At 36.0% G+C, this 57,671-nt stretch carries 56 protein-coding genes and 2 pseudogenes (1 of these 58 running past the window's edge); 23 read left to right on the forward strand and 35 right to left on the reverse strand.

Annotated features, from left to right (window positions below):
* The 6 genes from BLW20_RS14580 to BLW20_RS07510 all read right to left on the reverse strand — a co-directional run.
* Positions 1-757 (reverse strand): IS1595 family transposase (locus tag BLW20_RS14580; RefSeq protein ID WP_143037754.1); only part of this gene is annotated, 757 nt, incomplete at its 3' end.
* A gap of 173 nt (positions 758-930) precedes the next feature.
* Complete coding sequence (locus BLW20_RS07490) at positions 931-2,031, reverse strand: DUF2891 domain-containing protein (protein WP_091098429.1); 1,101 nt, start codon at positions 2,029-2,031, stop codon at positions 931-933.
* 87 nt (positions 2,032-2,118) lie between these two features.
* The gene (locus BLW20_RS07495; RefSeq protein WP_091098432.1) at positions 2,119-2,397 is read right to left on the reverse strand and encodes a GNAT family N-acetyltransferase; all 279 of its coding nucleotides are present in this window, start codon (positions 2,395-2,397) and stop codon (positions 2,119-2,121) included.
* Between the two features lie 61 nt (positions 2,398-2,458).
* Positions 2,459-3,886 (reverse strand): amino acid permease, encoded by a 1,428-nt coding sequence (locus tag BLW20_RS07500; RefSeq protein WP_091098435.1) that lies wholly within the window; start codon positions 3,884-3,886, stop codon positions 2,459-2,461.
* An 81-nt stretch (positions 3,887-3,967) separates the two neighbouring features.
* Positions 3,968-4,522 (reverse strand): hypothetical protein, encoded by a 555-nt coding sequence (locus tag BLW20_RS07505; protein WP_091098438.1) that lies wholly within the window; start codon positions 4,520-4,522, stop codon positions 3,968-3,970.
* The gene (locus BLW20_RS07510; protein WP_091098442.1) at positions 4,519-4,707 is read right to left on the reverse strand and encodes a hypothetical protein; all 189 of its coding nucleotides are present in this window, start codon (positions 4,705-4,707) and stop codon (positions 4,519-4,521) included. The genes BLW20_RS07505 and BLW20_RS07510 overlap by 4 nt, the downstream gene beginning before the upstream one ends.
* Positions 4,708-4,821: 114 nt before the next feature.
* Between BLW20_RS07510 and BLW20_RS07515 the strand changes: the two genes are divergently transcribed.
* Entirely contained in the window at positions 4,822-5,517 is a 696-nt protein-coding gene (locus BLW20_RS07515; protein ID WP_091098444.1) for an HAD family hydrolase, read from the forward strand.
* Position 5,518: 1 nt separating this feature from the next.
* Here the strand turns inward: BLW20_RS07515 and BLW20_RS07520 are convergent, their stop codons facing one another.
* The 3 genes from BLW20_RS07520 to BLW20_RS07530 form a co-directional block, all read right to left on the reverse strand.
* Complete coding sequence (locus BLW20_RS07520) at positions 5,519-6,433, reverse strand: hypothetical protein (RefSeq protein WP_091098447.1); 915 nt, start codon at positions 6,431-6,433, stop codon at positions 5,519-5,521.
* Between the two features lie 120 nt (positions 6,434-6,553).
* On the reverse strand, positions 6,554-6,943 hold the full coding sequence (locus BLW20_RS07525; protein WP_091098451.1) for a VOC family protein: 390 nt from the start codon (positions 6,941-6,943) through the stop codon (positions 6,554-6,556).
* Between the two features lie 206 nt (positions 6,944-7,149).
* Positions 7,150-7,473: a single-stranded DNA-binding protein gene (locus BLW20_RS07530; RefSeq protein WP_091098454.1), complete on the reverse strand. Its 324-nt coding sequence runs from the start codon at positions 7,471-7,473 to the stop codon at positions 7,150-7,152.
* Between the two features lie 614 nt (positions 7,474-8,087).
* On the opposite strand from BLW20_RS07530, the gene BLW20_RS07535 reads away from it, so the two are divergent.
* The 9 genes from BLW20_RS07535 to BLW20_RS07580 all read left to right on the forward strand — a co-directional run bounded on the left by BLW20_RS07535 (position 8,088) and on the right by BLW20_RS07580 (position 15,522).
* The gene (locus tag BLW20_RS07535; RefSeq protein WP_091098457.1) at positions 8,088-8,336 is read left to right on the forward strand and encodes an AbrB/MazE/SpoVT family DNA-binding domain-containing protein; all 249 of its coding nucleotides are present in this window, start codon (positions 8,088-8,090) and stop codon (positions 8,334-8,336) included.
* Positions 8,324-8,650 carry a type II toxin-antitoxin system PemK/MazF family toxin gene (locus tag BLW20_RS07540; protein WP_091098461.1) on the forward strand — a complete coding sequence of 109 codons (327 nt, stop codon included), beginning with the start codon at positions 8,324-8,326 and terminating at the stop codon, positions 8,648-8,650. Before BLW20_RS07535 ends, BLW20_RS07540 begins: the two co-directional genes overlap by 13 nt.
* 164 nt (positions 8,651-8,814) lie before the next feature.
* Positions 8,815-9,246 carry a hypothetical protein gene (locus BLW20_RS07545; protein ID WP_143037755.1) on the forward strand — a complete coding sequence of 144 codons (432 nt, stop codon included), beginning with the start codon at positions 8,815-8,817 and terminating at the stop codon, positions 9,244-9,246.
* A gap of 131 nt (positions 9,247-9,377) precedes the next feature.
* On the forward strand, positions 9,378-10,589 hold the full coding sequence (locus BLW20_RS07550) for an ATP-binding protein (RefSeq protein WP_091098467.1): 1,212 nt from the start codon (positions 9,378-9,380) through the stop codon (positions 10,587-10,589).
* A gap of 359 nt (positions 10,590-10,948) precedes the next feature.
* Positions 10,949-11,239: a type II toxin-antitoxin system TacA family antitoxin gene (locus BLW20_RS07560; RefSeq protein ID WP_091098473.1), complete on the forward strand. Its 291-nt coding sequence runs from the start codon at positions 10,949-10,951 to the stop codon at positions 11,237-11,239.
* A 4-nt stretch (positions 11,240-11,243) separates the two neighbouring features.
* On the forward strand, positions 11,244-11,738 hold the full coding sequence (locus BLW20_RS07565; protein WP_091098476.1) for a GNAT family N-acetyltransferase: 495 nt from the start codon (positions 11,244-11,246) through the stop codon (positions 11,736-11,738).
* Between the two features lie 384 nt (positions 11,739-12,122).
* Complete coding sequence (locus BLW20_RS07570) at positions 12,123-13,145, forward strand: virulence RhuM family protein (RefSeq protein WP_091098480.1); 1,023 nt, start codon at positions 12,123-12,125, stop codon at positions 13,143-13,145.
* Between the two features lie 308 nt (positions 13,146-13,453).
* Positions 13,454-14,107, forward strand: a complete 654-nt coding sequence (locus BLW20_RS07575; protein ID WP_091098482.1) for a hypothetical protein — start codon at positions 13,454-13,456, stop codon at positions 14,105-14,107.
* 377 nt (positions 14,108-14,484) lie between these two features.
* Positions 14,485-15,522 (forward strand): PDDEXK nuclease domain-containing protein, encoded by a 1,038-nt coding sequence (locus tag BLW20_RS07580; protein WP_091098488.1) that lies wholly within the window; start codon positions 14,485-14,487, stop codon positions 15,520-15,522.
* Positions 15,523-15,982: 460 nt separating this feature from the next.
* Here BLW20_RS07580 and BLW20_RS07585 read toward each other — a convergent pair whose 3' ends face one another.
* The 7 genes from BLW20_RS07585 to BLW20_RS07615 all read right to left on the reverse strand — a co-directional run bounded on the left by BLW20_RS07585 (position 15,983) and on the right by BLW20_RS07615 (position 25,457).
* Positions 15,983-16,108 (reverse strand): winged helix-turn-helix transcriptional regulator, encoded by a 126-nt coding sequence (locus tag BLW20_RS07585; protein ID WP_245725291.1) that lies wholly within the window; start codon positions 16,106-16,108, stop codon positions 15,983-15,985.
* 58 nt (positions 16,109-16,166) lie between these two features.
* Entirely contained in the window at positions 16,167-21,005 is a 4,839-nt protein-coding gene (locus BLW20_RS07590) for a DNA repair ATPase (RefSeq protein ID WP_091098496.1), read from the reverse strand.
* 219 nt (positions 21,006-21,224) lie between these two features.
* Positions 21,225-23,345, reverse strand: a complete 2,121-nt coding sequence (locus tag BLW20_RS07595) for a flotillin (protein WP_091098500.1) — start codon at positions 23,343-23,345, stop codon at positions 21,225-21,227.
* Between the two features lie 10 nt (positions 23,346-23,355).
* Entirely contained in the window at positions 23,356-24,012 is a 657-nt protein-coding gene (locus BLW20_RS07600) for an OB-fold-containig protein (RefSeq protein ID WP_091098503.1), read from the reverse strand.
* 11 nt (positions 24,013-24,023) lie between these two features.
* On the reverse strand, positions 24,024-24,218 hold the full coding sequence (locus BLW20_RS07605) for a DUF4177 domain-containing protein (RefSeq protein ID WP_091098506.1): 195 nt from the start codon (positions 24,216-24,218) through the stop codon (positions 24,024-24,026).
* A 144-nt stretch (positions 24,219-24,362) separates the two neighbouring features.
* Complete coding sequence (locus tag BLW20_RS07610) at positions 24,363-25,055, reverse strand: PspA/IM30 family protein (protein WP_091098510.1); 693 nt, start codon at positions 25,053-25,055, stop codon at positions 24,363-24,365.
* Between the two features lie 12 nt (positions 25,056-25,067).
* Positions 25,068-25,457 carry a type III secretion system chaperone family protein gene (locus BLW20_RS07615; protein ID WP_091098512.1) on the reverse strand — a complete coding sequence of 130 codons (390 nt, stop codon included), beginning with the start codon at positions 25,455-25,457 and terminating at the stop codon, positions 25,068-25,070.
* 92 nt (positions 25,458-25,549) lie between these two features.
* On the opposite strand from BLW20_RS07615, the gene BLW20_RS07620 reads away from it, so the two are divergent.
* The 5 genes from BLW20_RS07620 to BLW20_RS07640 are packed head-to-tail and all read left to right on the forward strand — an operon-like array spanning position 25,550 to position 29,124.
* On the forward strand, positions 25,550-26,212 hold the full coding sequence (locus BLW20_RS07620) for a helix-turn-helix domain-containing protein (RefSeq protein WP_091098515.1): 663 nt from the start codon (positions 25,550-25,552) through the stop codon (positions 26,210-26,212).
* 1 nt (position 26,213) lies between these two features.
* Positions 26,214-26,672 carry a hypothetical protein gene (locus tag BLW20_RS07625; RefSeq protein WP_143037756.1) on the forward strand — a complete coding sequence of 153 codons (459 nt, stop codon included), beginning with the start codon at positions 26,214-26,216 and terminating at the stop codon, positions 26,670-26,672.
* A gap of 59 nt (positions 26,673-26,731) precedes the next feature.
* Complete coding sequence (locus BLW20_RS07630) at positions 26,732-27,082, forward strand: hypothetical protein (protein WP_091098522.1); 351 nt, start codon at positions 26,732-26,734, stop codon at positions 27,080-27,082.
* Positions 27,083-27,086: 4 nt separating this feature from the next.
* Positions 27,087-27,551 (forward strand): hypothetical protein, encoded by a 465-nt coding sequence (locus BLW20_RS07635; protein WP_091098526.1) that lies wholly within the window; start codon positions 27,087-27,089, stop codon positions 27,549-27,551.
* Positions 27,552-27,600: 49 nt separating this feature from the next.
* A complete protein-coding gene (locus BLW20_RS07640; protein WP_091098532.1) occupies positions 27,601-29,124 on the forward strand; it encodes a bifunctional GNAT family N-acetyltransferase/carbon-nitrogen hydrolase family protein in 1,524 nt (507 codons plus the stop codon).
* 136 nt (positions 29,125-29,260) lie between these two features.
* Here the strand turns inward: BLW20_RS07640 and BLW20_RS07645 are convergent, their stop codons facing one another.
* The 15 genes from BLW20_RS07645 to BLW20_RS07715 form a co-directional block, all read right to left on the reverse strand.
* Complete coding sequence (locus tag BLW20_RS07645) at positions 29,261-29,806, reverse strand: hypothetical protein (protein ID WP_091098535.1); 546 nt, start codon at positions 29,804-29,806, stop codon at positions 29,261-29,263.
* A gap of 157 nt (positions 29,807-29,963) precedes the next feature.
* Complete coding sequence (locus BLW20_RS07650) at positions 29,964-30,350, reverse strand: hypothetical protein (protein WP_091098538.1); 387 nt, start codon at positions 30,348-30,350, stop codon at positions 29,964-29,966.
* Positions 30,351-30,423: 73 nt separating this feature from the next.
* Positions 30,424-30,978: a pentapeptide repeat-containing protein gene (locus tag BLW20_RS07655; RefSeq protein ID WP_091098542.1), complete on the reverse strand. Its 555-nt coding sequence runs from the start codon at positions 30,976-30,978 to the stop codon at positions 30,424-30,426.
* Complete coding sequence (locus tag BLW20_RS07660; protein ID WP_091098545.1) at positions 30,978-32,147, reverse strand: class I SAM-dependent rRNA methyltransferase; 1,170 nt, start codon at positions 32,145-32,147, stop codon at positions 30,978-30,980. Before BLW20_RS07660 ends, BLW20_RS07655 begins: the two co-directional genes overlap by 1 nt.
* Positions 32,148-32,226: 79 nt before the next feature.
* Entirely contained in the window at positions 32,227-33,474 is a 1,248-nt protein-coding gene (locus tag BLW20_RS07665) for an AI-2E family transporter (protein WP_091098549.1), read from the reverse strand.
* Between the two features lie 12 nt (positions 33,475-33,486).
* Entirely contained in the window at positions 33,487-34,143 is a 657-nt protein-coding gene (locus BLW20_RS07670) for a CoA transferase subunit B (protein ID WP_091098552.1), read from the reverse strand.
* A 2-nt stretch (positions 34,144-34,145) separates the two neighbouring features.
* Positions 34,146-34,847, reverse strand: coding sequence for a CoA transferase subunit A (locus tag BLW20_RS07675; protein WP_091098556.1), 702 nt, complete (start codon positions 34,845-34,847; stop codon positions 34,146-34,148).
* Positions 34,848-34,916: 69 nt separating this feature from the next.
* On the reverse strand, positions 34,917-35,738 hold the full coding sequence (locus BLW20_RS07680; RefSeq protein ID WP_091098560.1) for an O-methyltransferase: 822 nt from the start codon (positions 35,736-35,738) through the stop codon (positions 34,917-34,919).
* Between the two features lie 64 nt (positions 35,739-35,802).
* Positions 35,803-38,166: a penicillin-binding protein 1A gene (locus tag BLW20_RS07685; RefSeq protein ID WP_091098564.1), complete on the reverse strand. Its 2,364-nt coding sequence runs from the start codon at positions 38,164-38,166 to the stop codon at positions 35,803-35,805.
* Between the two features lie 13 nt (positions 38,167-38,179).
* Positions 38,180-38,671, reverse strand: a complete 492-nt coding sequence (locus BLW20_RS07690) for a gliding motility lipoprotein GldH (RefSeq protein WP_091098568.1) — start codon at positions 38,669-38,671, stop codon at positions 38,180-38,182.
* The gene (locus tag BLW20_RS07695; protein WP_091098572.1) at positions 38,655-40,085 is read right to left on the reverse strand and encodes a PSP1 domain-containing protein; all 1,431 of its coding nucleotides are present in this window, start codon (positions 40,083-40,085) and stop codon (positions 38,655-38,657) included. The genes BLW20_RS07690 and BLW20_RS07695 overlap by 17 nt, the downstream gene beginning before the upstream one ends.
* A 281-nt stretch (positions 40,086-40,366) precedes the next feature.
* A complete protein-coding gene (locus BLW20_RS07700; RefSeq protein WP_091098576.1) occupies positions 40,367-41,959 on the reverse strand; it encodes an MDR family MFS transporter in 1,593 nt (530 codons plus the stop codon).
* Between the two features lies 1 nt (position 41,960).
* Positions 41,961-43,064: an HlyD family secretion protein gene (locus BLW20_RS07705; RefSeq protein WP_245725292.1), complete on the reverse strand. Its 1,104-nt coding sequence runs from the start codon at positions 43,062-43,064 to the stop codon at positions 41,961-41,963.
* A gap of 13 nt (positions 43,065-43,077) precedes the next feature.
* Positions 43,078-44,385 carry a TolC family protein gene (locus BLW20_RS07710; protein ID WP_091098579.1) on the reverse strand — a complete coding sequence of 436 codons (1,308 nt, stop codon included), beginning with the start codon at positions 44,383-44,385 and terminating at the stop codon, positions 43,078-43,080.
* Positions 44,375-44,989: a TetR family transcriptional regulator gene (locus tag BLW20_RS07715; RefSeq protein ID WP_091098581.1), complete on the reverse strand. Its 615-nt coding sequence runs from the start codon at positions 44,987-44,989 to the stop codon at positions 44,375-44,377. The genes BLW20_RS07710 and BLW20_RS07715 overlap by 11 nt, the downstream gene beginning before the upstream one ends.
* 141 nt (positions 44,990-45,130) lie before the next feature.
* Here BLW20_RS07715 and BLW20_RS07720 point away from each other — a divergent pair.
* From BLW20_RS07720 to BLW20_RS07725, 3 genes and pseudogenes are all read left to right on the forward strand, one after another.
* Positions 45,131-45,714 (forward strand): annotated as a pseudogene (locus BLW20_RS07720) (zeta toxin family protein).
* A complete protein-coding gene (locus tag BLW20_RS14680; protein WP_177165053.1) occupies positions 45,701-45,853 on the forward strand; it encodes a hypothetical protein in 153 nt (50 codons plus the stop codon). The pseudogene BLW20_RS07720 and the gene BLW20_RS14680 overlap by 14 nt, the downstream one beginning before the upstream one ends.
* 151 nt (positions 45,854-46,004) lie before the next feature.
* Positions 46,005-46,760, forward strand: coding sequence for a hypothetical protein (locus BLW20_RS07725; protein WP_091098584.1), 756 nt, complete (start codon positions 46,005-46,007; stop codon positions 46,758-46,760).
* 70 nt (positions 46,761-46,830) lie between these two features.
* On the opposite strand, the gene BLW20_RS07730 is transcribed toward BLW20_RS07725, so the two are convergent.
* Both BLW20_RS07730 and BLW20_RS07735 read right to left on the reverse strand, forming a co-directional pair.
* Positions 46,831-47,271: a GNAT family N-acetyltransferase gene (locus tag BLW20_RS07730; RefSeq protein ID WP_091098587.1), complete on the reverse strand. Its 441-nt coding sequence runs from the start codon at positions 47,269-47,271 to the stop codon at positions 46,831-46,833.
* Positions 47,261-48,250, reverse strand: coding sequence for a DUF4837 family protein (locus BLW20_RS07735; protein WP_177165054.1), 990 nt, complete (start codon positions 48,248-48,250; stop codon positions 47,261-47,263). Before BLW20_RS07735 ends, BLW20_RS07730 begins: the two co-directional genes overlap by 11 nt.
* A 272-nt stretch (positions 48,251-48,522) precedes the next feature.
* Here BLW20_RS07735 and BLW20_RS07740 point away from each other — a divergent pair, with 272 nt between their 5' ends.
* The 5 genes from BLW20_RS07740 (at position 48,523) to BLW20_RS07760 (ending at position 56,178) form a co-directional block, all read left to right on the forward strand.
* A complete protein-coding gene (locus BLW20_RS07740) occupies positions 48,523-49,197 on the forward strand; it encodes a response regulator transcription factor (RefSeq protein WP_091098594.1) in 675 nt (224 codons plus the stop codon).
* A gap of 6 nt (positions 49,198-49,203) precedes the next feature.
* Complete coding sequence (locus BLW20_RS07745; protein ID WP_245725293.1) at positions 49,204-50,544, forward strand: sensor histidine kinase; 1,341 nt, start codon at positions 49,204-49,206, stop codon at positions 50,542-50,544.
* 194 nt (positions 50,545-50,738) lie between these two features.
* Positions 50,739-51,989: a TolC family protein gene (locus BLW20_RS07750; protein WP_143037757.1), complete on the forward strand. Its 1,251-nt coding sequence runs from the start codon at positions 50,739-50,741 to the stop codon at positions 51,987-51,989.
* Between the two features lies 1 nt (position 51,990).
* The gene (locus BLW20_RS07755; RefSeq protein ID WP_091098604.1) at positions 51,991-53,082 is read left to right on the forward strand and encodes an efflux RND transporter periplasmic adaptor subunit; all 1,092 of its coding nucleotides are present in this window, start codon (positions 51,991-51,993) and stop codon (positions 53,080-53,082) included.
* A gap of 3 nt (positions 53,083-53,085) precedes the next feature.
* Positions 53,086-56,178, forward strand: a complete 3,093-nt coding sequence (locus tag BLW20_RS07760) for an efflux RND transporter permease subunit (RefSeq protein ID WP_091098608.1) — start codon at positions 53,086-53,088, stop codon at positions 56,176-56,178.
* 76 nt (positions 56,179-56,254) lie between these two features.
* On the opposite strand, the gene BLW20_RS07765 is transcribed toward BLW20_RS07760, so the two are convergent.
* Entirely contained in the window at positions 56,255-57,445 is a 1,191-nt protein-coding gene (locus BLW20_RS07765; protein ID WP_091098621.1) for a phosphoglycerate kinase, read from the reverse strand.
* A gap of 221 nt (positions 57,446-57,666) precedes the next feature.
* Positions 57,667-57,671, reverse strand: a pseudogene (locus tag BLW20_RS14760) (tyrosine-type recombinase/integrase); its annotated part runs 175 nt beyond the window's last position; the annotation flags it as partial.

A 57,671-nucleotide genomic window follows, 5' to 3' on the forward strand; every position in this document is an offset into this window, starting at 1 on the left:
ATACGTGGTGGTGCACTCCCCGCAGCCACCCTTTCAGGTTCATTATCGCCCTGTGCATTTCCGGGAAATTCCGCCCTTTTTTGCCCGAAGGCACACGGACCAGGTTCTCAAAATCTTTTTCCAATGGTTTGTAGCCTGTCCATAAATCGGTCTTTACATTTGCCGAAGGACCGATATGGTGTTTCATGAAACCCCCGAGCGAAACAGACCCGGCATCGGGGATTACCTTGGCGTACAACCTGCTAATGCCTTTTTTCTTTTTCTCGATGCCAACCGCCACGAGTTTCTTGTTCTTGTTTTTCCTGCCGCGGACACCTTCTTCCTGTCCGCCGAAAACGGCCTCGTCCACTTCCGCATCTCCATTTATGGGATGGTTTCCCGAACTTTTCATCGCTTTCATGACCTTGCGCTTGAACGCCCAACAGGTTTTTTGCCTGAGCGAGAGCTTCCGGCTCAGTTCGGTCGAGGTGATTTCTTTTTTGTTGGTGCTGACGAAATAAACAATGTAGAACGCTTTGAGAAGGTCGAACTTCACTTTGTGGAAGAGCGTGTTGGCCGTGGGCGATTCGGTGTAGTTGCAACTGGTGCATTGGCGGGAATGGGGGGACATCCCCCGGCATGAATTGCCATGCCCGCATTTTTTGCAAGTGAAACCGTTTCCCCATTTCAATTTGGCAAGGTAGGAAAGGCAACTGTCGGCGTCCGGGAATTTTTCCCGAAACTCGAAAAGTGATAGGCTTTTGAATCTTTGCTCCATGGTTTTGGGTTTTGTTTACCCGAATTTACTACTTTTGGTGCTAATGACAAAGTGCCTAAGTCAATTATACAATCTGAATAAATTGTATAAAATGGCGCAAATGAAAAGAACATTAAAAAACAATAATAGATACTGATTCGATTTCTTTTTCATAAATCTACTTCAAATTAAATCTACTGCGCATCCAACGCTTGCAACGCAAAACTTCCCAACCAGTGGCTTCCCATATAATCATCGTTTGAAATGTTTGGAAAAGCAACATTAAAATGTTTTATAGCAATTGGTTTTAAATGGTTCAGTTCAGGCAACACTTTGGCAATTTCAAACAAACAAGTTGCTCGGCTAAAGTTCAATCCGTCTAAATGCACCAAATGTCCGTCATTTCTGTCAGAAACTTTACCAACTTCTAAATCAAAATTCTTATCAAATAATTGTGGTAAAAATTGGTTTAACCACGTTTTATAATCGTTTGTTTCTAAAACTTTGCTTAGCAACCAGGCTTCCTGCAAACAAGGCGATAAGAAATCGTGTCCGCTGGGTTCATAAGCAATCGGGCAGTTGGTATCGTTGGTATATAATTCCTTAGCTTTTGCTGTGATTGCATCTTTTAATTTGGTGTTGCCCACGGTTTCAGCATATTCCAAGCTCAATGCCATGCCAAAAGCGGTATTGTCGTGTGTTCCGGTTCTAATGGGATAATTCAATTTTGGCAGATAGTTTAAATATCTTTCAACAAAAACATTCTCTAACGGTTGCAAGGTTTTGTACCATTGTTGTGCTTTCGGATTTTCTTTCCACGTATATAGTTCTTCCTGCAATTTAAAGAACCATGCCCAGCCGTAAGTTCTTTCGAAATTCTTGTTATGTTCCTGGTCAAAAAAAACTTTTTCTACCGATACATTTTCATCTGTAAAAACCTTGGTTAACAACGCATCAATAGTTCCATCATTATTTAACTCAGGAAATTGTTTCCATAACTTTACTACCGACCAATAACCATGAGCCGACGAATGCCAATCGAAACATCCGTAAAAGATTGGTCGCAATGCTTTAGGAGATTTTAATTCTGCATCAGATGCCAAAACTTGTCCCAATTTATTAGGATATTCCACTTCTAAACAATGCAGCGGAAGTGCAATGATTTTTTGTGCTTCGGCTAATTCTAATTTTAAGTTTTTAGAAGTAACGATTTCGGAATTTTGCTTAACAGCAGTTTCTTTTTGGCAGGAAAACAAACAGCTTGATAATAAAAGGGTAAAAAATAAATTTTTCATGTGGATTAATTTCTATAAATATAGAAAATTCTACAAAAAAAGCAGCTCAAAATGGAACTGCTTTAAAATTATTTTGTTTGTTTGTTTTTACAAAACATCCTGAATATCCTTGTTTCTGTCAAACGTTGCTTTTGCAAACGGGCACAAAGGTAAAATCTTGATATTGTTTTCACGAGCGTATTCAACTGCAGCCAAAACCATTTCTTTACCCACACCTCTGCCCTTAAATTCGGGATTTACTTCGGTATGATCAATAATAATTTTTTCAGCACCCGCTTTGCTATAAGTCATTTCGCCAGCTTTTGTTCCGTTTTCTTCAGCAATAAAAGCTCCTTTGGTTTCTTGTTGTTTGTGATTAATTTCCATAACGATTTTGTTTTATGTTAGTACCCTAAAATTATAAAATACTTTGGTAACCCCCGTTAACTTACATTAATTTCTGCTGTTTATTTTTTTGAACGATTTGATACGTTATAAACAAAAGAAGCAGCCAAACAGGAATTAAAATTACCGAAATATGCATACCGGTTACACTCATAATTACTAAAATAGCCAGTAAAAATACGATACAGATGTAATTGGAAACAGGATACAAAATAGATGGAAACTTCGTTGAAACTGTTTCCCGATCTTTTGTCTTTCTGAATTTTAAATGAGTAAACGAAATCATTACCCAGTTGATGATTAAACATGAAACTACTAACGACATTAATATTTTAAAAGCTTCATCGGGAACAAATTTATTAATGATGATGCACAAACCGGCAAAACAACTTGATACAATGATTGCACGTGTTGGTACCGAACTTTTATTTAAATGCATTAAGAATTTTGGGGCATTGCCTTGTTCTGCCAACCCGAACAACATACGGCTGTTACTGTAAACCGAACTGTTGTACACTGATAAAGCAGCCGTTAAAACGATTAAATTTAGTGCATTTGCAATTAAATTAGTTGCCGAAACATCGGTTCCAAACAAACTAAAATGCATTCCTTTCAAATTATCAAAAACGGTAACAAACGGACTTGTTTTTGTGGTAATGGTTTCCCAAGGCGAAAGCGAAAACAAGATAATCAACGCTCCTACATAAAAAATCAAAATCCTGTAAATAACCTGATTGGTTGCTTTCGGGATATTTTTCTCCGGATTTTCGGCTTCGGCAGCCGTAATCCCAATCAATTCCAAACCACCAAACGAGAACATGATAATTGCCATAACCGACAATAATCCCTGATAACCCTCAGACGTTTTTTCAAACCAGCCTTTCGGAAAAAAACCGCCGTTGTTGGTTAAATTTGAGATGCTTGCCTGTTCGCCACCAGTTCCCGAAACCAATAAATACGTTCCAAAAACAATCATGGCAACGATTGCCGCTACTTTAATAATGGAAAACCAAAATTCGGCTTCGCCAAATAATTTTACCGATCCCAGATTTAAAGCGGTAATTGCCAGAAAGAAAAAGGTACTTGAAGCCCATAATGGAATTTCGGGCCACCAATATTGTATGTAAATTCCAATAGCGGTAAGTTCAGACATGGAAACCAGAATATACAGAATCCAGTAATTCCAACCCGATGCATATCCGGCAAACGAACCCCAGTATTTATACGCAAAATGCGAAAACGAACCCGAAACGGGTTCTTCTACAACCATTTCGCCTAACTGACGCATGATAAAAAAAGCAATGATACCCGCAAAGGCATATCCAAAAATAACTGATGGACCTGCTAAAACGGCCGCCGGACCAATACCTAAAAATAGCCCTGTTCCTATGGCTCCGCCTAATGCAATTAGCTGAATATGTCGGTTAGATAATCCTCGTTTTAATGTGCTCTCCTGTTGATCTTCTTTCAAAATGATACGTTTTAGTTTTATCGATTGCTAAAATAGTTGTTTATTTTAGAAAATCAATAAAAAAAGGTTACCTCAGCAACCTTAATTTTTAACAATAAACACCCATTTGTTGGTATCTGTGAGCCCGGCACCTAAAAGTTGAACAAAATAATGCACTTGTCCGTTATTTTGTTTTAAAGCTTCACGCACCACTTTAAGTCCTTGAATTTGCGCCCAATATTTCTCTACTTCGTCTTTATCGCTTGGACCATTGGTTAACTCTACCGCATCATTTGGCAAAAATACATAATCATTAGTCAATGTTCTTTCAAAATCTTGTGGTGGTGTTAAAGGCGATGGCACTATAATTTCGCCCATGCCCATCCAAATCTGAGAAGCATAGTATAACTGTTCGTTTCCTTCTACGTAATGCACCTTAATATATCCAGCATCTGCAGGTGGTCGGTTTTCTACCTGCAAATTGTATGTCGGATAATTGTCTTGATAGGTGTATATTTTTCCACCTTCAAATCTATTCGATGTTTCATCAACAATTAATACAGTAATTGAATTTTCTGGTACTATTGGACTAACATCGTCAGTACAACAACCTGAAAAAATCCATCCTAAAAATAATAAACTTAAAATATGTCTCATTTTCCATATTTTTTTAAAATTCCATAAAATAATAAACTCAATCCCACACCTGCTGCTGCCCCTAATTTTTTAGAATGTCCTGTAATATTTGTTACTGCAATACCCGCAGCCGCACCTGTGGTTACCAATGCAGCTACGTCTTCATAGTTAAGCTGCTTCGTTTCTTTTTCTACTAAATATGTCATAATTCATTTTTTATTTTAAAATTAACGATTTTTTAGCGTATCAATGTGTTTTTTAACATTAAAACCCTCTTAAAAGAGTGCGTTTCAATTTGTATCTTTGTAAAAAAATTGACTATGACTTCTACGTTTAAAGTAATTGCTTTTGATGCCGACGATACACTTTTTATCAACGAACCTTATTTTGATGAAGCCGAAGAAAAATTTTGTGCTTTAATGAGCAATTATTTATCGAAACAAAGTTTGTCGCAGGCATTGTTTCAAACGCAGATTACTAATTTACCCTTATACGGCTACGGCATTAAAGGCTATGTTTTATCGATGGTACAAACGGCTTACGAGGTTTCGAACCATACGGTATCGACCAAAGTAATGGAGAAAATTATTGGAATTGGCAAAGAATTAATGGCGAAACCTGTTGTTTTATTAGAAGGAATTGAAGACACCTTACAACAGTTACATGGAAAATACAAATTGGTAGTTGCTACAAAAGGCGATTTAAAAGATCAGCACCGAAAATTGCATTTATCGGGATTAGGTGCTTATTTTCATCATATCGAAGTGATGGTGGAAAAGGAAGAACTGGATTATGAAAAGTTATTGAAGCGTTTGGAGATTGAACCCGAAAACTTTTTAATGATCGGCAATTCGTTAAAATCCGATGTGTTGCCGGTTTTAAACATTGGCGGAACAGCGGTTCACGTGCCTTTTCACACCACGTGGGCACACGAGCGTATTGACCATGAAATTGTTCACGAGAATTTTTACACGGCTGAAAATGTAAAAGAAATTGTGGGATTGTTGAAATTGTAATTTAATCAAATTCTTTAAGAATGAGTTTAAAAATGCTGTTTTCAATATTTTCTTCTTTTTCTATTTCCCTTCCATTTTTCAACATTTCAGCCTTCTCGTCTTCGTTAAAAGTATTAAATTCAATAAATTCTTCTTCTATGCCTTCAATAAAGCTTTTTAAGGTCGATTTGTCAAAGTGATAATACGCAAATTGTTTTGGATCTTGTATTACTTGTAAAGCATCTTCCACATGAAGCTTATTACTTTCAGTTAATTTCGAGCAGTAACCTTCTTTGTTATTTTCAATTACCTTAACTATTCTGCTCATTAATTCGTAATCAGCTGAAGTTGGATTTTTTTCGATCTGTTTAATAATATGGGTAAGTATATTTTTAGATTCTTCAGAAAGTTTAATCTCTTTTTTCGATACTGTTTGTTTTATTAAATTTTCAACAACATCTATCAACTCCTTGATTTCGCCACCGTCCGGCGACTGTACATTTCCGCTTATCTCCCCTATACCAGAAACAAAAGTACTCAATAAATAATTTGTTCCGTCAAACATTAAAAGGTCGTTTCGCTCATATCTTGTTGTTTGAGCCACCTTTCCAAATGCTTTTGTTAACAATTCTGCATCTTCCTTATTAATTTGAGCTTGGTATTTTTTTACATTTACTTTTTTGTAATTTTCTTCTGCATACCATAAACTAGATTTAGCTTTTTGAAAACGAACTACAAAACTTTCGGCTTCATAATTTTTAATATCTCTGTCAACTTGAAAAATATATTCGGCATCAAAAGATGGGCGAACCAACATTCTTATATGAAAATCTTCTTCCAAACCTTCATACAATTTCTCTTTTATTTTTTGATTATATTCTAAACTATATTTTGGTAAATCAAAATAATTATCATTGGGCTTTAAACCATCATACATAAGAAATAATTGACTTTGTGCTGTAAAAAAGTTCCCAAGCCAAAAAAGTAAAATAAAACAGTTTCTTGTTGTCATAAATATAATTTCCCCCAATTTAAGTAAATCATTTTAATAAATACTTCATTTTTCTGCAAAAGCAATGATGTGTCCGTCTAAATCTGCAAAATAACACACTTTATCTCCCCAATCTCTGTCTTTAATTTCGCTTATAAGTTGTGCACCTGCGGTTATTGCGTTGGTATATTCCCATTCGATATTTTCCACATATAAGTAAAGTTCGCAACGTGGTATTCCGTTACCCTTATCAGGATGCGGCGTTTTATCTGCTAATATTTTTGCGATTCCTTTATTGGGCATTAATCCTAACTTGAAATTCTTTGCCAATTGAAATTCGGTCATTCCCGGCACGTTTAATTCCGGATTTTGTCTGAATAATTTTGTGTAAAATTCGGTACTTAACTGTTGGTCGTTCACATACAGAATGGTGTGAATGAATTGAATGTGCTGCATCTTTTTTTATCGAAAATAAAAAAAATCCCGAACACATCGGGATTTTAATTTTTAAAAGAAATTGACTATCTGCGATTCTCTTCCAAAATATACCAGTACCTAATATATGTAGGTAGTCGTCACTTCGATAGCTCAATGTAGTGAAGCCTTTCGGCAAGCCCAAAACAAGCTATAAAGAAGTTCTAATTATAAGTTCTCGATAATCATTAAAAGAATAAGACTTCGTTTATAACAATTTCTGTAATGCTGCGTTTAATGCCTTCTTTGTCTTCGTAGGTGCGGTAAGTTAGTTTGCCTTCAACGGCAATTTCCTTACCTTTTTCTACATATTTCTGAATCAGCTCTGCGGTTTTTCCCCAAGCAACAATATTGTGCCACTGGGTGGTTTCTACTTTTTCTTTTTTATCGTTGTAATAAAAATCACTGGTTGCTAACGATAAAGATACTTTTGTTCCGTTGTCAAAAGTTTTTGTCTCCGGGTTGTTGCCTACTCTACCGATTAGGCGAACGTTGTTTCTTAATGTACTCATGGCGTTTAAATTTTAAATGATTAAAAAATTATCTGGTACAAAGTTGCTGTAAGTTACAAATTTTATTCGGTTGTTAATCGTTTATAGTCGATTGTAAACGTTTGTTGTCGAATATTATACTAAAAATCAATAGAATAAATATACGAAACAAAACCGTTACCATTGGTTTTTATCACAAATTATCTAACGGACTTTTTATCTTTCGTTTTGCAGCATCGGTCAAATGGGTGTGAATCAACGTTTTTTTCATAAAAACAACTAAGCTTTAGCTTCGCTCTGTTCGGCTTTGCCTCAAGTCGTCTTTTTATTCCGCCGAATGTGTTTACCTCAGAATTATTAAATTTTTTTTAAGGAATCGGTGATTATTAATTCACATTCAGCTTTTTTCTTTAATTTAGCTTCTGTGGAAATCTAACGAAGTGGTTCGATGCAGTCAAACACATCGGCTACGTTACTGCTAAATTGAGACTTTCGGCTTTGGTTTTCCGTCACTTTGCCAATTCGTTTCCCGATGGCGGTAATTTTATAAGAGAACTCACAATAATTAACTTTCAGACATAGAATTTGGAAAATTAAAATTTTTGTAATTACTTTGTAATAACAAATGTATAATTATGGAAATTTCAGTAATAAATATCGGAAACTCTAAAGGAATAAGACTTTCTAAAACAATTCTCGAAAAATACAGTATCAACGATAAAATAGAACTAATTCTTGAGAAAGGTTACATCGTTTTGAAACCAAAGATAGAACCAAGAAAAGATTGGGAAAAAGCATTCAAAAAAATGCATGAAAACGGAGACGACCAGCTTTTAATGGACGATATTTTTGAAGACGAAAATTTTGAAGAATGGAGCAAGTAAATCAGTATGACATCGTATTGGTTAATCTTGACCCAACGATTGGAAACGAAATGAAAAAGACAAGACCTTGTGTGGTTTTGTCACCAAACGAAATGAATAAATACTTGCAGACAATAGTTGTTGCACCAATGACAAGTAGTTCAAAACCGTATCCCACAAGAGTTGAAATAAGACATAAACAGACAAAAGGTTGGATTGCTATTGACCAAGTAAGAACGATAGACAGAACAAGAATTGTAAAACGGTTTGAAACATTGACCGAAAAGGAGATTGAAAAAGTAAAAAGCGTAATCAAAGAAACATTTGTAGAGTAAAAAACTACCGCAAGGGTTTGGCGTCAGGCAGGCTGAACGGCTTCGTATCAACGGAAGTGCAAAATTCAACTTTCGTTCTTCGATTGAAGTTCAGTGCTAAAAATCCCGCCTTCGGCAATACCCAAAACGTTAGTCAGAATTGCAAAACCAAAATTCCGTTATAAATGAGAATAATCAAATCACTAATATTTATACCAATAATACTGACTTTAAATTCTTGCTTTTTAGCCATAACTGGAGCTCCTCATTTTCATTCATATAAAGAAATTAATAACAAAAATGATTTGAAATTAGATGTACATTGTATGTATTTGAATAAAACATTTGAAATCAGAAATACAAATCCAAGCGATTCAATTTATATTCAATCCTTAAGTTTCAAAAAGCCAAACGAGAGAAAATCATTAAATCATAACAATTTTTCAGATTCTGTAAGATTTTATAATTGGAGAATTGGCGATATGAAATATCACAACAAAAAGAGAGAAGATACAATTCAAATCATACAAGTAACAAATAATGGTAAACAAAATATCTACAAATACATTTTGGAATTAAATAATGGAAAAAATAGAAAAAATTGCAACTACAGCTAATAATAACTAAGGGTACAATCTTTTACAAAACCCATCTTTTATTGAAAACTGTAATAATCTTACGGTACAAACAAAATTCCTAAAACTTCATAAAAACAAAAAGTTTTAGGAATTTTATATATCTTTATCGTATGAAGACTATTATACGACAAAATTACTTAAACACGCTTTCAGTTTTGAAAGACAAAAACTTAATCAAAGTTGCCACAGGTGTTAGGCGTTGTGGTAAGTCAACTTTGATGATACAATTTCAGGATTTATTGCGTGCTGAAAACCCAAATGTTTCGATTTTGGCTATCAATATGGATACGCCTGAATTTCGATTTCTTGCCGAGAAAAACTGGAAAAAAATTTACGATTACATTGTTCAGCACATCAAAAAGAACGAAACCAATTATGTTTTTATAGACGAAGTTCAAAATGTTCCCGAGTTTGAAAAACTTTTGGAGGGTTTGTATGTTCATCCAAATATTGATTTATATGTAACAGGTTCAAATGCTTTTTTATTGTCGAGTGAATTAGCAACTTTGCTCACAGGCAGAGCTTATGAAATCAATGTTTTACCTTTTTCGTTTGCTGATTATTTAGAGTTTACAGAAAAAACGGGAAATCCTGATAGAGCATTTGCCGAATATGTGCGTACAGGAGGTTTTCCTGAAGCAGTACGACTATCACAAGTAGGAAATAATTTTGCCAATGAATATCTGCAAACTGTTTTCAAAAACATTTATGAAAACGACATTTCTAAACGATATACGATTTATGCAGAAGAATCTTATCAGGAAGTGGTTGATTTTCTGATAGATTCGGTTGGTTCAAATGTTTCAGCCGGAAATATTGCCAAAGTCTTAACTGCAAATAAGAAAAAAATCGACAATAAAACCGTATCAAAATATATTAGCACACTTGTTGAAGCATATTTGTTTTACAAAGTAAACCGTTACGATATTAAAGGAAAACAGCATTTAGCAACGCAGGAAAAATACTATTTGGTAGATTTAGGATTTCGGAGTGCTTTACTTGGAAAAGAACTCGTTTCTGATGCAGGTCATTTACTCGAAAATGTAATTTATCTTGAACTAAAACGTAGAAATCACCAAATTTGGATAGGGAAAACCAACAATTTAGAAGTGGATTTTGTAGTACGGAATAATGAAGGCTACACACAATATATTCAGGTTTCTCAAACTGTACAAAATGCTATAACTCTTGCTCGTGAATTAGCACCATTTGACAATATTCCCGACCATAATGAGAAAATTCTCATCACAATGGATTACGAAACAGGAACACATAATGGAGTGAAACAAATAAACGCAATTGATTGGCTATTAAACCCATAAAATAAGGACGAACCGTTAAAAAGGGTAACCGTTGCACAACTACCCTGTTTCAAAAAAATCAGTAAAAAATCATAAAACATGGTCTCTTTTAAGCGAGGTTTGTTTTTGGATGGAAGTCCAGTGTGGATTTGTACAGAAAATGTAAATCCAAATTACGATTTACTTTACGATAAAAGTCGTCCGGAGGAACCAGACGATCTAAGCTCAGTTCGTAAAACAATTTGGGGGTAAAATCTTTTCGTCCGAACGCAAAGCCCCAAATTTTACACAATATTAACACCGGGCTTTCGTACAGAAATTTAACGTACAATATTTTATTGTACAGAAAATTTACGTACATTTGTAGAAAGATTTCAATTATGAGTACAATAGCTAAAGAAAATTCAAGATTTGATGCAAGACTTCCTAAAGAACAAAAGCAATTTTTTGAGAAAGCTGCTTATTTAGGAGGTTATAGAAACTTGACTGACTTCGTTATTCTGACAGTCCAAGAAAAAGCCAAAGAAATAATCAAAGAAAAAGAGTTAATAATTGCTTCTGAAAGAGATAGCGAAATATTTTTTAACGCAATTACAAATTCAAAGAAACCTTCAAAAACACTAAAAAATGCCTTAAAGGATTATAACGATTTTGTCTCAAACTCAAAATAGAATAATGATCGAACTGTTAGACAAAAAGCATAATCGTAATGACTTTGATTGTGGAAAAGAGCTTTTGAATAATTATTTGAAAAAACAAGCAGGACAAGACCAAAAACGAAAATTGTCTGTTTGCTTTGTTTTATCCCAACCCGTGACAAATAATATTCAAGGCTACTATACGCTTTCAAACAATAGCATTCCTTTAAGTCATTTTCCAGAGAATATTCAAAAGAAATTGCCCAAATCGTATCTATCAATTCCAACGACTTTACTTGGGAGACTTGCAATTGACAAAACACAGCAAGGAAAAGGAATTGGGAAAATACTACTCATTGACGCTTTGAAAAGGAGTTACGAAATCTCACAAGAGATTGGTTCGTTTGCTGTCGTAGTTGACCCAATTGACAAAGAAGCAGAAGTGTTTTACGAAAAATATGATTTCATCAAACTTCCAGACAGCGAAAAAATGATTATCGCAACTAAAACCCTGAAAGAATTATTCGGATAAAAAGAAATACTGTGCACAATAACTAAGCTTTAGCTTCGTTCTGTTCGGCTTTGCCATGAGTCGTCTTGCCCGGAGGGCATGAGATGAATTGAAAATCACTGAACACCAAAACAAATAATAAACAAGTGAAGTAAGGTCCGTTGAACGGAACCGCAGGAAGCTCATCATATATTATGGCATTTTCGAGGTGTAGCTTTAAGATATACCGGCAGTAATTTTAGCATTACTGCTTTTTTTGTGTTGTACTTGTGCTGTTTTTCGATGCAATAAGTCACAAATCCAGCGAAAGCCACCGGAGGTTTAGTTCAACAAGAGATAAGGGCTATCAAAGTGATAACAAACTTTTCTTTTTGCTATCTTTGTAGTGAATTTAAGATGTGAAAAATGAGTAAAAAGCTACAAATAAGAAACAGCACCGCAGAATTTTTAATATTCACATCACAATCAGGAAAAGACGGTATTGAAGTGAGATTTGAAAACGAAACAATTTGGCTATCGCAAAAGCTAATGGCTGTTTTGTTTGATTGTAGCACCGATAACATTTCGTTACACCTTAAAAACATTTTCAAATCAGGCGAATTAGAAGAAAATTCAGTTACCGAGGAATTCTCGGTAACTGCAACTGATGGGAAAAATTACAAGACGAAACATTATAATTTAGATGCTGTAATTTCGGTTGGTTATCGTGTAAATTCGGGAAGAGCCACACAATTCAGACAATGGGCAACTTCCGTATTACGAGATTTTGCAGTTCGTGGCTATATTTTGGATAAAGAGCGTTTAAAAAACGGAACATTCTTAAATCAGGAATATTTTGACCATTTACTTGCCGAAATTCGGGAAATCCGAGCAAGCGAAAGACGGTTTTATCAAAAAATAACCGACATTTATTCAACAGCTGTTGATTACACTTCCGATGCAGAAACCACAAAGGCGTTTTTCGCAACAGTTCAAAACAAATTGCATTTTGCCATTCACGGGCACACCGCTGCCGAAGTTATCGTAGAACGAGCCGACAGCAAAAAGGAAAATATGGGTTTGACAAATTGGAGAAATGCACCAAAAGGAAAAATCATAAAAACAGATGTGTCCGTTGCGAAAAACTATCTAACTGAAAAAGAATTAAAACAACTTGACCGTTTTGTAACGATGTATCTCGATTATGCCGAAACACAAGCCGAACAAAATATTCCAATGACAATGAACGATTGGGCAGGAAAGTTAAACGCATTTTTACAGTTCAACGAAAAAGAAATTTTACAAAACGCAGGAAAAGTAACTCAAGCCATTGCGAAATCATTTGCCGAAAGTGAATTTGAAAAATACCGTGTGATTCAAGACAAACTTTTTGAAAGTGATTTTGATAAAGACATAAAACAAATAGGAAACAAAAAATCAAGCGAATAAAGAAAACCTGCCTGTAATAACTAAGCTTTAGCTTCGCTCTGTTCGGCTTTGCCTCGAGTCGTCTTTTTATTCCGCCGAATGTGTTTACCTCAGAATTTTTTTTTTTTAAAGGAATCGGTGATTATTAATTCACATTCAGCTTTTTTCTTTAATTTAGCTTCTGTGGAAATCTAACGAAGTGGTTCGATGCAGTCAAACACATCGGCTACGTTACTGCTAAATTGAACTTCCAGTCCAATTTTTCCGACACTTCGCAATGCGTTTCCTGTTATATGCCACTTTAGGACGACACTGCAACAAACAAAAGAATGATAGAAATTGACGACATAATCGAACTAAAAACTAACAGAGAAACGGAACGACTTTCGTTTGCGACAAGATATTTAGTCCAAATCAATTTCACTTTTGACTTGACAGTTTTATCAAATGGGTTAAGTGGGACTTCGCATTTTTGTGTAAGACGTGACCAAATAGAAAGAATGTGTTCTGACTTGACAACAATGAAACAAGCAATGTCAGGTAACACAGCACTTGAAGACAACGACAGTGATGCAAGTGTAAATTTCCAAATGAAACCTCACGGACAAGTAATTGTATTTGGACAAGTTGGTGGTTCACACGAAGAAAATTACTTGAAATTTAGTTTTCAAACTGACCAAACTTGTATAGAACCACTTTTGACTGACTTTCATAAATTACTCAAAAATGAAGAACCGACAAATCTTTATGAAGCAATTGACTTAATATTGTGGAATGACTGGAACCCAATTGGAGTAAATGATATTGCACCACGAGACGAATACCAAAGCTATACACCGACAATATTCAAATTAAAAACAAGCGGTTCGGACAAAGAAACTATCGCAAGGACATTACACGAAATTGAAACTGTTACAATTGGAGTAATGGGAGATATTGAACATTGCCGACAAGTAGCTGACAAAATAATTAATCTTAAATGACAGAAGAAAAAGCGGCGTATAATAACTAAGCCTTCGTCTTGCCCGGAGGGCATGAGATGAATTGAAAATCACTGAACACCAAAACAAATAATAAACAAGTGAAGTAAGCCCCGTTGAACGGAACCGCAGGAAGCTTATCATGTATTATGGCGTTTTCGAAGTGTAGCTTTAAGATATACCGGCAAGTAATTTTAGCATTACTGCTTTTTTTGTGTTTAATCTTGTGCTGTTTTGTTGTTTTTTCACTGTTTTTAGATGCAACAAATCGCAAATCCAGCGAAAGCTACCGGAGGTTTAGTTCAACAAGTGATAAGGGCTATCAAAGTAATAACAAACTTTTCTTTTTGTTATCTTTGTGTAGAATATAGACTGATAGAATGAGCAGTGAAATTACACAACATCACGAATATAAATCTTGGGCAGAATTTATTTCCAACAAGATAAAACTTGCCCAAACCAAAGTAGCGTTTAAGGTAAATGCAGAAATGCTTACGCTATATTGGGAAATCGGAAATTCTATTCTTGAAAAGCAAAATCAGAACGGTTGGGGCAGTAAAGTAATTGACCTTTTAGCAAGTGATTTGGCTAAAATTTTTCCTGAAAATTCAGGGTTTTCAGTGCGAAACCTCAAATATATGCGGACTTTTGCCGAAGCTTATCCGCAGTTTCCAATTGTGCAAGTTCCGCTTGCACAATCTAAAAATGAATTTGTGCAAGTGGCACTTGCACAAATTACTTGGTATCATCATATCAGCCTGTTAGCCAAAGTAAAAGACACCACAGAAAGGGCATTTTATATAGCTGAAACTGCCAAAAACGAATGGAGCAGAGATGTAATGTTGTTGCAAATACAAAGTAAATTATATGAAAGAGACGGAAAAGCACTAAATAATTTTGAAAACACTTTGCCCGATTATCAATCCGATTTAGCCAAAAGTATTTTCAAAGACCCTTACAATTTTGACTTTTTAATGCTTTCACGAAAAGCAAAAGAAGTTGAAATAGAAAATCTATTGACACAAAAAATCACTGATTTTCTTCTGGAATTAGGCAAAGGATTTGCATTTGTCGGCAGACAATACAAGGTTGAAGTGGACGACACCGATTACAAAATTGACTTGCTTTTTTATCACACCGTTTTACACGCTTATGTTGTGATAGAACTGAAAGCAGGCGAATTTTTACCCGAGTATGTTTCCAAACTCAATTTTTACATTAGTGCCATTGACGATAAACTAAAAACACCAACAGACGAGCCAACAATCGGACTTTTATTGTGTGCTTCAAAAAGCAACGTAAAAGTGGAATACACAATGCGTGGACTGACAAAACCTTTGGGAGTTGCTTCCTACGAATTGGAACAGTTGGTAAAAGAAAATATTGACAAACTAAATGACAACAACGAAGAAGAATAATGACCAGAAAAAACCTGCCTGTAATAACTAAGCTTTAGCTTCGCTCTGTTCGGCTTTGCTATGAGTCGTCTTGCCCGGAGGGCATGAGATGAATTGAAAATCACTGAACACCAAAACAAATAATAAACAAGTGAAGTAAGGCCCGTTGAACGGAACCGCAGGAAGCATATCATGTATTATGGCGTTTTCGAAGTGTAGCTTTAAGATATACCGGCAGTAATTTTGGTATTACTGCTTTTTTTGTGTTTGTACTTGTGCTGTTTTGTTGTTTTTGCACTGTTTTTCGATGCAATAAGCCACAAATCCAGCGAAAGCTACCGGAGGTTCAACATCGGTTTGCCGGGTTAAATGTAAAATCCCAACGGCAGTTCTTCTATCAACTTTTGCGGGAGGACAGTCCTTCGCTGACTTTTAGAAAAAATTATCACGATAAACAATCCTCTCAATTTTCTGATAATAACTATTTTCCAACAATCTTTTTACGGTGCGATATTCCCCAATCTGTAAGATTGTTTATGACCGTTCCAAGTGTTTTTCCGTGATCTGTAAGTTCATATTGAACTGTTATAGGTTGTGTATCTAACACAGTTCTTTTTAAAGCTTCACATATAAGAAAAGTAAAGAAAGTCAAATGACTTCCTTTATTAATTCCCTTTTATTGCCTGTATAATTCCTTCCAGATTTTCGTTAAATTCCAACAGTTGGGCAAACATTTTATCATCTTTTGCCAAACCGCCGTGTTTGTTGTTTTTGCGGAAAATTTCTTTAATCTCATTCCAACGCTGCTGTTCTTCTACAGAAATCAACCCGGCAAGCTCTTTTAGCTTTAACAGGTTGCTTTCGGTATCTGCTGTTAAGGTTTGCGATTCGCTTTCGTAATGTGCTAATAACAAATCGTTAATCTCTTTTTCGTTCATCATCGGAACCACCTGTGTTACCAACTTGCTCATATTCCGGTACGAGCCCTGCATTTTAAACGATGGTTCTGTTCGGTACGAATCCTGCATTGCCGCACTTTGAATATAGTTTTGATTGACTTTAACTACAATATCCCGTATTTTCAGAATATGTTTTAAAACCGCAATAAAATCATCTATTTCCTGTTTCTGGTAGTTTCCTTCCAAATCGGGTAATTGTTCCGAACGACTTTCTGTATAATCAATCAGCGCATAAAAATCTTTGAACGATTTACCTGCAATTTTTTCCAGATACGGATTTTCAATAGCGGCGTTTTCAATTAAACTTAAATTAAAAAGATGTTCCGTATCGCCAATTACATCACCCAGATTATACACATCGGCACGGTTTGCCAGCATATCCGGAATCTGAAATTTGGAACCGCTTTCGGTATAAGGATTTCCTGCCATTACAATACAAAAACGCTTTCCGCGCAAATCGTAGGTTTTGCTTTCGCCTTCAAAAATTCCGTCGATTTTTCGCTGACCGTCTGCCAATGAAATAAATTTCTGTAAAAATTCAGAACTTAAATGCTGAATATCGTCTAAATACAGCATTACGTTATCTGCCATTTCAAAAGCCAGATTGATTTTCTTCAATTCTTCACGTTCGCCCGATGTTTTGGCTTCCACAGGATCAATTGATGTAATGGAATGCCCGATGGTAGGTCCGTTTACCTTTACAAAATGCAGCCCCATGGTTTTTGCCAGGTATTCCATTAACGTGGTTTTACCATAACCCGGTGGCGAAATCAGCAGTAACATTCCCATTCTTGCCGTGCGTTTGTTATCGCCGGCTGCACCCAACTGTTTGGCTAAATTGTTGCCTATTAACGGAAAATATACTTCGTTGATCAGTTTGTTTCGAACGAACGACGTTAAAACTTTGGGTTCTAATTCGTTTATTTTTAATTCTTTCTCGTACGATTTACTGATTTGGTCTTTCAGCCTTAAAAAAGATTCGTAGCGAGGAACTGTAACAGCAGCATAAAAACGCAGTTTAGTAATAAAAGCATGATAAGTTATTTTTAAAGTGTTGTTTTCTAAAATAGGGTGATTGCCTTTTAAATCCTGAACCACCACTTCATCTTTTCCAAAAATCAGTTCATATTCGTCTTTTGGAAACAGTAATTCGGTTGCCGTTTCTTCAATGTATTTTCTGTATTTCTCTAAATCATCTTGTTCATCAATAAACGAATGCAGCCAGTTTGATACCAGATAAAAACGATCAACCATTGAAAACTCTTGGTTTTCGATGTCTGCCTGAAAAACGGTCAGCATTTTTCTGGAATCTAACAAACGGAGAAATTCCTGTTTTAAATGATCTGCCGATTCGCTCAACGCAAATTTTCCGTATTTGGTAAACGTTTTAAACAGATAAACGGCTAATTCTTTGGAATTGATCTCTGTAAAATCTAACGTAGTCTGCCACGCTAAAAACTCCTTTTCAATTTCATCAATGACCGACTGGTAGCGTTTTGAATTAGGAAAAGCTTTTAAAACCGAATGGGTGGAATGCATTAACGCTTTTAATTTAACCTGCTGATCTTCTTCCAGATGATGCCAGAACAATTGTGCCATTGCACGTAAATCTCCTTGGTAACGTAGCAGATCCAGTTTTTCGTCTATTATTTTCAGGGCATTGTAAATCTGTAATGCATCAAAATTATGCACACCTTTTACATAACCTTCCGAATAATTTTGTTCAACGGTCTGCGTGATGAATTGTTCCGCATCGAAATCATTTGAGGTTTGAGAAGCAAGAAACGTTTTATACGCCAGATATTCTGCCCGATAAACCGTTGAATTTTCAGAAACCAGCTCTTGTTCCCAAATATCCTGATAGGTTAGAATCTCGGGATTTTTTACTTTTTGATAAAAACTGGTTCCCGTTAAATGGTAAAACAGCTCGTTATTTCTGCGCAATAAAGTCAGGCTAAGCGATTGTTTGTTAACCGAAAATTTGTGTTTACCTAAAGCAATGATGTTTTCGCCATCAACATATAATTCGGTTTTATCTCGAAGAATCCGCAGTGCATCTTCCTGAGATTTCTTTAGCAGGTTTTCAAGGTTCTCGGCTTTAGAAACATCATTCAGTGCTTTTAATTCCGAAACCAGCTGCCGGATTTTATCAATCATTAAATCCGAAGCATAAAAGCTTAAAATTTCTTCGCGGGCGGCAAATGTTTTTGATTTATTTTCGATGTTTTTCAGCACACGCAAACCAATCTGCTCTAACGAATCGGTTCGTTTATTGATCTGTTCTACGATTTGTTCGCGGCGGGTATTAAACGCCTTGATTACGTCATCACGTTTGTCAGCAATTTTTAAAGCAAAATCATCAAATTCTGAAAATTTGCTTTCCAATTCTTCCAGCTGAACAACCGTTTTTGTATAGTATTCATCAACTTTTTCGGTTGAGGTAGAAAGCTCTAAATAATTTGCTACCGATTGTTCCAACAACGTCAACTGGGCAGAAAACTCGGCAACCGATTCTTTACTTTTTAACGTGTTTACTTTTCGGGTAAGCTGTGCACGCACTTCATTCAGCGAAGCAAAAATCAACGAGATTTTCTCTATAATTTTAGTGGTCTGCGTAGCATCTTCAATCTTTAAGCTGTTCAGAATATCTATCAGCAATTCCAATTCGCCGGAAATGCCGGTATTTGCTTCTTCAATCGGTCGGGCATCAAAAACTTTGGTAATTTCTTCAACCTTTTCTTTTTGCTGCGTTACTTTTTGTTCATAAGGAATCAAAGCTTCGGCACGCAATAAAAATTCAATGGTTTTATTGGATAAATCTGTGGTAATTTCCATTAATTTCTCCAACAACGCGTCAACCTTTTCTACAGTTACATAACGAACATTTTTTAAATCGATGAATGTTCCCTGCAAACGGCGTGCATCTGCCAGCTGATTAACCAACTGATCCAATGTTTCAACAACCGTACTGTTGATTTTAAAGATGAGTTCCTGTAACTGAACTTCGGCTTTTTGCAGTAATTCTTCGGCATGTTTCCGTTGTGCCTGAACTTTCACAAATTCGTCAATTGCCGTATTGGCAACTTCTTTAATCTGCGTTAAAGGTTCGCCCAAATTTTTAAGTGCTTCGTCTTTAATCCAGAAATAAGCATCCAGCAACGTAGTCGATTTTTTTAAAATCTCTTCGTACAACCCTTCGTACGAATCTTCTCTGTTAATCAGTTGGATTACTTCCTGCGTTTCTGCCATTGCCTGAACAATCTGCTTGTTGCCGACTTTGTACAGCGGATCGCTTTTCTTGGTTTCGTTTTCTTTAAGTACCGCCATATACGGCGTTTCCCAGATTTGAACCTGGTGGTGACGCGTTGCTTCGGGTTCGGTACGGAAATAAATCAGGCTGCCGTCTTTAAAAATCGTAAAACCATTGCACACAATAGGCGTTTCAACCACCTGCTGAATGATGTTGTACGACATTAAAATGTACGTATTGGTTGCTCTCTGCGTAAAAATATACAGGAAATCTTCTCCGTTTGGCGAAGCAATTTTTCTTAAGAACTGTACATTTTCCAACTGCGAATCGAAAATTTTATGGGTACCGTTTTGCAGGTAATATCCGTTGGAAAAAATAATGCCCTGATTATCGGGAAGCAAAATTGCCGACTCGTTTAACGACGGTAGATTGATTACCTCTTTGGTACGCACATTGAACACATACGCACGAAAATCTTCCTGATATGGTTTGATACGAATGGCGATCAGATTTCCTAAATCCGCATAATAATATTCGGCATCGTCTAACTGCTGATCAAGGTTGGTTACTTTTTCACTGTAAATTCCTTTGCCCGAATCGGTATTGTCTTCAATCTTAAACGTGATGTCACCATGAAGTGCCTCGATAAAAACCTTATCCAGTATAGAGATATGCGGAAATTTTCCTAACCGACGATCTTCAAGAGTGGTTTTTGTCCATTGAAATTCAAACTGATCCGGTGGTTTTACTTCGTGAATGCTTCGGTCGTCCTGGTAGATCAATTTTCCGTCTTTAATCAGCCATTTGAATGCTTTTAAATCGTTTGCATTTTTACTGGTTTGAAAAATCATGTAGAGATAATTCTCTGTACGGCGGAATTTTGAAAAAATAGAATCGCGGTAATATTTATACAGATTTTGATAATCGGTACTAAAATTCGGATCGTTTATAAAATCTAACGATTGCGGAACAAACTGGTTGTTTTCGAAATGGTAAATGCTGAAAACGTCTTCCAGTTTTATTTCGGTGCGTAAACCAAAATGCACATTGTAGCCAAAAATGCAGATGTTATCTATTGCGACTATTCCACGAGCCACGCAATTATTCTGCGTGTCGATGCGCTGATTTGCCTTTAGAACAAAACTGGTAGAATTGAAAACTTCTTTACGGGCATTGTTTAACGATTGTAATTTTCCGATCAACGCCTCTTTCTGTGTTAAGAGACGTTTCCGGATAATTTCATAAGCCCCTGAATCTAATTGGTTATGTTGTGTTGTAACTTTTTCTTCTTGCATTGATTTTAAATTAATGCGTTAGTGAAAGATAAATTAAACTTACCTTTCTTTGGTTTTAAAAGGCAAGTTTAGGCATAAGTGTGTGTTTATTTCAGTAAATTTTAAGAGAAATTGTTTGTCATTCCGGACTCGTTCCGGAATCTCATAAAATATGATTTCTTTATGAGAAGCTGAAACAAGTTCAGCTTGACAAAATTGTATTAAAATTTATCTTAACGATTATCCTAATTTCTTATTTGAAATTCCAAGATTCTTTGCCATACCGAATAACGAATTAATAAAACCGGTATCTTCTGCATTTTCCGCCGATGAAGCTGCCTGCTGTAATTTTATCAATGCCGCTGAAACGGTCAGGTTTTTAATATCGTTTGATGAAATACCGTAACGATCTGCCAATCCACGGACTTTTTCTGCTAAATCGCCTTTACCGTCTGGTCCTAACAGTGATTGCTTGATATCTAAAGCGTGTTGTGAATTGTTGATTAAATGATCGAATCCTTTTGAATTGGATACCTGACGTACAATGTTTTCAAAGAACATGGTTTCACCGCCCACAATATCAATTTTAGCTGTTTTCAGTGCTTCAGAAAGAACGCTTGCCTGTGCAGAGGCAATATCTTTTTGAATGTTGATATGAGCCAGTTCCACATCTTTTTCTTTCTGTAACTGCAATTTGAACTCTTCGTGTTCTTTACCAACACCGTCAAGTTTTTTCATTGCTTCTGCTTTTTCTTCGATTCCTTTTGCTTCTGCCATTGCTTTTTCACGAACTACTTCTGCTTGTGCCAGTCCTTCTTTACGCATAGCTTCAGCTTTAATTTCGATTACAGATGCTTCTTTTGTTCCTTGAATTTCTTCAGCTTCAGCTTTCGCAATCATTACTTCTGCTTCCGATAAGCCAATTGCCGCTTCTTCTTTTGCCTGAGCTTCTGCAATAATTTTACGGGCAGCTGCTTCTTTTGCAGCTGCTTCTTTTTTCGCTTCGGCATCAATCAATACTTCTTGTGCTTTGCGTTCTGCAACCATTTTCTCGGCATCGGCATCGATTACCTTTTTCTCTTTTTCTTGTTCGGCAGCAATTTTTGACGCTTCGGCAGCTTTTACCGTTGCAATTAATTTTTCTTCTGCTTCCTGTGATGCTGCAATTACACCAGCTTGTTTCTTACGTTCTACTTCGCGGTAAACTTCAATGTCTTTTACGTTTTGTTGTTCTTCAACCACTCCTTTTTCCAATTGAACACGTTCTTTAATCACATTCTGAATAGATTTCATTTCGGTTTCTATCGAACGTTCTTTATCAATCTGTGCCAAGGTTACAATACGCTCTCTTTCGGTTTGTTCTAATGCGCGGTCTTTCTCTACACGCTCGGTTTCCACCGCATCGGTACGTTGCTTGTTCTTTTCTGCAATGATGATTTGACGCAATTTGTTTTCTTCCTGAATTGCCAATTGTTCTTCGGTAGAAATACGAACTGTTTGTGCTTTTAAACGCTCTTCTTCGCGAACTTTTGCAATTTCTGCTTCTTCACGTGCTTTAATGTTATCGATCTCGCGTTTTTGTTTTTCTTCTTTTTCTGCCAACTGACGCTCTAACTCCAAAATAGCTTCACGTGCTTCGACATTTTGTTTTTTGATTACTTTTTCTTCTTCACGACGAATTAAATTGGCATTCATATTTTGTTTTGCCGTTAATTCGGTAATCTTTTTAATTCCTTCAGAATCCAGAATGTTATCAGCACTTAAAAAACGTAATTCGGTTTGTTCCAGATAATCAATCGCACAGTCGTCTAAAATATATCCGTTTAAATCGGTTCCGATAATGTTCAGAATTTCATCTCGAAATTCTCTACGTGCTTCATATAATTCTATGAAATCGAATTTTTTTCCTACCGTTTTCAACGCTTCGGAAAACTTCGATTCAAAAATACTTTTCAATGTTTCCGGATCGCTTGCACGGTCGCACCCTAAATTTTGCGCTACGTTGATTACATCGTCTACCGATTTGTTTACACGTACAAAAAACGCAACTTTGATATCGGCACGAATGTTATCGCGACAGATTAACCCATCGTTCTGCATACGGGCAATTTCTATTTTTTTCACCGAAATATCCATGATTTCCATTTTATGAAAAACCGGAATTACATACATTCCTTTGTTAAATGCCACTTTAGATCCGCCCACACCGGTACGGACAATGGCTTTTCCCTGTGGAATTTTTTTGTAGAACATGCTTAGTACTACAAAAAAAGAAATGATTAAAAATACAATTACACCAAGTGCTAATAAAATGACTCCGGAAACGCCCGAAAGCCCATCGATAAATAATAGTTTGTTCATTGATAAATAGTTAATTAATATTATGTAAAGTTATGTTTGGTTGTACTTCGTAAATGTTGTTCTCAAGCGCTTTCATGATCATTACTTCGGAACCATACTCGATACGGTTGCCCGACCGGCTTTTTACATTTAACCGAAATACGTCTTTTTGAACGGCAACTTCTAAAATACCTATTCTGCCGTTTTCTATGGTTGATTTCAACGTACCCGTTCTGCCTAAAAAATCAATAGGTTCTTCACCATTGTATCCTAAGTTTTTATACATTTTTACTAAAGGTTTTGTTGCGTAATGCATGATTATAAAAGTAATGAGGAATACAGGTATGAGAATCAATACAGATTTTAAACCCCAGTTTGCCAATCCTAAAAAGATAGATGACAACAAAGTAAGAATCCAGCCAATGAACTTAAACAACGTAACAATTACCATTAACGGCATTTTGCCTACATTGATAAATTCAAGGATTTTAGACCCAAAGGATACATCGCCATCGGTTTCCGCAGAAGCATCTACATCGGTAACGTCGCCCATGTGAAAATCTGCATCTGTATCGATTCCATCTCCTGAAAAAAACATAAAAACCCAGTACAGTAAAGACATTCCGGTTAAAACCGTCATGATTCCATTAGACAACGGATAGAATAATAGGTTTAATAGTTCTGCCATAATGCTACTTTTTAAATTTCACGTTTAAAGGTGTAATAGAAACATTCTGTATTTCCATAGCCAAAATTTTTGTCTTCCATAGAAATCAATTCCCAACCGTCTTTTCCATACTGGTTTAAAATTTTATCAATTTCAACAATATCAAATTTTGATCTCCACGTTCCTTTAGGTTTAATTTCTACTGTTTTATATTCAAATTGTTTCATAAAAAAGGTGTTTTAATTATTATTGAGTTATTTTTGACTTCTTGACAACAGTCTTCTTAGATTCTTCACTTCGTTCAGAATGTTCTGGACTCCGCTCGAACTGACGGTTCTTTCGACTTTTCAACTTTTGACTTTAAGACTGCTTTACATTCCTAATTGTTTTTTTAAAGCTTCTAAATCGGCATCGTCAGCATTTTCATTTAATGCCTGATCTATTTCATCGCTTACGCTGGTTTGCTTTTGTGCCATTTCACCGTAAGCTTTCGCCAATGCTTCGTCTTCTTCTACCTTTTCCTTCATGCGTTCCAACATACTTATGGTGCTGTTAGCATCCATTTTTGCCAACTGTTTGTTTACCCCTTTGGTTGCATTCGCCACACGCACTCGTGCCTTAATTGTTGTTAGCTCGGTTTCCCATTTGTTGATGTTGTACTTCAACACTTCGATGTTTTTATGCACTTCGTTTGCCGATTCGTCGTGTACATCTGCCTGATTACTTAATTCGTCGGCTTCCAATAAACTTTGCTTTTTTAAATGAAGCGCTTCTTTTGCCAAACGCTCTGCCTGATCGGTTTCCAATTCCTGTTTTTGTAGTTTTTGAAGCAGCAAAACTGCTTTGTTTTCATAATCGGCAGCTTCTTCGCGTTTTTTACCGGCAGCGTTGTGCGTGCGGATTGCCAGCGCTTTTACCTTGGCATAAGCTTCCATTGCCAGGTCTAAATCTTCTTTCATTTCACGGATTCCCTGTTCCGTCATTTTAATAGGATCTTCCATTTTATCAACCACGGCGTGAATTTCTGCCTGGCCAATTCTAAAAATTCTTTTAAAAATATTCATATCGTCTAAATTTTAATTTTTTGAAAACTGTATCAATTGTTCGGAATATTCACTTAACAGCAAACTCAGCGAATTCAAAGCGGCATCGAATTCATTAAAATCTAAATTGTGAATTTGTAGTGTATATCTGAAAATCACCTTCGAACCATCGTCAGTAAGTGCAAATGCACCGTGAATTATATCTCTGTTTTTCATTAACAGTGCTTTGAATATTTGCATATTATCGGCTTGTAACGTAAACAAGTATTGTTCAAAAATTAAAACGGGTGTTGCCACGCCAACAATTAAATTCTGAACACCGTCTGCCAGATTTTCTATTACGAAAATCCCTTCTTCTTTGCTTTTATATTTGATACTGTATCCGGTATCTAAAATATATTTTTCGACGTTTAAAAAATGCATTGTAAATTATTTTTGTATCTTGCACATATCTTTTGCATAAAGATAATAATTTTTGCAAATAAATTTAGCATAATTTTTAATTTTTTTTCAAAATGAGTAAAATAGGATATAACATAAAGAAGTTACGAAATGTAAAAAACCTTAGTCAACAAGCATTTGCAGACCTATTTAACTTAACACGCGGAAATATTTCTTCTTATGAAGAACTTCGTGCAGAGCCTAAATTGGAAATAATTATAAAAATTGCTAATTATTTTAGCGTTCCGTTAGAGCATCTACTTACAAAGCAACTCTCGGTAAACGAGATTTTAAACTTTAACGACTATTTTAACGAAGAGGGGGCTAAAAAAATACAAAAAAACTTTGCAAACATTCCGTTTATTTGCCGCGAAGCTATTCATCATATAAAAGACGGCACTTTTGATGTTCAGAAATTAGATATTATTACTTTTCCTATGTACAGTTCTAATAAATTTATTGCTTTAGAACTCACACAGGAAATACCAATGCCTACTTCTATAAATATACAGGAGCATACCATTGTTTTTTTTGAACAGGTACAGATTGACAACCTGCATACGTTAAACAATCATTTTGGATTGTTCTTAACCAATGACGACATTTTTATTGGTACATACTTTCAGAACAGCACGGCTATTGAATTAAAGCTTAACGAATGGAAATCGGAACATTTTAGTCAGGAAAACCTGCAAAGTTTCTGGAAATTATACGCTAAATTTGAAAAAAAATTATAAAATGGTTCAATCAAAATTAAGTAATACCGCCTATTTATATAGTTTGCTGATTTTAAGTTTCCCTATATTAACAGCTGTTATCGTCAGAAAATTTTTAACCATGTTTCAAGACAACTGGCATTGGGGTTTAACCGTATTTTTAATTTTTTGCGGACTGGTAAGTTTGTTTATTATAATTTGGGGCTTTTTTGTTGAAATGAACCTGAGAATGGCAACCCTTAAAATTAGTGATGAAACTATAGAAATCAAACAGCTTTTAGGTTTTGGTACCAAACACATTTTTAAAATAAATGACATTGATGGTTTTGCAGTACGTGATTTTAAACAGCGTGGTCAATATCAGGAGTATTGCTATTTAATTAAAGATAAAAAAGCTGTGGGCGTGTTTTCAAGCTTATACTATAAGAATTATATGGAAGTTCGAAATGAAATTCAGAACCGCTTAAAACTTTTATCTTAAAAAAACAGAAAGTCAAAACGTAAAATATAAAATAGCTTTTTGTATCTTTAAAACAAAAAATGACCAAAAATTGTTTAGAATGTGGTGAAAAAATCATTGGTCGCGAAGATAAAAAATTCTGTAACGATTCGTGCCGGAATACTTATAACAACAAACTAAATAAAGATGCTACCAATTTGATGCGAAATGTAAATTATACCCTTCGCAAAAACTACCGTATTTTATCGGAAATAAATCTGGAAGGAAAAACCAAAACCTCTCGTAAAAAACTGACTGATTCAGGTTTTGATTTCTCTCTCTTTACATCAATTTACACAACCAAAGCCGGAGCCATGTATTATTTTGTGTACGATCAGGGCTATATGTTTTTAGAAAACGATTGGCTGGTTTTGGTTAAAAAGAACAACTAATCTAATGTACTCTTATCTTTTAATTGCCCATTCGTATCTGCGTTGGCTGGTATTGATTTCGTTGGTTTTTGGATTGATTTTTTCATTCATAAAGCACACAAAAAAGAATGTTTTCGCCCAAAATGATTACCAATTGTTTAATGGCATCAAAAACATCCTAAACATACAGTTTTTGTTAGGTATTTTGCTGTTGTTTCAAAGTCCAACGGTTAAAGCATTCTGGTCGCAAGTGAGCCAAGCGGTAAAATGGCGCGAAATACGCTTTTTTGGATTGGAACATCCGTTTATGATGGTTTTAAGCATTGTACTCATAAATCTTTTTGTTCACAAAAGCAAATCCAAAATCAGCACCCCGCACGGTTTTAAATATTTATTTGTACGTTTATTGATCATTTTGGCGTTTATATTTCTTTCCATCCCCTGGTCGTTTTCACCTTTTACCGCCCGGCCAGATTTTAGGTTATTTTAAGAAATTAGTCAATCTTTTTTTATAATTTAATTGACAAATAAGAAAAAGAATGCAAATCAACAAAGTAGAACTACGTAATTTAGAAATTGAAGATTATATCGAATTAAAAAACTCCATGCTGCAGGCGTATGAAGAAGGCGTGGAAGATCCATATTGGAAAAAAGAAGAAATCCGCCGGATATTAAAGATCTTTCCCGAAGGGCAGATTGTTATTGTCGTAGATGATGTGGTGGTTGGTGCGGCATTATCGCTAATTGTTGATGAAAGTCTGGCATTATCAAACCATAAATACAATGATATTATTACCGACAGTAAATTTAAGGCACACAACCCAGATGGCGATGTTTTGTATGGAATTGATGTGTTTATCCACCCGAATTACCGCGGTTTGCGCTTGGGACGCCGTTTGTACGATGCACGAAAAGAATTGTGTGAGCAGCTCAATTTAAAATCGATCATTTTTGCCGGTCGTATTCCCAATTACCACAATTTTTCGGGTGAACTTACACCAAAACAGTATCTTGATAAAGTAAAGACCAAAGAAATTCACGATCCCGTTATATCGTTCCAAGTAAATAACGATTTTCACATAAAACGCCTGTTGCGAAACTATTTAGAAGGCGATCACGATTCTAAAGATTACGCCGTTTTATTAGAATGGAACAATATTTCTTACGATAAATCGCCGGTTTTAATCAATGCTAAAAAAAGTGTGGTCCGATTGGGACTGATTCAATGGCAAATGCGTCCGTTAAACAATCTGGATGAATTTTTTGATCAGGCAGAATTTTTTATTGATGCCGTATCGGGTTACGAAAGCGATTTTGCCACGTTTCCGGAATTGTTTGTTGCTCCGCTTATGGCAGATTACAACCATTTGTCTGAAGCCGAAGCCATGCGCGAATTATCAAAATATACAGAAATTATCCGCAAGCGTTTTCAGGAACTCGCCATTCAGTACAACATCAACATTATTACCGGCAGTATGCCTTATATAGAAGAAAATATCCTGTACAATGTGGGCTTTTTATGCAAACGTGACGGATCATCTGAAATGTACCGAAAAATACATATTACGCCCAACGAACGATTGTACTGGGGCATGCAGGGCGGCGACGTCATTCAGACATTTGATACCGATTGCGGAAAAATTGGAATCATTCTTTGTTATGATGTGGAATTCCCGGAATTATCGCGAATTATGAGTGAAGACGGAATGGAAATTTTGTTTGTCCCTTATTTAACCGATACCCAGAACGGATACACCCGCGTACGCAGTTGTGCACAGGCACGAGCCATTGAAAATGAATGTTATGTTGCTATTACCGGTTGCGTAGGGAATTTGCCTAAAGTAAACAATATGGACATTCAGTACGGGCAGGCAGCCGTTTTTACGCCATCGGATTTTGCTTTTCCAAATAACGGGGTTAAAGCCGAAGCAACCCCAAATACCGAAATGACCCTGATTGTTGATGTAGAATTAAACGCTTTAAAAGAATTACACGAACTGGGCAGCGTTCGCATTAAAAAAGACCGCCGTTTGGACTTATATAAACTAAGAAAGTTGAAATAAGAAGAAGGTGTCCAAAAAGTGTCATTTTGATCGAAACGGAGTGAAGTCGAAAAATCTAAAGTGCTGATTATATGAGATTCCTCCTTCGTCGGAATGACAACTAAACTTAATTATTTGACTTTTTGGACAGCCTCTTCTAATTAAGGATATAACTTAACCTGAAATTAATATAAGGTTTTAATTTATCGTCTTCGCTATAAATTCTATTGATATTATAGTTATATACAATACCGGTAGAAAATTCGTAAACAAATTTAGTATTTGTGATATTTCTTCTCAAATTCCAGCCTGTACCTATTGTAAATAATTCAGGTTCGTAAAATCCCGCATTAGAAATATTTAATTCGGATGTCAAATATTCTAAATTTAACGAAAAGAAATTAGCTGAATTATACTCTGTATTTTTTCCTTTTGAATTTCTTTTGTCCTTATTATAATAAAACCTAGGCTGTACTATAATATTGGGTTGCAATACAAAAATATGTTCATTAGTTTTATATATAGAACCATTATATCCTAAAGAAGCCTTTATTGAAAATTTACTACTAAGATTTCTTTCATACGAAAAATCCGCACCAATTAAATAAATACCTGTCTCAAAGTAATGTTTTTGTTGAGAATAAATTATACTTGTTGTAAATACAACCGCAAGTGTAAGTACGTTTTTTAAATATCTTTTCATAAATGTTACAATTAAAACAGTTGCAAAATTATGTGCTTTTTACGAATAACTTAAAACATATTTGCTTTAATCTATGTAAACTGTGGTAAAATAAACCCCCTTACAGCGTTTAAAGGCTGTAAGGGGGTTGCTAAAGGCTACAAGCCAATATAGCTAATTATTTAATATACGTTTCTAAACGGTTAAGGAAATCCTGAAAAGCAACGGCTTCTTCCTGCGGAACGCGTTTTGCCAATTCAACACCTCTTTTTTGGTATTCGTTTAATTTCGTTCCTAATTGTCTCATAGCCTCGCTGTCGTTATTGTCATCGGCAACGCGATAGTCTTTTACAAATTCCACGTATTCTTTTGCAAACTGGTCTGCCTCGGCATACTGAAATGTTGGGGCAACCAATACCGTTATGTCTTCTGCCGTATTTTCAGGTGCTTCATTTACACTTTCTACCGGCGGATCAACCATTGGTTCCTGTTCTTTGTCGGCAGCTTTCTTACAAGAAATCAAAACAGCCGATGCAAGCACTGCACTTAAAATTATTTTTTTCATAGCAAATTCATTTTAATTCGTTAATACTTTTAAAAATACGGCTTATTTTTTGAATTTGACAATATATTCCACTTTATTTTACAATAATTTGATAGGGGTATAATAATCCTTGCAGGTTTTCTGCCGAGAATTGTGCTTTTTTGATACGGTTTCGTTCGGGGTGAATGGCAAAATTACTGGCTGTTGTAAAATCGGCCTTTTCAAGATTTGATTGCTCAAATACCGCATTTTTTAACTCGCATTCCTTCAACACCACTCCTGTTAAATTGCTTTCGGTAAAATCAACACTTGCCAGGCTGCATTTATTGAATTTCCCATTTTTTAAATTACAACCCGAAAAGGATGAAAAATCAAGTATCGTTTCATAAAAAGCGACTTCAAACGAAAACCTATTCGCCTGATTAAAATGTAAACCCATTAATTTACAAGTAGAAAACCGCACGTGTTGAAAGGCTGTTTGATGAATGTTTGCGTTTGAAAGATTACAATTAACAAACTCGCAATCAATAAAAACCATACCGTTTAAAGACTGGTCTGAAAAATCGCACGCTTCAAACACGCACGCTTCATATTCGGCTTTTTCTAAAACGTCAGTCTTATTAAAATGTTTTTGGTAAAACACGTCCATTATTCTTCGATATATAAAACCAGTCCTTTTAAATAAGAACCTTCGGGGTGGAACATGTTTACCGGATGGTCAGGCCCTTGTGAAAGTTTATGCAACACACGCACTTTTCTGCCCGATTCAATAGCCGCAGCGGCAACAGTATGATAAAATAGTACATCATCTATTACCTGCGAACATGAAAAGGTGAACAATATCCCGCCTTTGGCAATCGTTTTTAGTCCGGCAATGTTCAACCGTTTGTATGCTTGTGTAGCTGTGTGCTTACTTTTAATATTTTTGGCAAACGCCGGCGGATCCAGCACAATTACATCATAAAGATTCTTGTTTTGCTTTAAAAAATCGAATACGTCAGACGCAATGGCGTTGTGGTTGCTGTGAGGAAAGTTCAATTCCATATTCTCAGCAGCCAGTTTTACCGCTTTTTCAGAAATATCTACCGATGTAACTAATTCTGCACCACCGCTCATTGCATACACCGAAAAACCGCCGGTATAACAAAAAGTATTCAACACTTTTTTTCCTTTGGCGTAATATTTCAGCAATTCGCGGTTGATGCACTGATCTAAAAAGAAACCCGTTTTTTGACCTTCGATCCAGTTTACGTGAAACTGTATATTGTTTTCTTTAGCAATTGTTTCGGTAGCCGTTCCAAACAAATGAAAATCGGTACCGGTTTTAGGTAGGCTTTGTGAGCTTTTACAATAAATGGTTTCGCAATGATCGGGAAAACATTTTTGAATTGCCTCTGAAATTTTTTGAATATTGAAGTAAATTCCTGATGAATGTGCCTGAATGACAAAATTTTTGTTGTAGAAATCAATGATGAGTCCCGGGATACCATCGCCTTCTCCGTGAATCAACCGGAACGCATTGGTGTCGTCCCTATTAAACAATTCCATACGGAGTTTCCAAGCAGCTTTTAAACGGTTTTCCCAGAAATGCTCGTCGTACACCTCCTCTGCAAAAGTTAAAACACGTATCGCAATGCTTCCCTTGTCACTGTAAAAACCTGTTGCCAGATGTTTACCATTATAATCGGTTACGTTGACTGTTTGTCCGTCTTGTAAATCTTCGCTTACGCCATAAACGGCACCGCTGAATATCCAGGGATGTTTACGTAAAACCGATTTTTCTTTTCCTTGTTTTAAAATAACTTTTGCAAATTCCATTGATTTATTTTTTACAAAAGTAAAACAATATCGTGTTTATTAAATACAAAAAATCCATCTGTACGATGGATTTTTTGTATTAGGAATTATCTTTTTCTTCGTTTTTAGAAGTTTCCCCTTCTTCGCGGTTTTGTTCTTCGGTTTGTAATTCTTTTGGTAAATCCTCGTCTTTTGGTTTACGGCGATAAATAAATTTGTCGTAATATTTTTCAAACAACGGTGTGGGTGCACCGTCTTCGCCCAAAACAAATCCGTACGGACGCAATCCTTCTACATTATCAAAAATAATCTTGAAAATGGCTAAAATAGGAATCGCCAGAAACATACCCGCAATACCCCAAATAGATTCGGCAATTACAATACCAAACAGCACTACAAATGAATTTAATGCCACCTTAGAACCAATGATTTTAGGGGTAATGATGTTTCCATCGATAGAATTTACAACAATTACGGCAATAATTACCCACAATGCCTGAATGGGATCGCCTGTTGCTAAAGTAACCACGGCTGCCAATACGGTTGCAGAGAAAATACCTATATACGGAATTAAGTTCAATACACCACACAAGACTGCAAAAAGCAAGGCATACTTTATGCCAATGATGCTGTAAGCAATGAACATTAAAGTTGATACCGCCACCACCTGAATTAATAATCCAAAGATGTATTGTTTGATGATGCTTTGAATTTCAGTGATCACGACTCTTACTTTTGACTGATCTGAAGGGGGAAAACACCAGATTAGGAATTTTACCAAGTGGCTGCGATACAACAAGAAAAAGAAGATGCCTAAAAACACAAAAGTAGAAGATGCCAACATGGAAGTTACCGATGTAACGGCTGTACTTACAACTCCGGATCCTTTCTTAATGACTTCTTCGGCATTTTTTTGAATATAATTTATCTGTTCTTCTTCAGAAACGCCAAATTTATCGTAAACAAACACTTGCGCATCATGGAAAAGTGTTTCTATTTGTTGTTTAAATTCCGGCAGATCATCTGTAAACTGTGCCATTTGCGTACCTATAAAGAAAAACACGGCGATAACAGCTAAACTGAAAAGAATTGGCGATACCAACGAGGATACAATACGTGGAAATTTTAGTTTTCGTTCCTGAAAATTAGCTAATGGCAATAACAACATGGATACCAAGAAACCAATGACCAGCGGCACCAAAATAGATTTACCCACAACACTGATATAAGTAATTGCGATGATGCTAAGCAAGACGCAGGTTAACCGAATAACAAACGGGACTTTTTTTTGTTGCCCGTTTGCATCGTTTATTTCTTCGTTTTTCTTTTCCAATGATTTGTTTTCCATAGCTTTTGGTTTTTATACAGCCATTTCAGGTATGTCTCCTTCAATAATTAAATCCGCTTCGGTAGCTTTTACAATTTCATCTACCGTAACGCCCGGTGCACGTTCTAACAACTTAAATCCGTTAGGTGTAACTTCCATTACAGCCAGTTCGGTTACCACTTTTCTAACACAGCCTACACCTGTTAACGGCAACGTACATTGTTTTAAAATTTTAGATTCGCCTGCTTTGTTCACATGCATCATTGCCACAATGATATTTTCTGCCGATGCCACTAAATCCATAGCTCCACCCATTCCTTTAACCATTTTTCCGGGAATTTTCCAATTGGCAATATCCCCGTTTTCTGCAACTTCCATTGCTCCTAAAATCGTTAAATCTACATGTTGCGAGCGGATCATTCCAAAACTCATAGCGGAATCAAAAAAGGCAGCTCCGGGCAACGTTGTAATGGTTTGTTTACCGGCATTGATAATGTCTGCATCTTCTTCGCCTTCAAACGGGAAAGGTCCCATGCCCAACACGCCGTTTTCAGATTGAAATTCCACATTCATCCCGTCAGGTACATAATTTGCAACCAAGGTGGGAATTCCGATTCCTAAATTTACATAATATCCATCTTGCAATTCTTTTGCGATGCGTTTAGCAATTCCAATTTTATCTAATGCCATAATTAATCTCTTTTGCGTACAGTTCGTTGTTCAATTCGTTTTTCGTAGTTGGTTCCCTGGAAAATGCGTTTTACATAAATTCCCGGAATGTGGATTTGATTGGGATCCAATTCTCCTGCAGGCACTAATTCTTCTACTTCGGCAATGGTGATTTTTCCGGCACCTGCCATACAAGCGTTAAAATTTCGTGCTGTTCCGCGAAAAATCAAGTTTCCTGCTTCGTCACCTTTCCATGCTTTTACAATAGCAAAATCGGCTTTAAACGCTTCTTCTAACACATACATTTTTCCGTTGTATTCACGGGTTTCTTTACCTTCGGCAACTTCGGTTCCATAACCAGCCGGGGTATAAAATGCAGGAATACCGGCTTGTGCCGCACGGCATTTTTCAGCTAACGTTCCTTGCGGAGTTAATTCAACATCTAACTCACCACTTAGCATTTGACGCTCAAATTCGGCATTTTCTCCAACATAAGAAGCAATCATTTTTTTAACTTGTTTTTTTTGAAGCAGCAATCCTAAGCCAAAATCATCAACACCCGCATTATTTGAAATACAGGTTAACCCCGTAACATTTCTGCGAACTAGTTCGGAGATGGAATTTTCGGGAATTCCGCTTAACCCAAAACCGCCAACCATAATGGTTTGATTATCTTGCACATCTTTTAATGCTTCTTGCGCATTTGCAACCTTTTTATTAATCATAATTATTTAGATTGTTAATGGTATAAAAATACAAAAAAAAACGACTTGATTATTCAAGCCGTTTTTTTTCTATAACGTTAAAAATAAATTATAGTTTTTCTTTAAATGGTTATCCTTTTCAATAACAATAATTCCCATTTTAAAGAAATCTATTGAATACGAATAATTGGTTTTTAATATATCTTGCCATGCTTTCTTCATTTCATCGCTCCAGTTAATGTCATCAAATATAAAAACAGCATTGTCTTTTGAATGATTCAGTAAATATTCGTAATATTCAATTGTGGGCTTATACTTGTGATTGCCATCAATAAATATAATATCGTATTTGATATCAAAATCATCTACCTGATGTAAAGTATCTTCATAGAGTCCCTGAATTATTTTGTAATTACAATTTTTGTCTTCACTTATTTTAAGAAAACGTTCGTTTGCAATTTTACATAAATCAGGCACTCCTTCAAATGTTATGAAATTAGAGTCTTTTATATTATTATCACACAAAGCACCTATAAAGTATTGTCCCGAAACGCCAAGGTTTGTTCCAATTTCTAATATATTTGTTTCTTTATCGTTTCTGGATAAGAAATAAAAAAAATGGCACCATTTGGTTTTACTGGCAGCCCTTTGAAATACACCTGAAACCGTTTGCTTTTCATTTATTCCAAATAAACTAAAATCTATCAGATCTTCTCTTTTAGATAATTCGTTTCCGTAGGTATCTAAAGTCTTTAAGGAATTTTTCTCTGTTTCCGTTCCGTTACGTTTTTTTGCTTTTAGAAAACTTGAAACTAATTTTTCGCCTGATGTAAAATGTGTCCTGATCTCATTTATACTTTTATTTTCGATTAATTTAGATTTAATCAAATGACTTATTTTACTGTATTTCATACGTTCAATTATACATTCAAATATAATAAAAAAACGACTTCTTATTTTGAAGTCGTTTGAAATATTAAAAATCAAATTCCAGTGGAACGCTTTGTTTTGGCGGTGCCAAACTGTCTTTTTTACTTTCCGGGAATCCAAAAACAGAATCAGGATCTATTAGTGAATCATTTTCAGCTCGTTTCCAGCAATCAACCAACACGCTTATATTTGATGGTCGTTCAAAATCTTCATCGGAAACATAGAGCGTTTTATCGGCATAACATTTCTTCATAAAAATACCCCAGATAGGCAATGCCATAGTAGCACCTTGCCCATAAACTGTTGATTTAAAGTGTGCCGAACGGTCTTCGTTACCCACCCATACACCGGTAACCAGATTGGGAACCATTCCAATAAACCATCCGTCAGAATTGTTTTGAGTTGTTCCTGTTTTACCTGCAATGGGGTTTTTAAACGCGTACGGATAACCGGTCATTACATGGTATCCTGCACCACCGGATCCGGTATAACGCAAACGTCCGCCCGATCCGCCTTCGGTTACACCTTCTAATAATTTTACAATGGCATACGCAATGTCCTTATTCATTACATCGCGCGTTTCCATTCTCGATTCAAATAATACCACTCCGTGTTTATCCGTAATTTTATTAATGAAACGTGGTTTTACATACACCCCCTGGTTGGCAAATGTGCTGTAAGCCGCAACCATATCGCTTACCGTAATTTCTACGGCACCTAACGCAATGGCTGGTGACTGCGGAATATCAGATTTTACACCTAAATCTCTACATAGATCAATAACCGCTTTTGGTCCCACACGATCCATTAAACGTGCCGTTACGGTATTTAACGATTGTGCCAGTGCTTTTTTCATGGTAACGGTACCGTAATATTTACCTCCGGAATTCCTTGGCGACCAATCTTTCTGGATACCGTAACGTCCGCGAGGCATTGTAAAAGGTCCGTCGTAAATATAATCACAAGGACTCATTCCTAACTGGTCAATTGCCGTTGCATATACAAACGGTTTAAATGTTGACCCCACCTGACGAGCTCCCTGAGCAACGTGATCGTACTGAAAATGCTTGTAATCTATACCTCCGACCCAGGCTTTTACATTTCCGGTAATTGGTTCCATAGACATCATACCCGATTGTAAGAAATGTTTGTAATAAACAATAGAATCAAGCGGTGACATTAACGTATCTTTCTCGCCTTTCCATGTAAAAACCGACATTTTGGTTTTCACACTGAACGATTTAATAATTTCTTCTTCTGATTTACCTTGCCCGCTCATTTGTCGCCAACGTTCTGAGTTCCGCATGGCACGATCTATGATTTTTTTAGTTTCGTTTTGATTGATTTGTATAAATGGTGCGTTTTTATTGCCTTTTTGTTGTTTAAAAAACTCTTTTTGCAAATTTGCCAGGTGCATTTCTACAGCTTCTTCGGCATATTCCTGCATACGTGAATCAATCGTGGTATAGATGCGTAACCCGTCACGGTAAATATCGTAAGTAGATCCGTCTTTCTTAGGATTTTCTTTAACCCATTTTCGCATATAATCGCGTAGATATTCTCTAAAATACGTTGCATAACCTTTGGTGTGGGTTTCTGGCGTGTATTTTATTTTTAAAGGCATTGCCTGATATTTCTCTTTTTCGGCTTCAGTTATTTTATGGTTTTTAGCCATTTGACCCAGCACAATGTTTCTTCGGGTTTGAGAACGTTCCGGATTAAAACGCGGGTTGTAACGCGAAGGTGCCTGCAACATTCCTACCAAAACAGCAGCTTCTTCAACCGTAAGGTCTTTGGGTTCTTTGCCAAAATAAATATTTGATGCCGAACGGATACCATATGCATTACTTACAAAATCAACGGTATTTAAATAATAAGCAATGATTTCGTTTTTGGTGTACTGACGTTCTAATTTTACGGCAATAATCCATTCTTTTACTTTTTGAACGATGCGGTACAGTTTATTGCTTGATCCGGAACTACCGTGAAACAGGTTTTTAGCCAACTGTTGTGTAATGGTACTTGCACCACCGCTTGATCCTGCTTTGAAAATCGCACGCATTGTTCCGCGGGCATCTATGCCCGAGTGTGAATAAAAACGTTCATCTTCGGTAGCAACCAATGCATCTACTAAATGTTGCGGTAATTCTTCGTATTTTACCGGAATACGGTTTTCTAAATAAAATTTACCAAGAGTTTTGCCGTCTGCCGAAATAATTTCTGTAGCCACACTCGATTCCGGGTTTTCCAGCTCATCAAAGGTGGGCATGGCACCGAAAATTCCCCAGTTTGCAAAAGCAAAAATCAAGACAACGAAAATAACACCTGCTGCGAACAATTTCCAGAATAACCCTAAATACCTTCTGTTGTTTGATTTATTTTTCTTTTTTGGATTTTCTATTTTTTCCATAATATTTTATGAATTATTGTACTTGTAAACCAATTTCAGAAACGCCTTTTAACACCTCATCGCCCTTTAGTTCGTTTAACTTCCGTATGGCGTGTTCTACCTCAATTTTATAAATTCCCTGTTTTTTAAAGGTGATGTTTTCACGCCAAAAAAGCTTATGTTCTTTTATATCGGTAAATCCTGTTCCCAACATTTTACCATCGGGATTTGCCATTTGATATTGCAACGTATCAACGGTTGGCGTTCCTTCAGGCGGAAACATTTTTATGATAACAAACAAATTGCTGTAAGGATACTCGTTTGTGGTTCGAATATTCAGATAAGCGTTGTGCTTAGTAATCGTATCTAACGATTCAAAATCAAATACTAACGGTTCGCTTTTTTTCCAACCATCTGGCAGCGACTGGTATTCATTGAAAAAATCGGTAGAATTACAAGCTGTAAGTACCGCCATTGCTGATAAAGCAACAATTTTAAAGAATGTTCTTTTATTGTTTATTACCATCGGAGTTTTTGTTTGGTTTGTTTCCGTTATTTTTGTTTGGTCTTCTAAAATTCTTTTTACGTGCCTGGTTTTTATTGTTGTTTGCCGTGTTATTTTCCTGTACCGGCTTGTTATTTGGCACGGTTTGTTTAGGCTTTTCCGCTGGATTTCTATTTGCGGTTTTTGGCTGATTATTTCTTTGTGGTTTTCTCGATGTTTTTTGTTCAGTTGGTGCCGCATTGTTTGATCGTAAAGGTTTTTTATCTTTCTCTACGGTTGGTTTCCCCGATGAATCAGCGGCTACCTTATTTGTTTTTTTGTTTCGGGTAGGACGTTTTTTACGTTTTGGCTGATCGAAACGGGATAAACTGTCTTCGGCAACTACACTTTGCAATGAAACTGTGCTTTCTTCTTCAAAAACATAATCTTCGATAGTATCAATGATTTGTCCTTGTTTGTTTAATGCTATGATTTCTTTTACCTGTGCCACTCCGATTTTATACCAATTGGCATTATTCGTTGGATAGGCAAACCACATGACTTCTTTAAAAATATCGATTTTCTGGCAATAAGCCTCTCCGTTTTTAGTAAGCAATTTGGTATCGGTGTCCGGCATGCCTTTTAAAGCATCCAGATACGTGTCTAATTCATAATTCAAACAACATTTCAGCTTACCGCATTGCCCGGCTAATTTTTGCGGATTTAATGACAATTGCTGATAACGCGCTGCGGCAGTGTTTACGCTTCTAAAATCGGTGAGCCAGGTAGAACAGCACAATTCGCGTCCGCACGACCCAATTCCTCCCAAGCGGGCTGCTTCCTGACGAAAACCCACCTGTTTCATTTCGATCCGGGTATTGAATTCCCGTGCAAATTCTTTAATCAACTGACGAAAATCTACCCGGTCATTCGCCGTGTAATAAAAGGTTGCTTTTGAAGCATCACCTTGAAATTCGATATCCGAAATTTTCATTTCCAGTTTTAATTCAATAGCAATCTCGCGTGCACGTACCTTCATAGGCTCTTCACGTTTGCGTGCCTCGCTCCAGATATCAATATCTTTCTGTGTTGCTTTGCGGTATATTTTCAAGGTATCACCATAAGGATTTACCTTTTTCTTTTTCATTTGAACCTTAACCAGTTCACCCGTTAAAGTTATCACACCTATATCGTGCCCGGGGCTGGCTTCGGTTGCAACCACATCGCCAATTTGCAACGATAATTTATCGGTGTTTTTATAAAAGTCTTTTCTACCGTTTTTAAAACGTACTTCGACCACATCAAAAGGTTCAAATCCCGAAGGATAGTGCATATTCGATAACCAATCGAATACGCTTAATTTATTGCAGCTTTCGGTTCCGCACGAACCTTTGCTACCACAACCTTTTGGAATGCCAGAATCGTTTGTTTTAGTAGAACAATTTGTACATGCCATATATATTGAACAACTTTCGTTGTTAAGTTTTAATTAATAAAAAATTTGTGTAAAGATACTATATTTTCACAGAGCTGTATAAACTCTTAACGTTTTATGTGATAAAACCAAAGAACTAAAATAATTATAAAAAGAGAGAAAATTCAATTTATTTAGAATTTTTTGAAACGCTTTTTGGGATTGTGTTGCTTTTTGTGTTCTTAATTGGGAGGTAAAGAAGAATTATAAAACAAAAAACGAGATGTGTTTACCACATCTCGTTCTATAAAAAAACTTAAAAATTAATGTATGGAAGAAGTATCTACTATTGTTTTACCTTGTTTAATCATTAATACAAAAGGTACACAAATTAAAAACAACACACCTAAGTACAAGAAAACATCCATATAAGAAAGAATCGTTGCCTGTTTCATAACCGAACCTTCTATAATCTGATGTGCCTTGCCTAACGCTTCGTTTGTTGAATATCCTTTTGCTATAAAGCTTTGCTGTAATTGTAAAATCCGTTGCTGTACTTCAAATTTTGTTTCATCTAAATGTGAAATCAGATTAACTCTGTGATGTTGTGAATCGCGCGAGATAAACGTAGTAATCAACGCAATACCGAACGATCCGCCCAATTGCCGCATCATTCCCGTAAACGATGCGCCTTCTCCGATAGCTTTGCCTTTTAAGGTGGAAAGCGAAAGCGTCATTACAGGTACAAAGAGCAAACCTAAACCAACTCCTCGAAGAATCAAAGGCCAAAACATGTGTTCTGAACCAGTATCGTTTGTAATACGACTGTACATAATGAATGAAAATCCAAAGAAAACACACAACCCTAAAGCGACCATGTATTTTTGAGGAACACCGTTTTGAATCATTTTACCGATGAACGGCATCATTATTCCGGTCATTATGGAACTTGGTATCAACAACATACCTGCATCGGTTGCAGGCCATCCTAAAATAGACTGGGTGTAAATGGGAATGATAAAGGTGGAACCGAAAAGACCAAAACCAAGAATAAAACTCATTACGGTTCCCACCTGCAGGTTTTTGTCTTTAAGCACCCTAAGGTTTACAATAGGGTTTTCATATACCAATTCGCGCCAGATAAATAAAAACAAACCTACTGCCGATAAAATTGAAAGCGTTAAAATAGTTCTATCTTCAAACCAATCGTCTTGCTGACCGTGTTCTAAAACAAATTGTAACGAACCGATAAACATAATTAAAAACACCATTCCCCACCAATCTACTTCTTTGACCGATTGTTTTTTTGATCCTTCGTATTTAGGACTGCGAACAAATGATAAAGTCAATAACGTAGCAATGATTCCCAAAGGAACATTAATGTAAAAAATATAAGGCCATGAGAAGTTATCGATAATGTATCCTCCTAATGGCGGCCCCAATGTAGGACCAACAATTACACCCATACCGTAAATTGCCTGTGCCATTCCCCGTTTTGCCGGTGGATAACTTTCGGTAATAATGGTTTGTGCCGTTACCAGCAATGCACCACCGCCCATACCCTGAATAAACCGGAAAAAAACCAGCTCCCAGATATTTGTGGCATTACCACACAAAAACGATGCTGTCGTGAAAATAATGATCGATGCCGCAAAATAATTTCTACGCCCAAACTGTTGCGAAAGCCAGCTGGTCATTGGTATTACAATTACATTGGCAATGGCATACGCGGTAATTACCCAGGCAACATCGGTCAGCGTAGCACCTAACGATCCTTTCATATCGTTTAAGGCCACGTTTACAATGGTTGTATCAACAATTTCCAATAAGGCACAGAGTACGGCGGTAATGGTAATAATTACCCTGCGAAAGCCGTATTCTACCAAACTGTCTTGTTGTAATGAAGCTGTTTCCATATTAACCTACGTGCACATCAACATCTGCGTTCATTCCCGGACGCAATAAAGAAATGTTTTCTGTTTGATTATTTTTTGTCAGTTTTATTTTTACCGGAATGCGTTGTACCGTTTTTACAAAGTTCCCTGTTGCATTATCGGGCGGAAGTAATGAAAAACGAGATCCTGTTGCCGGTGAAAACGAATTTACTTCGCCCTCAAAAGGTGCATCGGGATACGCATCTATTTTAATTTCAACTTTTTGTCCCAAGCGCATTTTGTTTAATTGGGTTTCTTTAAAATTGGCAACTACCCAGGTTTCGGTATTATCAACAATATAAAACAAAGCCGCTCCCGGATTTACCATTTGTCCCGGCTGGATTTTTACATTGGATACCTGACCGTCAACCGAAGCGGTGATTACCGTGTACGACAGATTTAATCTGGCAGCTTCTAAAGTGGCTTTGGCACGTTCTATATTTGCCTGTGCCACCGATGTTTGTTTAGAAGCTACTGCTGTTTTGCTTACCACGGCATTGCGTTGCGAAGCACTTGCGTTGCGTTGTTGTTTTAACACCTCAACTTGTTTTTCTGCTTCTAATTTTGCAGTTAAAGCCTGCTCGTACTGCTGTTTGGTGATGGAATGATTTTTATACAGATTCTCGTAACGCTGATAATCGTTCGTTGCTTGTTTGGCACGGATCTGAGCCATTTCGATGCTTTGTGAATTCGATTGAACCGTTGCATCTGATATTGCCACATTTGCCGATGTTGCCGAAACATCTGCTTTTGAAACTTCAAAAGAACTTTCTGCTGCAAGCAATGCTGCCTGTGCTTCCTGAACTTTTACCAAATAATCCTGACTGTCAATAACAAACAACGTATCGCCTTTTTTTACCAAATCGTTGTCTTTAACAAAAACCTTTGAAACATATCCGCCTACACGAGGAATAATCGGACTCATATTTTTTTCTACCTGTGCATCGTCTGTTGTTTCATGTGCCTGGCTGTGAATGTATTTGTAAGTTCCGTAAGAACCGCCCACTAAAATTAAAGCCGCAAATATGAACATAAATTTTTTGTTCATTGGATTTTTTGCTGCACTGTCTGCTATACTTTTATCCATTTTTATGTGAATCTTATTTTGAAATTAATTGACCGTTTACTAATAATAAGTCGTAATATTTTTCAATTACATTTGCTTTTGAAACCGCTTCGTTGATTTGGCTCTGAAGCTGCTGTACATCTGCTTCTAACAAATCGTCGGTATCGGCAACGCCGTTGTCGTATTTATCTTTTACGATCCGGTAATTTTCATTTGCCTGCGTTACCGCCTGTGCATACACTTTTTCCTGGCTTTGTGCCAGATGAAAATTCTCGTTTGCCTGCTGTACCTGGATTTTTACACGATCGTTTGCTATTTCTATCTGTTCTTCAACTTCGGCAATGCGGTGCTTGGCAACTGCAACGTTTTTTTTGTTTTTGTACAATGAACCCAAATCATACGAAAGACCAATACCCACGTTTACTGCATTTGTAATGGCAATAACGTTTTTAACATCGGCTGCAATGTAACCTCCGGTTAAAGCAACACTTGGCAAATAATCTGCTTTAGAAATCTTTAACTGATCTGCAGCGATTTTGTGCTGTGCTTCAAGCATCTTTAAATCGTTTCGGCTGCTTAAAGCGCTTTCTACCGTAAAATCTTCGGTCAAAAGATTTTCTTCGTTCGAGAAATTAATAGCGTCGATGTGCGTATTTTCGTCTAATTGTAAAAGAGTTACCAACTGATAATTGACCACATTTACATTTTTAACGGCTTCTTGCAACGCAACCTGATAATTAGACAATTGCAGTTCGCTTTTCAGCAAATCGTTTCGGGCAATCAATCCGTTTTCTTCCATTGCCTTAAAATCGGCTACCTGCTGTTCGGCACGTTTAATGTTTTCTTGCATTAGTTTAGCCGTTTGCTGTGCTTTGTACAATGCCACATACAACTTTATCGACTGCGATGCCAATTGCTCTTTGGTGTTTAATGCGGCAAACTGTTCGGCTTCGACTGCTGTTTCGGCAATGTGAATGCCGTTCCTGATTTTTCCGCCGGCATATAAAGGCATCGAAACATTTGCCTGTGCCAACATCATTTGGTTGGCTTTAATGTCGGGAGCACCTCCTCCTTCATCGCCTAACGGAATTCTTAAATTGATGTCGGGTGTAGAAAGAACGGCGAATTGTCCGCTGATACTGGCATCCGGCAACTGTTTGTTTTTAGTAACACCAAGCTCTAATTTTTTGCCCGAAACTTTTGTATCGGCGGCTTTAGCTTCTTTACTTTGCGTTGCTGCTAACTGAATGGCTTCTTGTATGCTTAGGGATTTATCTTGTGCAAAAACCGATAAATTTCCCATAATAACACACGCACCAAGCCACGCCCATTTAGTCTTCATAAATTAAAAGCGCTTTAATTGTTCTGTGAATATGATTTGCTAATTGATTTTCGATGTATTGATTATATGCTTCATCTGATGTTATTGCTAAAACATTTTGAAGAAACGAACGGTTCATTTGAAAATTCATAAAAGTCCCCATCATTGTAGAGTGCAGAAGCACTGGAGAAACGGTTTTATTGAAAACACCGGCATTGATACCCTTTTGAAGCACTTTAGAAACCAATTCTAAATTGAATTTTTTAATTTTGGTAAACGAATCAGAATTAATGAGGCGTTTTTTTATACCGCCCTCAACAGACAGAATTTTATAAACACCGGCATTCTGATTCATTGTTTTTACATAAACGTGTACCAGCTTTTCTAAACTTTCAAAAGCAGTAAAATCTTTATCAAAAATTAATTCGTAATTGATCCTGAAATTGTCTAACCGAGTTTCAAACAAGGTTTCGAGGAGTTTGTCTTTTGAACCAAAATAATACGAAATCATTGCCAGGTTTACATTTGCTTCTTTGGCAATATCGCGTACCGAAGTTCCGTCGAAGCCTTTTTCTTCAAACAATTTCTCGGCTGCATTTAAAATTTCCTGCTGTTTCTCGTTCATTATATTCAATTTTATCAAAAATCGACGCAAAGTTAAACAAACGTTTAATTTAAACAAATGTTTAATTTGTTTTTTATTTAAAGAATTTTAGAACAGGAAGATTTATTAGGCTATTTGGAATAGTTTTGTAAATTTGTAACTATGAGTGGTAAAAAACTTTACATAATTGCAGGTTGTAACGGAGCAGGAAAAACAACAGCTTCATTTACCATTTTACCTGAAATATTGGATTGTAAAGAGTTTGTCAATGCTGATGAAATTGCAAAAGGATTGTCGCCCTTTCAACCCGAAAAAGTTTCGTTTGAGGCAGTTCGCATAATGTTAACAGAATTAACGAATTACTTTCAGAAAACGTAAATTTTGCATTTGAAACCACACTATCAACAAGAAGTTACAAAAACAAAATAGCAGAAGCAAAAGAAAAGGGATATCGAATAACGCTGTTATTCTTTTGGCTTCAAAACATAGAATTAGCCAAAGAGCGTGTAAAAATTCGAGTTTCAGAGGGTGAACATAACATTGAACCCAAAATAATTGGAAGAAGATACATCAAAGGAATAAAAAATTTGTTTGAAATTTATCTGCCGATTGTTGACAGTGCATTTATCTTTGATAATTCAGAGGAACAACACGAACTTTTAGCAGACAAACAAATTCACACTGAATTAAACATTGTAAATCAAGAGAAATTTAATCTTTTAAAAAATTACTATGACAACAACTGAAAAACATATTGACGAGAAAAATAAAATCTTAAAAGGGCTTGAAAAAGTTTACGAAAAACTAATTGAGTTTAAAAAAGCCAAAAATAGCGAACTTGTTATTATTCGTGAAAATAAAATCGTGAAAATAAAACCCGAATAAAAACACAATCGTCCAATAACTTTTAGCTTTGTTTTGTCGGCATAGCATAAAATCTTTAGGTTTATCACAAATAACACCTATTAGGCGGTTATATAAATGATATTTTGAAATTTCGATTAGTTTTGCAAATTTGAGTATTAGCACCAATTGTATGACAACACTACAAACTTTGACAATTATCATTTCATTTGGACTTTTATCTTGTAACAATAGGACTGAAACAACTATTAAAAACGAACTTGTAAAGTTTGACTCTGTTACAATTGACACTATTCTAAAACCCAAACAAATAAACGTTGTTTCTATTTCTGACACTATCAAGAGATTTGTCGTTGACGACTATCCTGTAACAAATGAAATGCTTATTGACAAAACAAGTAATAATTCTTCATATAAAAAACAAAGTGGACAAAGCTACTCTTATGACAAAGCTTGGTTTGGTAACGACACTTTAAAACAAACGCTTGTTTTTGAGCTTTATACAGACGATCACCGAATGGTAATTTATCATTTTTACACCAATGATATGCCAACTGATTTAATCAATAGAATGGAACTGCATATTGACAGTGGAGAAGTTGCATCAGAAAAACAAAAACAACAAGATTTTGATGGTTTCCTAAAACAAACCACAAAAATCAGTTCAGTCTATTTTACTTCTGACAAAGGGTTTAAACTTGGTGATACAAAACAAAAAGCAATTGACATTTATGGCAAGCCAGACAAACAATCAATGAATGTTGGAATTGAAAAATTGGAATGGGAATTTTCTGGAGACATATTCTATAACGGGAAGACTGACTTAAAAGAGAAACCACTTGCAAAAGACAGTTTCGGACATCAAATAGTAATGTATTTCAAAAACAGAGAATTAATTGGACATATTTTGCACAACGACATACCTTGAGAAAAAACAATTGGTGTTAACATTAGTAACCGTTCCACAAATCTAAAGACATCTCTCCCCTTCAAATCTCTCAATCCCTAACCATTTTAACATGCGGAATATCGTCTTCCATATATTCTTCGGAAACCGTTTCAAAACCGTGTTTACTGTAAAACCGTTGTAAATGCGCTTGTGCAGAAATGGTTATGGTTCCGGTTTTGTGTATCTCCCCAACCGCTTTAACTGCGTGTTCCATTAAAAGGTGTCCCAGCTTTAAATTGCGGTATTTTGCATGCACCACTACTCTGCCAATACTGCTTGTTTCATATTTAATTCCGGGTTTTATGATACGGGTGTAAGCTGCCAGTACCTCATCCTTCCAGATTAATAAATGATGGGCTTTTTGATCGCATCCATCGGTATCAAGATAGGCACAATTTTGTTCTACGACAAAAACGTTGTTTCTCAATTCTAAAATCTGGTAAAGTTCAAGCGGTGTGAGCTCATCAAATGTTTTAATTTCAATTTTCATTAAAGTTGATTGATTTTATAATAGCCTCTGCTTCTAAAATTTGTTCACCTTTTTGTTTAAAAGGATTGTTGATGTATCCTTCGATAAATAAATACCGTTTGTAATAATCATCACGAATGGCATAACATATAAAAGGTCCTTTTAAATAATCGTTTACCGTTTCCCAATTTCCCGTTATTCTGTATGCCGGCAAATTTTGAAGCGTTTCTTTAGTAATGGTATATTTTATCTCTGTAGAGGTAGTGATATACGCTTGATCTTTTGCGGTTTTCATAAACTCTTCGCCAATAAAATTTCGGGCTTGCAATAGGTGATTTTCTACAGAACCTTTATCGTTTTCGATTTCCGTAATGGGAAATTCATAAAGCACAAGATTGATGTTTCCCGACGGAAGATCCCTTTGATACCACAAGAAAGGAAATTCGTCTTGTACCTGCAAATGATAGTTATCGGGGATTTTTAACGTACAGCCAAAAAAGTCTTTTAATTCGTTTAAATTATGGGTAGAAGCTCTAACCACCTGGTGCATTTCTTCGTTCAATTCAGATGCTTTAAAAACCGAAGCAATAGAGTCGGCGTTTTTCTTAAACATTTTTAAAAGATCTTCGGTATTTTCAGCACGCAAAAAAAAGAAATTTTGCGGCGTGGCATAAACGCTTTTCTGCAATAAAAATTCGTATTGGTTATTGGTCGAAAAAAGCACAATGTTTCGGGCTAATTTGGCTTTGCTTGTAAATATTTTAGGATCTAACTGCAGTAACGTAAAAATAGGTTCGGTGTTGCCGCTAATGGTTGTGGTTCTTGCCAAATGAGAACGAATGCTGTCACCAAACGAGCCAATCCACAAACTGTCATCAAGCACAAGTACTACTTCGTTTCTATCGCCGAAAGAGGGATGTAAACGCACCACCGACACTTCGTTTTTTTTGCAGCTTAAAACAACAAATAATAAAAATAGATACCAAACAATCTGTTTCATTGAAAAATCATAGTTTACCGTAAAATTACGCAAACACATCGGAAAATACACCATTATTGATAACATTCGCTCAATTAAAGATTTTTTTAAAATCATATAATTATCTGATAACACACTATCTTAAAGTAATTCTTAAATTGGTCTTGTAATAATTACAAAAACGGAGTGTTAATGTAACGAAAGGGGTGTTTTTATCTGCTAAAGCAAGTTATATAACTTGCTTTTTCTTTTTTACTAACTATAAAAAATCTATTTTTGATAAAATTTTTATAATGCAAATACTTGTTGTAGAAGATGATAAACGAATCAGCGATTTCTTAATCAAAGGATTAGAAGAAAGCGGCTATCTGGTTACTTTATGTAAATCGGCAGAAGATGTTTTAGAGAATTTTATTTCGATAGAATGGGATTTGATTATTTGCGACATCATGCTTCCGGGAATGGACGGCATTCAATTGGTACAAACGTTGCGTTTTAAAAAAATCTATGCTCCCATTTTAATGCTCAGTGCCTTAAATGCGGTACAGGATAAAATTTCGGCATTAGATTACGGTGCTGATGATTACATTACCAAACCTTTTCACTTTGACGAATTATTGTCGCGCATTAAGGCATTAACACGCCGGACAAGTTATCAGCAACAAGAAATTCCTTCGGCGGTACTAACATTTGGCTCATTAAAAATAGACCAGAATCAATACAAGGTTTTTCAAGAGAACAAAGAAATAGAGTTATCGCCGCGCGAATATAAATTGCTGATTTATCTTATTGAAAATGCAAACAAAACCGTTTCAAGAGCTCAAATTTTAAATACCGTTTGGGGAATAACCTTTGATAATCATACCAATGTGGTAGATGTGTACATTTCTTATTTAAGAAACAAGCTTGAAAACGAAAACAAAAAATATATACACACCGTAAAAGGTGTGGGTTATATGTTTAAATAAGATATTATGAATCTAAAACTTCGTTTATCGCTTTATTCGGTTGCTATTTTTTCAGTAGTTATTTTTGTTGCTTCTGCTGCCATTTATATTTCTTTTTATAAAAAAATGGAACAGAATGAATTACTTTCCTTAAAAAACAAAACCCTTTTAGCGGCGATTTATTATTTGGAAGCAGACGAGGTGGGGCACGTAGAAAGAGAAACTATTAAAGATCAGTTACGAAAATCGATCTCGCGTAAAAATATTGCTGTTTTTAACGAAGAAAATATTTTGGCTAAAGGTGAAATGGTGTTAGAAAACAACATAATATCTGAAGATTTTTTAAACAAAACCCGATTACATTTAGAAAACAATCTGATAACCGACGACTATTTTTACAACAGCCTGTTTTACAAAGATAACGAGGGTGATTTTGTTGTAATTACACGAGAAATTAAAACCGATTTTAACCAGCAGCTTTTTACTTTGCTCCAAATTTTAATCATTGTGTTTGTGGTTGGCGTGCTGTTAATTTACCTGTTTTCTCGTTTTTTAGGAAAGTTTGCTTTTCAGCCCTTAACCAATATCATCAATCAAATTAAAGAGCGGGATAATAACAATTTTACCCAACCACTTTCTTCGAACGATACCTATACCGAAATTCAGGACCTAGTGGTTTCTTACAATCATTTTATCGATCGAATGGCGCAAACATTCACTATTCAAAAGAATTTTATCGATTATGTTTCGCACGAATTACGCACGCCTATTACCGCTTTGTTAGGAACTCTGGAAGTTACCAATCATAAAAAACGAACGCTCGAAGAATATGCAAACGTAATGGTGCAACTAAAACAATATATAAACGATTTGCAGGAAACCTTAGACCAGATGATGTTGCTTTCAGGCGCAAAAACCAGTTTCGAGTTTCAACCGGTTCGTATTGATGAAGTGGTTTGGCATGTGATAGAAAATGCCATTTTGTATCATAAAGCGCGAATAAATGTAGATTTGCAAGTAAAAAACAATCAATTGTTAACCATTCAGGGAAACGAAAAATTATTAGAAGTTGCCTTAAATAATTTACTGGGCAACGCCATAAAATATTCGAATAACCAACCTGTTTTAATACAATTTTTAGAAATCGGAAATCGTTTGCAAATTCATATTTCCGATGTAGGAATCGGAATTTTAGAAACAGATCTTAAGCAAATTAAACAAAACTTTTTCCGGGGCAAAAACACGCAAGAATTTCAGGGAAAGGGAATTGGACTTTCTATGGCACATATTATTTTCACGCTTCATCAAATAGATTTAGAAATTGTTCCAAATAATCCTAAAGGAACCGTTGTTCAGTTGGTTTTTTAAGTCGTAAGGCTCGTCACTTCGAATAAATTTTTACGAAAATCGTATCGAGAAGTTCTCGACTCACGATAGTATCGCCTACTCGAACTGAAAAATATCCACAACATAAAAGCAACAACTTTCTAATGCAATTCTAATCTACCTTAAAAATCTCCTTAATGTGCTGTGCCTACTTTTGAATCTTAAATGATTTGAAAGTGAATAAAATTTATTTTACGGCAATTTCTATTGTTTTTACACTGCAAACACAGGCACAAAAAATAACTTTAGAACATTTAGAAGCAGCTTTTCTACAGAAAAATTATTTGTTGATTGCAAATAAATACGAAGTTGATAAAGTGGATGCCGAAATGATACAAACCAAGTTATGGAGCAATCCCACGCTGAGCATTTCTGAAGTCAATCTTTGGAAAACGTATCAAATCGAAGAACAACCTTATTTGTTCGGGAAATATGGCAAAAATCAGCAGATTTCGGTCGATTTAGAACAAATGATCGAAACCGCAGGAAAACGAAGAAAGCGAATTGCCCTTAAAGAATTAGAGAAAAACAACGCCTTGTTTGATTATGAAGAATTGATGCGGCAATTAAAAAAAGAGCTTCGGCAAACGTATTTTTCTTTGGCAAAAATTCAAAAAGTAAAACAGCAACTGCATAACGGCATTGATTTATTTTCTCAAATGAATCAACAATATCAAAAACAGGCAAATTTAAATAATGTGCCTAAAGCCGATTTTTATCGCTTACAAACAGAACTGATTGCGTTGCAAAAAGATCAAATCGAATTGCAAAACGATGAAACAGAACTGCTAACAAAGTTGCGGATTTTGACTCAGAATAATGATTTGGCTGTAGATGAAATCGACTTTTCAATTTTTGATCATTCTGCACGAGAAATTCCATTTAATGTGAAAGAAATCGCTAAAGAACAAAATGTTGGTTTAAAGCGTCAAAGCAATCAGATTAATTTAACCGAAAAACAATTGGTTTTAGAAAAAGCACAGCGTGTTCCCGATTTGACTTTTCAGGTAAATTATGACCGTGGCGGAAACATTATGCGCGATTTTGTCGGGGTGGGCGTAAGTTTTAATCTACCCGTTTTTGATCAGAACAAAGGAAATATAAAATCGGCACAAATCAATGTAGAACAACAAAAAACAGCTCAAAATGCTTTGTTTTCAGAGGTAGATCATTCTATTTCTAAACTTCAAAATCAGCTTTCTGCACTTCAAAAATCACTAACGCAGTGGAAAAATCTAAACAGTGAGGATCAGTTAAAAATGATCGATAATTATAAAAAGCATCTGCAAAATAAACAAGTAACCTTGTTAGAATTTATCGATTTTACACAAGCTTACAGGGAATCGCAAGAAGCTTATTTAGAGTTATTGGAAACGTATCAAAACACATTCGAAGAGTTAAATTATATCGTTGGAGAAGATTTATAATATGAAAAAAACTTTTTATTTTTTAGCTGCTTTCACATTGATTTTAAGTGGTTGCAACAAACAAGAAACTGAGAAAGAGGTTGCACAGGAAAACAAATTTTGTTTGAACGAACAATTAAAAAAAACAACAGAAATGGTTCCGATAAAAGAGCAACCCATTCACGAGCAACTCACCTTATCGGGCAAAGTAGAATACAATGAAAACGATTTGGTTGCATTTAAAAGTTTATTAGAAGGAGTCGTAGATCAGGTGCTTTTTGAATTGGGCGATTATGTAACACAAGGTCAGGTTTTGGCTGTTGTAAAATCGAACGATGTTTTGGATTTGATGCAGCAAAAACGATATTATCATAATCAGATCGATCTGACGCAAAAACAAATAAAAACAAAAAAAGAACTATTGAACGATGGATTGGCTTCGCAACCAGAAGTTACCGAAATGGAGCACGAATTACAGTCGGCACAAATTGAAATGGAAAAAATCAATGCAACGTTGAAAATGTATCGGGCAATTGGCAATGGTCAATTTCAGATTCTGGCACCTAAAAACGGTTACGTTGTTCAGAAAAACATCAGTGTAGGTCAGTCAATCACCTCAGAATCAAACGAAAATCTTTTCTCGATTTCTAACCTAAAACAAGTTTGGGTCATGGTAAACATTTATGCCAATAATTTGCAATATATCCAGAAAAACGATCCTGTAAAAGTTAGAACAATGGCTTATCCCGACCGCATTTATGCCGGTAAAATAGACAAGGTTTACAATGTTTTTGATGAAGACGAACATGTACTGAAAGCCCGCGTGGTCTTAGAAAATCAAGATTTGAATTTAATGCCGGGTTTAAGTGCTGATATTATTATCAATAAAAAAAATGTGCTGAACCATGCATTTGCCATTCCAAACAAAGCAAAAATTTTTGAGAATAACAAGCAATATGTGGTGGTTTACAAAAACGATTGTACTTTGGAAATTAAGAAAATTACCGCAATTGCCGAGAACGAAGAATTTACTTTTGTTTCAGAGAAATTTCAACCACACGATCAGGTTATTACCAGAAATGCTTTGATTATTTACAAAGAATTAAATAAATAAACCATGAAAAAGTTCGTACAGGCTGTAGTAACTTTTTCGTTACGCAACACCACTTTTGTTTTATTTGCAGTAATTATTTTGCTTTTCTCAGGAATTTACGCTTTAAAACACACACCAATAGAGGCTTTCCCCGATGTAACCAATACCCGGGCAAGAATCATTACGCAATGGCCCGGCAGAAGTGCCGAAGAAATGGAAAAGTTAGTGACTTTACCCATTTCTAAAGTAATGAACAGCATTCCACATAAATCAAATATCCGTTCCATTTCTTTGTTTGGATTATCGGTTGTTACGGTGCAGTTTGAAGACGGTGTGGACGATTTTTATGCCCAACAATATGTGTCAAATAAATTAAACGGCGTTGATTTGCCAGAAGGTGCCGATGCAGATATAGAACCGCCTTCGGGGGCCACCGGCGAGATTTTTCGATATGTCATTAAAAGCGATTTGCCTATTAAAGAGGTTACGGCAATTCAAGATTGGGTCATTGAGCGTGAACTGCTTTCTGTGCCCGGTGTTGCCGATGTGGTGAGTTTTGGCGGCGAAGAGAAAACTTACGAAATTAAGATCAATCCCACCGAACTGAAAAATTATGATTTATCACCGTTAGACGTTTATGAAGCCGTTTCAAAATCTAACATTAATGTTGGCGGAGATGTGATTCAGCAAGGCGATCAGGCTTATGTGGTTCGCGGTGTGGGTTTATTAGATAAGATAGAAGATATTGGCAATATCACCATCAAATTAAATGGTTCTACGCCCATTCTGATAAAAAATGTTGCTGATGTAGAAATTTCTAACAAACCCAGACTTGGGCAAGTGGGGTACAACGAACACGATGATCTGGTGGAAGGAATTGTGATTATGCTGCGCGGTGAAAATCCATCAGAAGTCATTGAAAACCTTAAAATAAAGATAGAGGAACTAAATACCAGAACCTTACCCGAAAATGTAAAAATAGAAACGGTAATTGATCGAACCAAATTGGTAGATAACACCGTTCACACGGTTTCTAAAAATATTGTCGAAGGTATTTTATTGGTTTCATTAATTGTATTTGTTTTTTTATATAACTGGAAATCGACAATAATTGTTGCATCAGTCATTCCGCTTTCGTTTTTATTTGCCATCATTATGCTCAAAATTCAGGGCTTACCGGCGAATCTCATTTCAATGGGATCGTTAGATTTTGGTTTATTGTTAGAAGGAACTCTGGTAATCGTTGAAACCGTTTTTGTGGCATTGGCAACCATGCAGCATCGGGTGGGTGCAGAACGCTTTGCAAAAATGAGCAAAATGGGTGTGATTAAGAAAAGTGCCGGCAGTGTGGCGTCGTATATTTTCTTTGCTTTGATTATTTTAATTGTGGCGTTATTGCCTATATTTTCTTTTCAGAAAGTAGAAGGTAAAATGTTTACACCGCTTGCGTTTACGTTGGGTTATGCACTGTTAGGATCTTTGATTTTGAGTTTAACCTACGTTCCGGCAATGTGTAAACTGTTGTTTACGAAAAATATCGATGAGAAAGAAAATTTTATTACCCGTTTTTTTCAAAAAACAATTTTCGGAATGTATGCAACAGCCTTTCGATACAAAAAAACAACGCTTGCTGTTTTCATTGCCATTTTAGGAATTTGTTTAGTGAAGTTTTCTCATTACGGATCAGAGTTTTTACCCAAACTTAACGAAGGCGCTATTTACATTCGTGCCACTTTACCCAACAGTGTCAATCTGCAAGAATCAACCCGATTGACAAAGGAAATGAAAGCATTGATGCAAAAAGATTCAGATGAAATCGATTTTATTTTAACGCAAACCGGTCGTCCAAACGATGGAACAGATCCAACCGGATTTTTTAATATCGAGTTCAATGTTCAGTTAAAAGACGAAAAAAATTGGAAAAGACCCGTTTCTAAAGAAGACATCATTCAAGAAATCAGAATCAAGCTCAATCATTATCCCGGAATTACTTTTGGCTTTTCTCAACCCATTCAAGACAATGTAGAAGAATATGTTGCCGGTGTAAAAAGTTCGTTAGTCATCAAAATTTTTGGCGATGATTTGTACGATTTAGAAAAATATGCGAATAAAGTAGCCAGTTCTATCCATAAAGTAGATGGTATTACCGATGTGAATGTTTATAAAAATATAGGTTTACCAGAATTACGAATTGAGTTGAGTGATACCAAAATGGCAAAATACGGAATCAATACAGCCGATGTTCAGGCAGTGATTGAAATGACCATTGGCGGACAGGCAGCAACTAAATTTTATGAAAGTGACCGACAGTTTGATGTAATTCTTCGCTTTCAGGAAGCCTATCGCGATACGCCGGAAAAAATTGGCAGCATTCTTATTCCAACAAGCAACGGACGAACTATTCCGCTACAGGAAATTGCAACCATTGGTTACCAGACAGGTCCGGCTTTTATTTATAGAGAAGGAAACAGCCGTTACATTGGCGTTGGTTTTAGCATCGAAGGCCGTGATTTGGGAAGCACAATTGACGAAGCCAAAAAAGTGGTAGAAAAAGAAGTGCACTTGCCAAAAGAAAATTACATGGAATGGGCGGGCGAATTTGAAAGTAAAGAACGTGCCGCAAAACAGTTAATGTTAGTTGTTCCCATTTCTTTGGTTTTGATCTTACTGTTGCTTTATACCAATTTTGGCAACATGAAAGACACCGCAATTGCCGCTTTAACGCTGCCATTTGCCTTTATTGGCGGATTTATTTCGCTTTGGATTACAGGAACCGTTTTTGGTATTTCTGCAGGTATCGGATTTATCATTTTGTTTGGTGTAGCAACCATTGACGGAATTGTACTGATTGGAATCATCAGGGAAAACCTAAAACATAAAATGAAGTTGAAAGAAGCCATTATCTCAGGTGTAAAAAGCAGAATTCGCCCCGTGGTAATGATTGCCTTAATGGGATCCATGGGCTTATTGCCGGCGGCATTATCTACCGGCATGGGATCAGAAATTCAAAAACCTTTAGCCATTATGATTGTTGGCGGCTTATTGATTTGTTTGGTATTGTCTTTTACCATATTGCCTGTTATTTTTTATTATGCTTACCGAAAGATTAAAGAATAGATTTTATTATTAATTCATTTATAATCATTAAAAAGCTCGGCAATGCCGAGCTTTAATATCATAATAAAAGACGTGCTTATTCTAAAATGGCAGCAATTCCGGGTAACGTTTGTCCTTCTAACATTTCTAACATTGCACCACCACCGGTGGAAACATAACTTACTTTATCATCTAAGCCAAATTGTTTTACAGCGGCAACAGAATCACCACCGCCAACTAATGAGAACGTTCCGGCAGCAGTGGCATCAGCAATAAAATTACCTAATGTAATGGTTCCGGCAGCGAATTTTTCCATTTCAAAAACACCTAAAGGTCCGTTCCATAAAATAATTTTTGATGACATAATTACTTTGTTGAATTGTTCCAATGTTTTTGGCCCCACGTCCAACCCTTGCCATCCGACAGGAATCTCGTTTGCAGGTACAATTTGCGTATTGGCATCGTTAGAAAAAGCATCTGCCGCAACCACATCAACAGGAATATGGATTTGTACATTTTTAGCTTTGGCTTTTTCTAAAATTTCCAATGCTAATTCCATTTTATCATCTTCAACAATAGAATTTCCAACCTTTCCGCCTTGTGCTTTAATAAAAGTAAACATCATACCGCCACCAATAATCATGTGATCTACCTTATCTAAAATATTTTCGATGATGGTGATTTTTGATGATACTTTAGATCCACCCAAAACAGCCGTTACCGGTTTTTCAGTAGAATTCAACACTTTATCGATACTTTCGATTTCTTTAGCTAACAAGAAACCGAAACATTTATCATTCGGGAAAAATTTTGCTACAATTGTGGTAGAAGCATGTGCGCGATGTGCTGTTCCAAAAGCATCGTTCACATACACATCGCCTAATTTTGACAATTTTTCTGCAAACGCTTCATCGCCCGCTTCTTCTTCTTTGTAAAAACGTAAATTTTCCAATAAAACCACATCACCCGGTTGTGCCGAAGCAACTATTTCTTCTACTTTAGCCCCGACAGAATCATTGACAAAAGTTACTTTTCTGCCTAAAACTTCTTCTACTTTTGATACAATGTGCTTTAAAGAAAATTTGTCTTCAGGTCCGTTTTTAGGACGACCCAAATGCGACATTAAAATAGCAACACCGCCATCGTTCACAATTTTGTCGATGGTTGGTTTTGCAGCAATAATCCGGTTATCGTCGGTTACTTGAAATTGATCGTTTAAAGGCACATTAAAATCTACACGGATAATGGCTTTTTTGTTGTTAAAATTAAAATCGTTGATTGTTTTCATCTTGGTTTGCAGTTGCATAATTTAAAAATACAAATATACAATTTGTATTTTGTTGTTTATAAAAATTTATTGACAATGCAAAAACGGAAGATTCAAAAGCTGTATTTTCTTATCCATTTTATCTAAAAAATCAAGAAAGTTATACGCAACAACCACAAAACATTCATAAAACAAACCATTTTAGACGGTTATACGACTATGAATTTGGTTTTCGGAAAGTTTCAGT

It is taken from the genome of Paenimyroides marinum, from assembly GCF_900108395.1.
In the GTDB taxonomy this organism is placed as follows: Bacteria; Bacteroidota; Bacteroidia; order Flavobacteriales; family Flavobacteriaceae; genus Flavobacterium; species Flavobacterium marinum.

Excerpts from the sequence above, each read along its gene's own strand:
- BLW20_RS07490 (WP_091098429.1), bottom strand. The coding sequence starts at position 2,031 with ATGAAAAATTTATTTTTTACCCTTTTATTATCAAGCTGTTTGTTTTCC.
- BLW20_RS07495 (WP_091098432.1), bottom strand. The coding sequence starts at position 2,397 with ATGGAAATTAATCACAAACAACAAGAAACCAAAGGAGCTTTTATTGCT.
- BLW20_RS07505 (WP_091098438.1), bottom strand. The coding sequence starts at position 4,522 with ATGAGACATATTTTAAGTTTATTATTTTTAGGATGGATTTTTTCAGGT.
- BLW20_RS07510 (WP_091098442.1), bottom strand. The coding sequence starts at position 4,707 with ATGACATATTTAGTAGAAAAAGAAACGAAGCAGCTTAACTATGAAGAC.
- BLW20_RS07515 (WP_091098444.1), top strand. The coding sequence starts at position 4,822 with ATGACTTCTACGTTTAAAGTAATTGCTTTTGATGCCGACGATACACTT.
- BLW20_RS07520 (WP_091098447.1), bottom strand. The coding sequence starts at position 6,433 with ATGTATGATGGTTTAAAGCCCAATGATAATTATTTTGATTTACCAAAA.
- BLW20_RS07525 (WP_091098451.1), bottom strand. The coding sequence starts at position 6,943 with ATGCAGCACATTCAATTCATTCACACCATTCTGTATGTGAACGACCAA.
- BLW20_RS07530 (WP_091098454.1), bottom strand. The coding sequence starts at position 7,473 with ATGAGTACATTAAGAAACAACGTTCGCCTAATCGGTAGAGTAGGCAAC.
- BLW20_RS07535 (WP_091098457.1), top strand. The coding sequence starts at position 8,088 with ATGGAAATTTCAGTAATAAATATCGGAAACTCTAAAGGAATAAGACTT.
- BLW20_RS07540 (WP_091098461.1), top strand. The coding sequence starts at position 8,324 with ATGGAGCAAGTAAATCAGTATGACATCGTATTGGTTAATCTTGACCCA.
- BLW20_RS07545 (WP_143037755.1), top strand. The coding sequence starts at position 8,815 with ATGAGAATAATCAAATCACTAATATTTATACCAATAATACTGACTTTA.
- BLW20_RS07550 (WP_091098467.1), top strand. The coding sequence starts at position 9,378 with ATGAAGACTATTATACGACAAAATTACTTAAACACGCTTTCAGTTTTG.
- BLW20_RS07560 (WP_091098473.1), top strand. The coding sequence starts at position 10,949 with ATGAGTACAATAGCTAAAGAAAATTCAAGATTTGATGCAAGACTTCCT.
- BLW20_RS07565 (WP_091098476.1), top strand. The coding sequence starts at position 11,244 with ATGATCGAACTGTTAGACAAAAAGCATAATCGTAATGACTTTGATTGT.
- BLW20_RS07570 (WP_091098480.1), top strand. The coding sequence starts at position 12,123 with ATGAGTAAAAAGCTACAAATAAGAAACAGCACCGCAGAATTTTTAATA.
- BLW20_RS07575 (WP_091098482.1), top strand. The coding sequence starts at position 13,454 with ATGATAGAAATTGACGACATAATCGAACTAAAAACTAACAGAGAAACG.
- BLW20_RS07580 (WP_091098488.1), top strand. The coding sequence starts at position 14,485 with ATGAGCAGTGAAATTACACAACATCACGAATATAAATCTTGGGCAGAA.
- BLW20_RS07590 (WP_091098496.1), bottom strand. The coding sequence starts at position 21,005 with ATGCAAGAAGAAAAAGTTACAACACAACATAACCAATTAGATTCAGGG.
- BLW20_RS07595 (WP_091098500.1), bottom strand. The coding sequence starts at position 23,345 with ATGAACAAACTATTATTTATCGATGGGCTTTCGGGCGTTTCCGGAGTC.
- BLW20_RS07600 (WP_091098503.1), bottom strand. The coding sequence starts at position 24,012 with ATGGCAGAACTATTAAACCTATTATTCTATCCGTTGTCTAATGGAATC.
- BLW20_RS07605 (WP_091098506.1), bottom strand. The coding sequence starts at position 24,218 with ATGAAACAATTTGAATATAAAACAGTAGAAATTAAACCTAAAGGAACG.
- BLW20_RS07610 (WP_091098510.1), bottom strand. The coding sequence starts at position 25,055 with ATGAATATTTTTAAAAGAATTTTTAGAATTGGCCAGGCAGAAATTCAC.
- BLW20_RS07615 (WP_091098512.1), bottom strand. The coding sequence starts at position 25,457 with ATGCATTTTTTAAACGTCGAAAAATATATTTTAGATACCGGATACAGT.
- BLW20_RS07620 (WP_091098515.1), top strand. The coding sequence starts at position 25,550 with ATGAGTAAAATAGGATATAACATAAAGAAGTTACGAAATGTAAAAAAC.
- BLW20_RS07625 (WP_143037756.1), top strand. The coding sequence starts at position 26,214 with ATGGTTCAATCAAAATTAAGTAATACCGCCTATTTATATAGTTTGCTG.
- BLW20_RS07630 (WP_091098522.1), top strand. The coding sequence starts at position 26,732 with ATGACCAAAAATTGTTTAGAATGTGGTGAAAAAATCATTGGTCGCGAA.
- BLW20_RS07635 (WP_091098526.1), top strand. The coding sequence starts at position 27,087 with ATGTACTCTTATCTTTTAATTGCCCATTCGTATCTGCGTTGGCTGGTA.
- BLW20_RS07640 (WP_091098532.1), top strand. The coding sequence starts at position 27,601 with ATGCAAATCAACAAAGTAGAACTACGTAATTTAGAAATTGAAGATTAT.
- BLW20_RS07645 (WP_091098535.1), bottom strand. The coding sequence starts at position 29,806 with ATGAAAAGATATTTAAAAAACGTACTTACACTTGCGGTTGTATTTACA.
- BLW20_RS07650 (WP_091098538.1), bottom strand. The coding sequence starts at position 30,350 with ATGAAAAAAATAATTTTAAGTGCAGTGCTTGCATCGGCTGTTTTGATT.
- BLW20_RS07655 (WP_091098542.1), bottom strand. The coding sequence starts at position 30,978 with ATGGACGTGTTTTACCAAAAACATTTTAATAAGACTGACGTTTTAGAA.
- BLW20_RS07660 (WP_091098545.1), bottom strand. The coding sequence starts at position 32,147 with ATGGAATTTGCAAAAGTTATTTTAAAACAAGGAAAAGAAAAATCGGTT.
- BLW20_RS07665 (WP_091098549.1), bottom strand. The coding sequence starts at position 33,474 with ATGGAAAACAAATCATTGGAAAAGAAAAACGAAGAAATAAACGATGCA.
- BLW20_RS07670 (WP_091098552.1), bottom strand. The coding sequence starts at position 34,143 with ATGGCATTAGATAAAATTGGAATTGCTAAACGCATCGCAAAAGAATTG.
- BLW20_RS07675 (WP_091098556.1), bottom strand. The coding sequence starts at position 34,847 with ATGATTAATAAAAAGGTTGCAAATGCGCAAGAAGCATTAAAAGATGTG.
- BLW20_RS07680 (WP_091098560.1), bottom strand. The coding sequence starts at position 35,738 with ATGAAATACAGTAAAATAAGTCATTTGATTAAATCTAAATTAATCGAA.
- BLW20_RS07685 (WP_091098564.1), bottom strand. The coding sequence starts at position 38,166 with ATGGAAAAAATAGAAAATCCAAAAAAGAAAAATAAATCAAACAACAGA.
- BLW20_RS07690 (WP_091098568.1), bottom strand. The coding sequence starts at position 38,671 with ATGGTAATAAACAATAAAAGAACATTCTTTAAAATTGTTGCTTTATCA.
- BLW20_RS07695 (WP_091098572.1), bottom strand. The coding sequence starts at position 40,085 with ATGGCATGTACAAATTGTTCTACTAAAACAAACGATTCTGGCATTCCA.
- BLW20_RS07700 (WP_091098576.1), bottom strand. The coding sequence starts at position 41,959 with ATGGAAACAGCTTCATTACAACAAGACAGTTTGGTAGAATACGGCTTT.
- BLW20_RS07705 (WP_245725292.1), bottom strand. The coding sequence starts at position 43,064 with ATGGATAAAAGTATAGCAGACAGTGCAGCAAAAAATCCAATGAACAAA.
- BLW20_RS07710 (WP_091098579.1), bottom strand. The coding sequence starts at position 44,385 with ATGAAGACTAAATGGGCGTGGCTTGGTGCGTGTGTTATTATGGGAAAT.
- BLW20_RS07715 (WP_091098581.1), bottom strand. The coding sequence starts at position 44,989 with ATGAACGAGAAACAGCAGGAAATTTTAAATGCAGCCGAGAAATTGTTT.
- BLW20_RS14680 (WP_177165053.1), top strand. The coding sequence starts at position 45,701 with ATGACAACAACTGAAAAACATATTGACGAGAAAAATAAAATCTTAAAA.
- BLW20_RS07725 (WP_091098584.1), top strand. The coding sequence starts at position 46,005 with ATGACAACACTACAAACTTTGACAATTATCATTTCATTTGGACTTTTA.
- BLW20_RS07730 (WP_091098587.1), bottom strand. The coding sequence starts at position 47,271 with ATGAAAATTGAAATTAAAACATTTGATGAGCTCACACCGCTTGAACTT.
- BLW20_RS07735 (WP_177165054.1), bottom strand. The coding sequence starts at position 48,250 with ATGAAACAGATTGTTTGGTATCTATTTTTATTATTTGTTGTTTTAAGC.
- BLW20_RS07740 (WP_091098594.1), top strand. The coding sequence starts at position 48,523 with ATGCAAATACTTGTTGTAGAAGATGATAAACGAATCAGCGATTTCTTA.
- BLW20_RS07745 (WP_245725293.1), top strand. The coding sequence starts at position 49,204 with ATGAATCTAAAACTTCGTTTATCGCTTTATTCGGTTGCTATTTTTTCA.
- BLW20_RS07755 (WP_091098604.1), top strand. The coding sequence starts at position 51,991 with ATGAAAAAAACTTTTTATTTTTTAGCTGCTTTCACATTGATTTTAAGT.
- BLW20_RS07760 (WP_091098608.1), top strand. The coding sequence starts at position 53,086 with ATGAAAAAGTTCGTACAGGCTGTAGTAACTTTTTCGTTACGCAACACC.
- BLW20_RS07765 (WP_091098621.1), bottom strand. The coding sequence starts at position 57,445 with ATGAAAACAATCAACGATTTTAATTTTAACAACAAAAAAGCCATTATC.